The organism is Janthinobacterium sp. LM6, assembly GCF_002002885.1.
GTDB classification, from domain to species: domain Bacteria; phylum Pseudomonadota; class Gammaproteobacteria; order Burkholderiales; family Burkholderiaceae_D; genus Janthinobacterium; species Janthinobacterium kumbetense.
In genome coordinates this window covers 6119620-6176298 of sequence record NZ_CP019510.1, presented here as the reverse complement: position 1 = coordinate 6176298, position 56679 = coordinate 6119620, and the positions used below count along the sequence as shown (strand labels likewise).

The window sequence follows — 56679 nt, the reverse complement described above, 5'->3', positions numbered from 1 at the left end:
GCGGCACGGGCATGATCATCTTCGGTTTGGGTAACGGCGGCGTGGCCGTCGGCATCTCGAATCTGTGGACGCATGGCGGCTTCTTCCCGAACGGCGCGCAGGGCGTGCTGATGTCGCTGCAGATGGTGATGTTTGCCTACCTGGGCGTGGAAATGATCGGCCTGACGGCCGGCGAAGCGGCGAACCCGAAGAAATCGATTCCCGACGCCATCAATTCCGTGTTCTGGCGCATCCTGATTTTCTATGTCGGCGCATTGTTCGTCATCCTGTCGATCTACCCATGGAATGAAATCGGCACCACCGGCAGCCCGTTCGTCATGACGTTCGAACGCCTGGGCATCAAGACGGCAGCCGGCATCATCAACTTCGTCGTGCTGACGGCGGCCTTGTCGTCGTGCAATGGCGGCATCTTCAGCACGGGCCGCATGCTGTACAACCTGGCGCTGCAAGGTCAGGCGCCGAAGGCGTTTGCGGAAACCACGACCAGCGGCGTGCCGCGCCGCGCCATCCTGGTGTCCGTGTTTGCCCTGCTGCTGGGCGTGTTGCTGAACTACCTGGTGCCGGAAAAAGTGTTTATCTGGGTTACCTCGATTTCCACCTTCGGCGCCGTCTGGACCTGGGGCGTGATCCTCGTCACGCAGATCCAGTTCCGCAAGACCTTGACGCCGCTGGAAATCAAGAACCTGGCCTTCCGCATGCCGTTCGCGCCCTACGGTTCCTGGATTTCGCTGGCTTTCCTGGCGCTGGTAATCGGCCTGATGGCGTATTTCCCCGATACGCGCATCGCCCTGATGGTGGGACCGGCCTGGCTGATCCTGCTGACGGTACTGTACTACGCGCTGGGCCTGGCGCCGAAAGACCGCCGCGACGACGTGCCGCAAGGCTACGAAGCGGGCTGGCCTGCGGCCGATGCGCCGCACGTCAAGAAGTAAACCAGCGTAGTTGAGCTGAATCAAAAGCGCGCCCCTGCCCCTGCAGCGGCGCGCTTTTTCTTTCATAGAAACAATTTCTTCTTCGCCTGCACTCCTGCGGCTTTGCCAGCGTACGCCTGGCGTTGTTTCCTTGCATCAAAGTTCTGTTTAGCTGAACCGATGAAAGCCCTATAATCGCTTAGTTTTGAAAATGGACGCGACCTTTCCGGTTTTTTGCCAGGTAAGTAATCGCCAGGAAATTATTGTGAATTTATAGCAAACAGAAGTGGATGTGATGCAAGGCGCCCGGCGCGACGCAGTGCGAGCACTGCTAGCGATGGGTAACGCAGCAGCGTGCCACTTATGGAAGCTAGAAAACACAAGAATTTATTGGGGGTTACTCAAGGCCGGAGCGCTATTTGTTTTTACCCGTCATGCGAAAATACGTGTGCCTCATAAAGGAATGCTAGTGAGCCAAACCCTGGTCCAGAAACTTTGCCGCACCAAGCCGATCGATACCACGGTCGAATATGGTGAAGGCCTCAGCAGCAGCGGCTTGAGCCGGTCCATCGGCCTGTTTTCCCTCACCATGATCGGCGTCGGCGCCACCATCGGCACGGGCATTTTCTTTACCATGGTCGAAGCCGTCCCCAAGGCGGGCCCATCGGTCGTCCTGTCTTTCCTGATCGCCGCCATCACGGCCGGCCTGACGGCCCTGTGCTATGCGGAGCTGTCGTTCCGCATTCCCGCCTCCGGCTCTTCGTATTCGTTTGCCTACGCCACCGTGGGCGAGTTCCTGGCCTTCATCATGGCCGCCTGTCTGCTGCTCGAGTACGGCTTGGCGGGCAGTGCCGTGGCCATCGGCTGGTCGTCCTACCTGAATAACTTCCTGGAAAATGCCTTCGGCTGGCATATTCCCGAGATGCTGCGCACGCCGATGATCGTTTCCGGTCCGCATGGCATGGAGTTTCATGCCGGCCACATCAACCTGCCGCCCATCTTTTTGATCTGCATGTGCGGCTTCCTGCTGCTGCGCGGCGCCAAGGAATCGGCCCTGATGAACGCCATCATGGTCATCATCAAGTTGGCGATCCTCGTGTTTTTCATCGTCATCGCGTTTTCCGGCTTCAATGCCGACAATTTCTTCCCCTTCTTTAATACCGACAATAGCAAGGGCTTTGCCGGCATGACGGGCGTCACGGCGGCGGCCGGCACCGTCTTCTTCTCCTTCATCGGCCTCGATACGGTGGCGACGGCGGGCGACGAAGTAAAAAATCCCACACGCAATGTGCCGCGCGGCATCCTCGGCGCCTTGCTCATCGTCACCGTGTTTTATTTACTGGTGGCCGTGGCGGCCCTCGGCGCGCAACAGGCGAAATTGTTCGAAGGCCAGGAAGCGGGCCTGGCGGTGATCCTGCAAAACGTCACGGGCAAGACCTGGCCCGCACTGGTGCTGTCGGCCGGCGCCGTCATTTCTGTCTTCAGCGTGACCCTGGTGACGATCTACGGCCAGACGCGCATCCTGTTTGCCGTCAGCCGCGACGGCCTGATCCCGAAATCGTTCCAGAAGATCCACCCGCGCACCCTGGTGCCGGTCAGCAATACCATCATCGTTTGCCTGGTGGTGGCCGTGGTGGCCGGTTCCGTCGATGCCACGTACTTGTGGGATATGGTCAGTATCGGCACCCTGACAGCCTTCATGGTGGTGTCGATCGCCGTGCCCGTGCTGCGCCACAAACAGGGCGCGAACCGCATCGAAGGCTTCAGCGTGCCGTTCGGGCCGTACGTGATTCCTGGCCTCAGCGTGCTCGCTTGCCTGTACATCATGCGCGATTTGCCGCATACGACGTTTGTCGTGTTCAGTGTCTGGATGGCGGTGACGGTGGCCATTTATTTCCTGTACAGCATGCGGCATTCGCACCTGGGCAAGAAGGCCCGCTAATGCAGTCTGTTCCATCCGAAACCGCCGCACTTGCCGGCGGTTTTTTTTATTTCTAACCGGAATTTACATGATGAAAATAACTGATTTGGCCGCTTGCGGCTTGTTGGCAAGCAGCCTTCTGGGCACCCTGGCACAGGCCGCTCCTGCCACCGAGCCGGCCTTGCGCGATTACCGTGCTGTCGCCCTGTCCGCGAATGGCCAGCGCATCGCCACCATCGAATCGAGCAGGGCGGGCGAACAGCCGCAGCGTCCGCACGCGGTCATCGTCGTGCGCGACGCCGCCAACGGCGCCATCGTGCAGCAATTCGATCCGTGCGCCGTGTGTTCCTACGACAAGCCCAGCTGGTCGCCGGACGGCAGGCAGCTGGCTTTTGTCGGCTACGACGCCAAGGCGGGCACGGCGCAACTGTACCTGGCCATGATGACACAGGCGCAAGCCCAGATATTGACGAGCATCAAAGGTGTGGCCAGTACGGCGCGCTGGTCGCCGGACGGCAAGCAGCTGGCCCTGCTCGCGACGGTGGGCGCGCGCAAGCTGGCCGGTGCCGTGGAAGCGGGTGCGCGCCAGGTGGGCGAAGTGGGCAGCGAAGACGATGCCCAGCGCATCGCCGTCGTGCCGGTCAGCGGCGGCGAGCCGCGTCTGCTGTCGCCAAGCGACACCTACGTGTATGAATACAACTGGACGCCCGATGGCCGCGGCTTTGTCGCCACCAGCGCGCAAGGCAATGGCGACAGCAACTGGTGGGTCGCCAAGCTCAGTCATATTGATGCGGCCACGGGCGCCCTGCGCGTGATCGCGTCGCCGGCCATGCAGCTGAACCTGCCATCGGTCTCGCCGGACGGCAAGACGGTGGTCTTCATCGGCGGCCTGATGAGCGATTTCGGCTCCATCGGCGGCGATATCTATACCGTACCGCTGGCCGGCGGCACGCCGCGCAATCTCACGCCAGACTATCGCGGCACCTTCAATGGCGTCGTCTGGCGCGGCGCCGGCTTGCTGGCAACGGCCCTGATCGACTCGCAGCTGGCGCTGGTGTCCGTCGATGCGCAAAGCGGCCCGGTCCGGCCTGTGCTGCTCGGTGAGCTCAGCAGCAGCGGCAGCGATGGCCGCCTGTCGTTCAGCGCCGATGGTCGTCACGCCGCTGCCGCCCAGGAAGATTTCACGCACGCCAGCTACCTGGTGGCGGGACCGGTGGGCCAGCTGAAAAAGATTACGCGCGACAACGACGGCTTTGCGCCGCAACTGACGGTGCAGAACGTGGGCTGGAACAACGAGCAATACAAGGTGCAAGGCTGGCTGCTGGGGCCGTTGAAGGCGGACGCAGGCAAGCGCTACCCGATGGTCGTCAACGTGCATGGCGGGCCCGGCGCCGCCGCCTCGCCCCGTTACGTCGCGGCGAGCACGCTGATCCACGAATTGACGCAAAAGGGCTATTTCGTCTTCCTGCCCAATCCGCGCGGCAGCTTTGGCCAGGGCCAGGCCTTTACGCGCGCCAATATGGCCGACTTCGGCGGCGGCGACTGGCGCGACATCCTGGCCGGTATTGATGCCGCGCAAAAAGTGGCGCCCATCGACGGGGACCGCCTGGGCCTGATCGGCCATTCGTATGGCGGCTTCATGACCATGTGGGGCATCACGCACAGCGACCGCTTCAAGGCGGCCGTGGCCGGCGCCGGCGTGTCGAACTGGATCAGTTATTATGGCCAGAACGGCATCAACCAGTGGATGATCCCGTTCTTTGGCGCCTCCGCGTATGACAATCCGGCCGTCTACCGCAAGGCTTCGCCCATCGAATCGATCAAGGCAGCGAAGACGCCGACCCTGATCTATGTGGGCGAGCGCGACGTGGAAACGCCGGCAGCCCAGTCGCTGGAATTCTGGCACGGCTTGCGCGCCATGGGCGTACCGTCCAGCCTATTCATCTACGACGGCGAAGGCCATTCCTTCCGCAAGCCCGAGCATCAGCGCGACTTGCAGAAGCGCACCGTCGGCTGGTTCGAACAATATTTGAAGTAAGTTGCGCAGGCTTAGCGCGGGGCCACAATATGCACGATCGCCGCGCTATGTATCACGATCTTGTCCGCATCTGCCTGTAACAAGCGGATGCGGCGCTGCACCAGCGGCCAGCCCGACCAGGCCACGTCGCTGACGGGCGGCGCGGCAGGCGCGGCCAGCGGGGCGCTGATGGCGGCCTTGTTGTCGAGCTGTTCCAGTGCGCGCGACAGGGTCAAACACACTTGCGTATGGCTATGGCTGAGCAAGGCATTGACGGGCGCGACGGGCAGCTGGCTGGCATGGCGGCCCAGGATCGAGCGCAGCGCCGCCACGTGGGCGACCAATAAGTAATTTTGCACGATGAACAGGTTGATGTCTTCCACGGCCCGCTGCTTGCTGGCCGGTTCATCGAGCATGCGCACCAGCGCCGAGCTGAGCGCGGCCAGGCTGTCCATCAGGCGCTTGCGCTCGATACGGTAGGCGAAGTCATCGAAACATTTCCCCTGCAGCAGCGCGAAGCTGGCCTGCATATAACTCACATTCACATTCAGCACCTGGCGCACCAGCCGTGGCAGGCTCTGGTATTCCCAGTTGGCCAGCACGAAGCTGAAGGCGGTCGCCACGGCCGCGCCGATCAGGGTGTCGATCAGGCGTTCGCTGACGAGGTTCGGGTTGCTGGGCGCCACCAGGTGCATTTGCAGCAAGATCATCAGACTCACGGCGATGGCCGTGTAGCGGTAGCGCAAATAGATGAAGGTGGGCGTGGCCACGATGGAGAGGAACAGGATGGCCATCAGCACGATATTGCTGTGCACGAAGCGGATCACGATGGCCGTGATGATGCAGCCGATGATGGTGCCGATGATGCGGTCGGCGCGGCGCTGGCGCGTCATGCTGAACGTGGGGCGCAGGATGATGACGATGGTCAAGACGATCCAGTAGCTGTGCGCCGCATACGGCAGCCAGTGTCCGATCAGCAATCCCACCGAGATGGCCATCGATACGCGCAGGGCGAAGCGGAACACGGGCGAGTCCAGGCGCAGATTCGACAGCAGGGTTTTCAGTTCGTATTTCTGCTGCGACAGGAACGGCGCCATGTCCGCGCCGCTCCAGAACGGCACGTTGTCATACACTTTCTGGCTGGCCAGGTGCAATTCCGCGATCATTTTCAGAATGGCGCGGATCTTGTTGCGCTGCGCGCGCAGGGTGGCCAGCGCTTCCTGCGCATTGTCTCCTTGTGCATGCAGGCGGGCAATTTCCTCTTCGATATCGGCCCATTCCTTGTCGTAGCTGATCTGCGCATATGAGGCGCGCTTGCGCGTGACGGCATACGCCACAGCTTCGATGTCGCGCGCCGCCTTGTACGCCAGGTCGTGCAGGGACTTGAGCACGTCGGAGTCGGCCAGGTGCTGGCGCAGCAGCGCGTAATCCGTGTGCGTGGACAGGATCAGTTCATATAAATCGAGCATGCACACATGCACCTGCACGACGATAGCATCCTTGCTGTTTTTGTGGCTGCGCAAGATCAAATCACGCGATGCTTGCTGGCGGTCGGCCAGGATGCTTTGATGGCGCACCAGCTTGTTGAACTGTTCCGTCAGGTTAAAACGCGTGTCGTAGAAATCGGCCTTGATGTCGATGTAGGCAGCCAGTTCGAACAGGGCTTCGGCCAATACTTGCTGCTTGATGCGGTGGCGCAAGACCCAGGCGATGGCCATGGCGTAGGCCAGATAGATGAGGCCACCGAGCATGAACAGGCCCGCATGGTGGAACGATTGCTGCCACGTCATCTGGTGCTCCATCGACATGGTCATGATGAACAGGGCAGCCAGCTGCAAGGGCATGGATTTCTTGCCGTACACGACCATCATGCTGGCGAGGAAACTGACGAGCACGAGCACCGTCATCAACAGCCACTGCACGGGGCCGCACAGGCTGATTAACAAAGTGACGGCGCTGCACAGCAGGACGGAGGCCAGCATTTCGTTGAACTTGTGGCGCAGGGGGCTGGGCATGTCCATCAAGGTCGTGCACAGGGCGCCGATGCACACCGTCATGGCGGTGGCGCTGTCGCTGATTTCCTGGACCAGCAAGGCCAGGCCGACCAGGCCGATGGCCACGCGCAAGCCCAGGTAAAAATAATGGCTGTAAATAAAGGTGCGCAGGTTCAGTGCGTAGTGCATGGGATTACCTTGTGGGCAGGGCACAGAAAGAGGCGCCGCACCGGGGTCTCCGATGCGGCGCCAGGATGTTGCAGTCGCTACAGCCTTGATTTACATCAGGGCAATCACGGGATATCTACGCCATTCTGGCTCGGCAAAGCGCTGGCAGTGTGCAAAGATGAAGTTCAGCACGGCTTCCTGATTGCTCAGCAGGGCGGGATTCGCTGCTTTCCACTCAGCAAACTTGGCGGCCAGCGCCGGCTCGTCGCGCAGCAGCTCGGATGCCATGTCCTCGAACACATAATCGGAAAACGCTTCTTTCTTTTCCAGTACGCTGTTGAAGAAACCCCAGCGGAAGAAGCTGTCGTGCGCCTGCGGTTCCAGGGTTTCCACGGCGTAGCGGGCGTTGTCCTGGTCCAGGCTGACGACATAATCGCCCGCCTGCACGGTGAACTGGCCCGTGCGCGCTTCGAGTTCTACATTGTCGTGGAACATGTGGCCTTCGTAGGCCGTGGCCCGCGTGCCGACGTCGGTGATGTGGTAGTAGCGCGCCGTTACCGTCTGTTCGGTGGTGATGCGGCTCATTTCGACGCCGTTCCAGCGCAGCCGTTCGATGACTTCGCGCCACGCTTGCGGCACGATATAGGCTTTTGGCGCGGCCACGGTGACGTCCGCATCGAAGCGGTTGTAGTAGGTGATATCGCGTTCCCAAGGCTGCGAGCGGTCGTACGACAGGCGCTGGTAGTTGCCCAGCAGACTCGGCGTGTATTGCGCTGCATAGCCCTTGAAGGGGAAGGTCGACGGTTGCTCTTCATTCATGGCCCAGTGGATGGGCCATGCGGCTTGCGTGCGGCCGGCCGCCTTCGCTTGCGCGCGCAATTGCTTGATCTGTTCACCATGTTTGACCGTGAACGCCATGGTGATGTCGAGCAGGGCGCGCATGGATGCGTAGCGGTCGGCAAACGGTTTCAGCATGTGCGTTTCCGGCATGAAACCGATGACGTGATGCAAGGCCGCAAAACCCGTCGAGAAACGGGGCACTTCGAGGAATTCGGCGATGCCGTGGTCGGGACTGTCCTTGACGGGATTCACATAAGGGCAGGTGGGCCAGCCGGCTTGTTCCATCTGCGCAAAGATGTGCGGCAGCATGGTGTCTTGCAGGAAGGGGCCGAGGCCATTGCCCAGCTTATCCGTCTGCGTGTGGATCAGGGTCATCGTGTACGGGTAGTCGGCGCCGTTCGACGTGTGGGTGTCGACCATCACGTCCGGGTCCCAGCTAGCCAGCAGGCGGTTGAACACTTGCGCGTTCAGGCTGTCGCACTTGATGAAATCGCGGTTCAAGTCCAGGTGGCGGCTGTTGCCGCGGAAACCGAATTGCTCCGGGCCATCCTGGTTTACGCGCGACGTGTTGGCGCGGTTCAGGCTGCCATCGACGTTGTAGATCGGAATGAACAGCAATACCGTGCTGGCCAGCGCCGCCAGGCGTTCCGGCTGCGTGCAGAGGTCGCGCACGATGGCCATGCAGGCGTCGATGCCTTCCGGTTCGCCCGGGTGGATGCCGTTATTGTTGAAGAACACGGTGCGGCCTGTGCGCTTGATTTGCTCGCGGTCAAACACGCCATCGGCACTGACGACGCCAGCGTGGATGGGCACGCCCGAGTCGGACAGGCCGATCTGTTCGAAGTGCAGCACCTGCGGATAGCGTGCTGCAAGATCTTGATAGAAGGTGATGCATTCCAGCCAGGTCGTGGTCTGGTTGTGGTTACCGAGTTCGTAGGTCGTGCGCAAGTCTGGTGGCATAGCGGTCTGAGTCTGGGAGGAGGAAGGCGCGCTGGGTAAGTACGCCCGCTAGGGGCCAATTGTAGCACCGGCGCTCCTGCCTTGATGCGCAACAGGAGGCGATCGCCGGACTTGTGTTATGAATACGTTTCAGGCGCAAAGATGGAGGCGGCATGGGCAAGACGGCGATGGTAGCGATGGCGGCGCTGGTGTGGGGGATAGGCCTGGCGGCACAGGCGGCGCCGTTGCGCTTGCCGGCGGGCAAGGAGCCCGTGGCGCAGGGCGGGTCCGTCATGGCCAGCGCGCAGGGCGCGTTGATACGCTACCGGGGTTGGCTGCTGGCCATCGATGGCGCCGTGCCGGACGAGCGGCCTGACATCGTGCTGACGTCGGCGGATGCGCGCCACGCGCCGCTGCTGCAGATCGGCGCCACGCAGCGTACCTTGCCCCTGTGGTCAGCCTTCGAGCTCGTCAAGGGAAGCGCGCGCCTGCGCATCACGGCGCTGCCGGGGCCCGATGCGCTTCCCGCGCTGCTGCTGGACTTTGGCGATGGCGATTACCGCATCGTGATTCCCGCCGCCCCCATCGAGCGGCAAGCCTATCCGCTACTGGCGCAACGCTTTCCCGGCGCCGACCTGGCCTTGCTGCTGCAGGATGGCCGGCGGGTCATGTTGCCGCTGGGAAGTGGCAGCGCGCAAGTGTTTGGCGCAGAGCAAGCCGTGCCTTACCGTTTTGCGAAAGTGAAAAAACGTTAGGCGAAAAAAAAGCCACTCCCGCAGGAGTGGCTCAGGCTAAAGCGCCCGTTGCCGGGTTATTGCTTTTTGTTATTCAGCGCCCATTTCTTTCAGCAGGTTGTCTGCGTGGTCGATGTGTTTCATGTTCCACAGCATGTAGCGCAGGTCGACCTGGATCGAACGGGTATTGGCCTTGTTGTAGTCCCAATCGGAAATGATCGAGTCCAGCGTGCCGTCGAAGGCCAGGCCGATGAATTCGCCTTTCGAGTTCAGCGCAGCCGAACCGGAATTGCCGCCGGTGATGTCCAGGGTGGCCAGGTAGTCGACCGGCACGGTTTTCAGCTTCGGATCGACAAATTTGCCGAAGTCCTTGGCTTTGATCGCGGCCAGTTGTTTCGCTGGTGCATTGAACTCACCTTCGCCCGTGGCTTTGGCAACGACGCCATTGACGGTGGTGAACGCGGTCCAGGTGGTGCCGTCGGCGCCATGGTCACGGCCGGCAACGCGGCCGAAGGTGACGCGCAGGGTGCTGTTGGCGTCAGGATAGACGGCTTGGCCTTTGCTCTTCATGAAGGCAATTTTTGCTTTCATGTAGTTTGCGTAGGCTTGCTGGATCTTGCCTGCCAGTTCTTCGTCTTCCGCTTCGTTTTTCAGCGAATCCGGGTACATGGCGACGGCTGCCTGGATGAAGCTGTCCTTGCTGGCCTGGAATTCGGCTGGCGTGCGTTTCAGCCATGCTGCGCGCTCGGCCTTGTCGGCCAGCTTGCTGCCCGCATACAGTTTGTCCAGGGCGGCCGACAGGTCGGCTGGCGACATGCCGTCCTTGATGCCGATGGCGGCGTCAAAGCTGGCGCGGCGCTGTGCTGCCGGTTGCGCGGCGTATTTGGCCAGGCTGTTCAGTACCAGCGCCTTGTCGACTTTTTCATCGTAGGTGCGCTCGACCGAGGTGATGCCTGCTTCCAGGCGTGGCAAGTCGCGCGACTGGTAGCCGGACTTGCGTTCCGTGTCGGCCTTGGTGCTTTCGTTGGACAGGCGGTACAGGCTGCGTGCCGTGTTCAGCAGGCGTGGCTGTGCGTAGCCCAGGAAGAAATCGCGCTTGGTGTCGGCATCGCGCTCGGCGATCAGCTTTTCCACTTGCTCGATGTCGCCGGCAAATTCCGCCTTGCGGGCAGCATTCGCGTTGACCCAGGTTTTCAGGGCTTCATGTTCTGCCGTCTTGCGTGCCAGGAAGTCGCTGCCCGCGTACGAATCGAGCATGCCTTGGCGATTCTTGTAGTAATTGTTCACGCCAGCCACTTGACCTGCGTATTTCAGGGCAACATCCTTGTTGTCCTTGGTTTCGCGCGCGATGATGGCCAGGGTTTCGCCCGACGCTTTCACGAAGGCCGGGTAGTTCCAGTCAAACGTGAATGCCACTTCCGATGGCAGGCGGTGACGGTTGGTGCGGCCAGGGTAGCCCAGCGCCATGACGAAATCGCCTTCTTTCAAGCCATCCTTGGCCAGTTTCAGCACGTGTTTTGGCTGGTACGGCACGTTGTCCTTGCTGAAGTCGGCAGCTTTGCCGTCCTTGCTGACATAGGCGCGGTAGAAACCGTAGTCGCCCGTGTGGCGTGGCCACATCCAGTTGTCGGTGTCGCCGCCGAACTTGCCCACGCCGGCAGGAGGCGCGTGCACCAGGCGCACGTCGCGGATTTCCAGTTGCTTGATCAGGTAGAACTCCAGGCCGCCGTAGTAGCTCGACACGGTGCAACGGAAACCGGCTTCTTTTTCGCATTCGGCGACCAGTTTCTTCTGGTTTTTCTCGATCGCGTCGATGCGTGCCTTGCCTTGCAGCTTGGCCACGTCGGCGGTGATGATCTTGTCGCTGACATTGGTCACGGCGGAGGTGACGAAGATGCGGCTGCCTGGGGCGGCCGGCAATTCTTCAGCGAACGTCTTGGCCAGGAAACCGTTGGCCAGCAAATCGCGCTCTTTGGTCGAATTGACCGCCACGCTGTTGTAGACGCAATGGTGGTTGGTGGCAACCAGGCCTTGCGGCGAGACGAACGAGGCCGAGCAACCGCCCAGGCTGACGATGGCGCCCATCGGGAACTCGGTCAGTTTGGTCAGGGTGGTCGGATCGAGTTTCAGTCCGGCCGCTTTCAGTTCCTTGGCTACTTGTGGCAGCTGTTGGGGCATCCACATGCCTTCGTCGGCGTGTGCGAAGTTGCTCAGGATAGCGAGCGCGATTAAAGATTTTTTCATTCGAGTTCTAGTCTTTTACATGAAGGGAAGTCGGAACCAACGTGTACCCAGTGTTTTTTCTCAGCGGGCGACCTAGAGTATCCGTATCGAACTCGCACTAGTCAATCACATTTTCCCGACAGCATGTTTGTAGTTGATTGTAAGAATTGCACTATTTTCAGCATTGCAGGGGCTGGAGCCGGCTGCGAACGGGCATTTTCCAGTGCCGCGGCTGTGGTATTGTCCATACAATTGTCTTGCCAGCAATAAAAAGTGGCCGGGCGCTTGCGCGGCCCGGCCACTTGCCGATGTGCTGCTGTTGGTCTGCTTAGCGTATTTTGCCGCGGCGCAAAAGATTCACGATACCCAGCAGGATCACGGCGCCCAGGAACGAAACGAGCAGCGAAGACAGGCTGAAATTGTCGCTGTTGATGGTACCCGTGCCGAACAGGGGCGCCAGCAGCCAGCCGCCCAGGAAGGCGCCGACGATACCGACGACGATATTGAGGAAGATGCCCTGTTGCGCATCCGTTTTCATGACCATGCTGGCCAGCCAGCCGATGACACCGCCAATAACGATCCAGATAATGAAATTCATGTAATCCTCCGCGCGATGGATGAGTGGTTGTGCCAGAGCGGTGCGGCCTGCACGTCATGGCAAATTGATACTGATGCCGCACGATAGAAAAGTCCAGCGGATTCGCATGGCGCATGCAAAAGCCCGCCTGGCTGCGGGCAGCGAGGCGGGCTTGTCATGCGGCAACGCAGTGTTTAATCGGCCTTGATGGCTTCCACCTGGATGGCCAGCTTGACTTCCGGCGAGAACGCCGGCATGCCGTAGTTCAAGCCAAAGTCGCTGCGCTTGAATTCTGCCGTGGCATCGGCGCCGCACACTTCACGCTTGTAGCGCGGATGCATGATGCACTTGAACTTGCTCACGTTCAGCTTGACGGGCTTGGTCACGCCCAGCAGGGTCAGTTCGCCATCGACTTCCACCAGCTGTTCGCCGTTGAACTTGAGCGACTTGCTCTTGTAGGTGATTTCAGGGAATTTCTCGACGTTGAACATGTCCGCTTTCTTCGCGTGCGTGTTCATGGCGTCCAGGCCGAAGTCGATCGAATCGGCATCGATGACGAGGTCCAGGCTGCCCGCCTTGGCGGCGCGGTCCAGGGTGACCGTTCCCTTGGTCTTGTTGAACTTGCCACGCCACACGGACATGCCCATGTGATCGGCTTCGAAGCTGGGGAAGGTGTGCGTCGGGTCGAGGTTGTAGGTATCGGTAGCGGCCATGGCCGAACCCGCGCCGGCGGCTGCCAGCACGGCGATCATCAAGTGCTTAAGTTTCATCAATATCCTAAAAAGAATCGGTTGGTGGTGTGATTTGAATCAGTAACGGTTGAAAAACGTTCAGGGCCAGGCGCCTTGCCGCAGGCAGTACGCACGTACGGCCAGGCGAGAGCAACGCAGCCATGGACGTTTTCTCAGGTGTTACTGCGCGGCGACATGGAATTTGATGGTGACCTCGTCGGCAACCATGCTCGTGTCTTTCCACTCGCCTTCGCCGATGTTGTAGGTCAGGCGCTTGATCGGCAGGGCGCCGTCGAACGCATATTTGCCGCCGTCGGCTTTCACCGTCAGGGGGAAGGTCACGTCGGTGGTCTTGCCTTTGATGCTCAGCTTGCCGCTGACCGTCAGCTTGCCCGCGCCGGCGGCCTTGATGCTGCTCGAGACGAAGGTGGCTTTCGGGAACTGGGCCGCGTTGAACCATTCTTTCTTGGCCACTTCCTTGTTGTATTCCGGGTCGCCGATATCGATGCTGGCCGTCTCGATTTCCACCGATGCTTTCGACGCGTCCGGCGTGGCCGGGTTGTAATCGATGGCGATATTGAATTTCTTGAACTTCGCTTCCACGGGCACGTTCATTTGCTTGAACACGGCCGACACGCTGGTCTTGGCGGGATCGACTTTCAGCAGGGTGGCGGCGGTGGCGGCCACGGACAGGCCCAGCAGGGAAGCGAGGACGATGCGTTGGGTGGTTTTCATCTTGTTTTTTCCTGTGTTTCAGTGAGCAAGGGGAGGACGTTATGGCAGCATGCGTTTCAGCACGCCGTCACGGTCGATGAACTGGTGTTTCAGCGCCGCCAGCACATGGGCAGCCACGGCGGCGGCCATCGTCATGTTCAGAACATAATGAATCTCTTTTAAAAGTGGCTTAAGTTCCGGGTTCGGCGCCATGATGACGGGCAACTGGAACAGGCCCAGGTAGACCACGGGCACGCCGGCGGCCAGGGTGTACAGGTAGCCGGAGACGGGCACGGCGAAGATCAGGATATACAGCAGCACGTGCATGGCGTCGGCCGCCTTCTTTTGCCAGGCAACCATGCTGGCCGGGTGCGGTGGCGGCACGTTGGCCTTGCGCCACAGCAAACGGATGGCGGCGATGGCCAGCACGGTCACGCCCAGCCATTTATGCCACGAGAAATATTTGAGTTTGGTGGGCGTCAGGCCGGGAATATCGACCATGACCAGGCCCATGACGAAGGCGCTGATGATCAGCAGGGCGGTCAGCCAGTGCAGGATGATGGCGGTGGTGGTGTAGCGTTGCATCGACGGCTTTCTTGAAAGTAGTACGTATTAGGACTAATTCGGCCTAATATACCAAAGAAAAGCAAATTGCGCTGCGTGCTGCAGATTCTACAAGAAAGATTGCTGGAAAAACCGCGGGGCGGGCAGCATTTGTGTGCTGGCCGCCCCGCGGGAGTGGGATCGTGAGGATCCCCATGTGGAAACTGCTTAGATGGCTTTGGCCAATTGCGCGGCGATACCGATGTAGTTAGCCGGCGTCATGGTCAAGAGCACGTCCTTGGCATCCTGCGGAATGGCCAGGCCATTGACGAAGGTTTGCAGCGCTTCTTTCGAGATGCCCTTGCCGCGCGTCAGCTCTTTCAGCTGCTCGTACGGGTTTTCGATGCCGTAGCGGCGCATCACGGTTTGCACGGGCTCGGCCAGCACTTCCCACGTCGCGTCCAGGTCTTGTGCCAGGCGCGCGTGGTTCACTTCCAGCTTGTTCAGGCCGCGCAGGCAGCTGTCATAGGCCAGCAGGGTGTAACCGAGGCCCACGCCGATATTGCGCAGCACGGTCGAATCGGTCAGGTCGCGCTGCATGCGCGAGACGGGCAGTTTTTCCGACAGGTGTTTCAGCACGGCGTTGGCCAGGCCCAGGTTGCCTTCCGAGTTTTCGAAGTCGATCGGGTTGACCTTGTGCGGCATGGTCGAGGAACCGATTTCGCCCGCTTTCAGTTTTTGCTTGAAGTAGCCCAGCGACACGTACGTCCAGATGTCGCGGTTCAGGTCCAGCAAGATCGTGTTGGCGCGCGCGAAGGCGTCGAACAGTTCGGCCATGTAGTCGTGCGGCTCGATCTGGATGGTGTACGGGTTGAAGACCAGGCCCAGGCGCTGTTCGATGACGGCCTGCGAGAATGCCGGCCAGTCGAAGCCGGGGTAGGCCGACAGGTGGGCGTTGTAGTTGCCGACGGCGCCATTCATTTTGCCGAGGATTTCCACTTGTTCGATGCGTTTCACGGCGCGCTGCAAGCGGGCCACGACGTTGGCGAACTCCTTGCCCAGGGTGGTCGGGCTGGCCGTCTGGCCGTGCGTGCGCGACAGCATCGGCACGTCGGCATTGTCGTGCGCGATCTGCGTCAGCTTGGCCACCAGGCCGTTCAATGCCGGCAGCATCACGCCGTCGCGGGCCGCTTTCAGCATCATGCCGTGCGAAGTGTTGTTGATGTCTTCCGAGGTGCAGGCGAAATGGATGAATTCCGACGCCGCCACCAGTTCCGGCACGTCCGCCACTTGTTCCTTCAGCCAGTACTCGACGGCCTTGACGTCATGGTTGGTGACCGCTTCGATGGCCTTGATGCGGGCCGCGTCGGCTTCCGAGAAGTCGGCCGCCATTTTGTCGAGCAAGGCGTTCGCTTCCGCCGAAAACGGCTTGATTTCAGCGAAACCGGCTTGCGACAGCGCTTGCAACCAGGAAATTTCCACTTTCACGCGGTGGTGCATGAAACCGGCTTCGGACAGGATCGGGCGCAGCAGATCGGTCTTGCTGGCGTAGCGGCCATCGAGCGGAGACAGGGCCGACAGCGTGGAATACGGAGTAGTAGAAGTCATGAGAGCGGACGCAAGTTAAAGAAACGGTTGGCGTGTGGCGCGCGGGGAGGGCAGGGCTATTGCAATACAGCAACACTGACGGCGCCACAGTAAAGGGCGATTTTACCACCGCTGGCCGCTGGCCAGCCGTCCGTTGGCCGCCGGCGCAGCGCAATTTGGCCGAATCCGGCCCCGATGCGGCGTGCCTGCCACACACGAGGGGCCGCCGGGCGCGTGCTGCCAAACAGCGCTGCCGCCGATGCTATACTGCTTGCTGCTCCCTTACCTTAAAGTACCTATGAAACTGATCGGTTCCCTCGCCAGCCCGTATGTCCGCAAAGCCCGTATCGTGCTGGCGGAAAAAAAGCTCGACTATGTCTTCGAGCTGGAAAACGTGTGGGTGCCGGAAACCCGCATCGCCCAGGCCAATCCCCTGGGCAAGGTGCCCTGCCTGGTGATGGAGGATGGCAGCACCTTGATCGATTCGAAAGTCATCGTCGAATACCTCGACACGCTCACGCCCGTCTGTAAACTGCTGCCGGCCGGCGGCAATGGCCGCGAGCGGGCCGATATCAAGAACTGGGAAGCGCTGGCCGACGGCATTCTCGACGCGGGCGTGCTGGTGCGCCTGGAGCGCACGCAGCGTCCGTCCGAGCAGCAAAGCGCGGCCTGGATCGCGCGCCAGCTCGATAAAGTCACCCTGGGCCTGGCGGCGCTGGAAGCGCGCCTGGGCGAGAGTACGTATTGCGCCGGCAAGAACTACACGCTGGCCGACGTGGCCGTGGGCTGCACCCTGGGCTGGCTCAGCTTCCGCTTCCCGGAAATCGACTGGCGCGCCGATCACCCCGCGCTGGCGCGCCTGTTCGACAAACTGTCCGAGCGGCAATCGTTCAAGGACACCGTGCCGCAGTAAAGGCCCGGACGTAAAAAAACCGGCTGTTGCCGGTTTTTTTGCGCCTGACGAAGGAAATTACTCCTCAATCGCCATCTGGCTTTGCAGGTAGTTCTGGATGCCGACCTTGGCGATCAGGTCGATCTGCGTTTCCAGCCAGTCGATATGTTCTTCCGTGTCTTCCAGGATCATCAGGAACAGGTCGCGCGAGACGTAGTCGCCCGCTTTTTCGCTGATGGCGATGCCTTCCTTGACGGTGGCGTGCGCGGCGCGTTCCAGCTTCAAGTCGCATTCCAGCATTTCCGGCGTGTTCTCGCCGATCAGCAGCTTGTGCAGCGCTTGCAGGTTCGGCAGGCCGTCGAGCATCAGGATGCGGTCGATCAGCTTGTCGGCGTGTTTCATTTCGCCGATCGATTCTTCGTATTCCTTCTTGCCCAGCTTTTCCAGGCCCCAGTGCTTGTACATGCGCGCATGCAGGAAGTACTGGTTGATGGCCGACAGTTCGTTGGTGAGCTGTGCGTTGAGCATGCGGATGACTTCTTTATCGCCCTTCATGGGAATTCCTTTGTTCTGTGTCGCGTTCGATGATGAAACCGCAGGCTGCTGGCGTTCACTGCCGGGTGGCGCAGGGCTGCCTGGTGGCGCGCAGGTTGCCGGTTTCGCTATGCCCGCATGATAGCGCAAAATAGGAGCGATTTCGGGCGCTAAACGGCATTTTTCCGTCTTTTTAACGTAAATATCGTGCGAATAAAACCCATTCTCAAATGGATTGCCACATTTTTCCGTTTTTTATTTGTTAAGGAAAATGAAGGCCATTCTCATTCGCGTTCCCGTCACTATGTTGCCGCCGCAGGCGCGCCTGCATGGCCGTGCTGAAAAGGCGGGAAATGTTGGTCCGTTCTTGCTTTTGTGTCTTCTTGGCCGTTGCCGGCGATGCGATAATCAGGCAGCGATATTTACTGAAAAAGGATAGCAAGATGATGCTGCATATACCCGGCGTGCTGACGCCGGAACAGGTCACGCAGTTTCGCCAGCGCCTGGCGCAGACGGACTGGGTCGACGGGCGCGCCAGCGTCGGGGCGCAAGGCGCGCAAGTCAAGCGCAACCGCCAGCTGGCTGAAGGTTCGCCGCTGGCGCTGGAACTGGGCGAGATCGTCAGCCGCGCGCTGATGGCGAACCCGCTGTTCTTTTCCGCCGTACTGCCGCTGCGCATCCTGCCGCCGTTCTTCAACAGCTATGCGGGCGGCGAGCACTACGGCCTGCACATCGACGGCGCCATCCGCACGCCGAAAAACGGCATGCAGTCGATGCGCGCCGACGTCTCGTCGACCGTGTTTTTGAGCGAGCCGGACGAGTACGAAGGCGGCGAGCTGGTGGTGGTTGATGCGTATGGCACGCATGAAGTGAAACTGCCGGCCGGCGACGTGATCGTGTATCCGTCGAGCAGCGTGCATCAGGTGCTGCCCGTCACCAGCGGCGAGCGCATCTGCTCCTTCCTGTGGACGCAAAGCATGGTGCGCGAGGACTGGAAACGCAGCATGCTGTTTGAGCTCGATCAAAACATCCAGAGCGTGCGCGGCGAGCACGGCGATTCACCGGCGACGGTAGGCTTGACCGGGCATTATCATAATTTGCTGCGGATGTGGGCGGAGATGTAAAACTGGGGTTAAGAAGAAGAGAATACGGTTTTTTGCATGCTCTAACCCTAGACCTGAACGGCTGGGGGCAGACCCAAAGGGTCTGACCCCAAAAAAAAGTCTGCCTGGCCCGGGGATGTAGGCTGGCAGACTGAAACAAGCAGTTGCTTGACTGGTACAGAAAACAGGGCGCAAAAAAGCAAGCAGGGCACAGGGTGCGGTGCTTGCGGGCTGGCAGCGGCGCCGTGGCCGCCGGAAGGCTAGCTCAGTTGGAAGGTCAGCGGTACTAACACGTACACGGGAACAGGCTTGCCGTTTTCGATCATCGGCTTGAACAGCGCGCGCTGGGCGGCCTGGCGGCCCGCTTCATCGAGGTTGCCGTAGCCGGTCGATTTATGAATCAGGATTTGCTCGGGCAAGCCCTTTTCATTGATCAGGATGCGCAACACCACAGTGCCGCTTTCGCCCAGGCGGCGCGACAGATTCGGGTAGATCAGTTGCGGCGCCTTGATGTATTCGACGCTGCTGACGGTGCGCGGCGTCGACGGCGCCGGTGGCGTCGGCGACGGTGTCGATGGCGCTGTCGGCGCGGCGGTGGCAACCGGTGCCGCTTCGGCGCGCGTCGGCTGCGGCGGCGTGATCGTCGGTTCGCTCGGCGCCACGGCGATCAGCGGCAGCGGCGGGATCACGGCGCGCGGCACGGGGGCGCTCAATTCCACGGTTTTCGGTACCGACGGCGCCGGCGGCTTGGGCGGCGCCGGCGGGGCGATGATGCTGATGGTGGTGATGGTCGGCATGGCCGCCGTGACCACGCGGCTCAGCAGCCCGCTCTGGATGGCGTAAAAGCCGGCGATGTGCAGGACGACGATGGCCATCAGCGGCGCGAATTTGTTGCGCTTCTTGTCGAAGTCGGCAAATTGCTGCACGGCCTGCACCGTTACGGGCGGGGGCATCATCGTCATGGCGTTCATCGCTTTCTTTAGTTTGTCAGTACAGCTCGCATCAATACGGTTTCTTGCAGCGCCACGGTGGCGTTCAGGTGATCGTTCAGCACTTCCCGCGCGCAGGTGTGGCATTTGCCGCAGCAGGTGGCCACGCCCAGGTCGCGGCGCAGTTCGGCCATGCTGGACAGGCCAAGATCGACGGCTTGACGGATTTCACGATCAGATATGTTGTTGCAGACACATACAATCATTGATACACCTTCTGGCTGGAGGATGAACAGATACTAGTGCTGGAAAGCATTGTTGCTAGTGTTTTAATGAGAATCATTATCATTACGTTTCATTGTCGCGCAAAGCGGGGGACAATGCAAGTGATTTTGATCAAGTGTGCGGCAGTTGGCGGCCTGGCGCCGCAGCTTGACAGGCCATGTTTCCGAATGACGCAGCCCTTGATGGGGGCGGCTCTCCGGGCTAAATAAAAACTATTCGCATTCATGTTTATAATGCTGGTATTGTCTCGGACGGTCGCCGTCTGGACAGATTGAATGGCCGCTTGTCGGTAATGCGCAACAGTTGCGTTTTACCTCACAAACCTGGAACCGGTGCAAGGCGCCTTGCGCCGTCGCCGGTATCAGGTGTTCTTAATTTGAACGGAATTTGCTCATGACTCTAGTTCCACCCATGATGACGCTCGATGCGCTGGCAGTCGGCCAGAGCGGCACGGTGTTGCATATCACGCCCCATACGGCAGGACAGACGGAGGACGGCGTCGACCTGGCCCGCCGCTTGATGGAGCTGGGATTCGTTCCCGGCGAACGAATCCGCATGCTCAAGCGCGGCATTCCCGGCGGCGATCCGCTGGCCATCAAGGTCGGCAATGCCACGTTCGCACTGCGCCGCTTCGAAGCGGCGCTGATTACGATTCAACCGCTGCTTCAACCGGAATGACCATGGGTGCTGTCGAAACTATCGTGGATGCAGGCGTGCACAAGCCGTCGCATCAGCCACAAATTGCCTTGCTGGGCAATCCGAACTGCGGCAAGACCGCGCTGTTCAACCGTTTGACGGGCGCGCGCCAGAAAGTGGCGAACTACGCCGGCGTGACCATCGAGCGCAAGGAAGGCCATTTCACCTCGCCAGCCGGCAAGCCCGTGCGCCTGCTCGACCTGCCCGGCGCCTACAGCCTGTCGGCCACCACGCCCGATGAAGCCATCACGCGCGACGTGGTGGGCGGCCTGCGCCGCGGCGACCCGCGTCCGGACGCCATCATCTGCGTCGTCGACGCCACCAACCTGCGCCTGAATCTGCGCCTGGTGCTGGAAGTCAAGCGCCTGGGCCTGCCGATGCTGCTGGCCTTGAACATGACGGACGTGGCGCGCAAGCGCGGCATGCTGATCGACACGGTGAAACTGTCGCAGGAACTGGGCATGCCCGTGGTGGAAACCGTGGCGGTACAGCACGACGGCGAAAAAGCCCTGCTGGACGCCATCGACGCCATGCTGCCGCTGCCGGCCGTGGAAGCGAAACCGCTGGCGGCCATCGATGCCGTCAGCGTCGAAGAAACCCAGCGCGAAGTGCGCCGCATCCTGGCCGCCGTCAGCAATGACACGAGCGACAAGGGCAACCTGACGGAAAAGATCGACGACGTGGTGCTGCATCCCGTCTTCGGCCCCATCATCCTGGCCGTGCTGATGTTCCTGATCTTCCAGGCCGTGTTTGCCTGGGCCGCCACGCCGATGGAAATGATCACCGATGGCGTGGGCCACCTGGGCGCCGTGCTGACGGCGAACATGCCTGACGGTCACCTGAAAAGCCTGCTGGTGGAAGGCATCATCGGCGGCGTCGGCAGCGTGCTGGTGTTCCTGCCGCAGATCCTGATTTTGTTCTTCTTCATCCTGAGCCTGGAAGACTGCGGCTACCTGCCGCGCGCCGCCTTCCTGCTGGACCGCCTGATGGGCGGCGTGGGCCTGTCCGGCCGCGCCTTCATCCCGCTGCTGTCGAGCTTTGCCTGCGCCATTCCCGGCGTGATGGCGGCGCGCACCATCCAGAATCCGCGCGACCGCCTGGTCACCATCATGATCGCGCCGCTGATGACGTGTTCGGCGCGCCTGCCCGTGTATGCGCTGATCATCGCCGCCTTCATCCCGGAACGCCAGGTATGGGGCTATCTGAGCCTGCAAGGCCTGGTGCTGTTCGTGCTGTACTTCGCCGGCATCATCTCGGCCATGGCCGTGGCCTGGGTCATGAAGCGCGGCATGGGCGTGCGCGGCAACCAGCCGCTGATGCTGGAACTGCCGGCCTACCACTGGCCGCACCTGCGCAACCTGGCCGTCAGCCTGTGGGAGCGCGCGAAGATCTTCCTCACGCGCGTCGGCACCATCATCCTGAGCCTGATGATCATCCTGTGGTTCCTCAGCACCTTCCCCGGCCCGCCGGATAACGCCATCCATCCGCCGATCTACTACAGCCTGGCCGGCATCCTGGGCCGCGGCCTGGAAGTGATCTTCGCGCCGATCGGCTTCAACTGGCAGATCTGCATCGCGCTGGTGCCGGGCATGGCGGCGCGCGAAGTGGCCGTCGGCGCCCTGGGCACCGTGTACGCGCTGTCGCAAACGGGCGACGCGCTGGCCACCACGCTGGAGCCGCTGATCGCCCATTCGTGGTCGCTGGCCACCGCGCTGTCCTTGCTGGCCTGGTATGTGTTCGCGCCGCAGTGCCTGTCGACGCTCTCCGTGGTGAAACGCGAGACGGGCGGCTGGCGCTATCCGCTGCTGATGGCCGGCTACATGTTCGCGCTGGCGTATGCCGCCTCGTTCATCACGTACCGCGTCGCCCTGATGCTGGGCGCTTAGGAGAAAACCATGTGGCAAACCCTCATCGTCGCCCTGATCGTCGCAGCCGCGCTGCTGCATTTTTCGACCAAGTACCTGCCGGCGGGCGTGCGCCGCGCCATCGTGCGGGGCCTCGTGCGCTGCGGCCTCGATGAGGCGAAGATGTCGACCTTTTTCAAGGTGGCGCCGGGCTGCGGCAGCGGTTGCGGTTCCTGCGGCTCGTGCGACAGCCCGCCGCCGCCGTCAAACACGCCGCCAGCCGACGGCAGCAGCAAGCGCGTGATCCTGATGCAGGTGCAGCGCTAATTGCAGTGTAGCCACGGGCGCGCCCGTGGGCTACACTGGGCTTTCCGTATGGCAAGGAGTGGCAATGGCGATACTGTTGATCTTCATGTTTTTGTTTGCGGTCGCCACCTGGCTGCTGGCCAGCCGGCGCGGCCGCCACGGGGGACTCTGGTTCGGCATCGGCCTGTTCCTCGGACCGTTTGCCTTGCTGGCGGTAGCGGCCTTGCCGCCGGTGCCGGCGCGCTGACCTTGTATGATTAAAACCCGCAAGCGCGGGTTTTTTTACGCCTGCGCACCTGCGTGGCGCAGCCGGTACTGGCGCGGCGAGCAGGCCATGACGCGCTTGAAAGCATGGCTGAAGGCGCTGTCGGAATCGTAGCCCAGTGCCTGTGCGATCAAGGTGATGGGTGCGCTGCCGCCCTTCAGGCGCCGCGTGGCCAGGCGCATGCGCCAGCGCAGCAGATAGTCGAGCGGCGTCACGCCCACCCGCTTCTTGAAGTGCAAGGCAAAGGCGGAGCGCGACTGCCCCGCGACGGCGGCCAGCTGCGCCAAGGTCCAGCGCCGCGCCGGTTGCGCATGCATGGCCTCGATGGCGGCGCGCAGCCGTGGATCGGCCAGGGCGAACAGCCAGCCCACCGGGTGCGAGGCCTGCGCTTCAAGATACTGGCGCAGCATTTGCAGCAGCATCATGTGGCCAAGGTGGCGCGTCATCAGCGCCGCGCCGGGCGCCGTCGCCTGCAGTTCCTGCGCCAGCCGTTGCAAGGCCCAGTGCAGCACGCTGGCCTGGTCCGTATCGCCGCGCACGTGCAGCAGCGGCGGCAGGCAGTCGAGCAGGATGGCCGCTTCGTCGCCAAAGTGGAAGCGTCCGCCGATGAGGAAGAAATCGTGCTGCGGCGTGCCGTGGCGGGCCACGCCCTGTTGCGTGTGCCGGTACACTTCCAGCGCTGGCGCGGCCGGCAAGCCGGGCGTGCTGGCCAGGGTGAACGCGCGTCCCGGCGCCAGCAGGAAGCAGTCGCCCGTCTGCAGCGGCACGGGAGCGTCGATGCCCGCGACCGTCAGCCAGCAGCCGCCTTCGATCACGGCGTTGAACTTGATGCCGTCCGGCGGCGGAAAGTCGATGGCCCACTCGCCGCCCGCCTTCAGGCCGGCAAAGTAGGAGCTGCGCGTATCAAACAGCGAGAGTACATTGGAGAGCAAATCCATGGTGGCGGCAATTTTGGACGATGGCGATAGTAATGAAGATTTTACGCCATTCCCCGTCCAGAACAGCCCGCGCAAAATAAGCATGTCGCCAGCCATCCCGCGCTGGTCACCCACATGCAGAGGCAGACATGACATACGGCGATCACAGGCAAATTCCCCTTCATTCCGGCTTCGGCGCGGCCACGACCGCCAGCGAGGTGCTGGCCGGCAGCGACCTGTCCGGCGTGCAGGCCATCGTCACGGGCGGCGCGTCGGGCCTGGGGCGGGAAACGGTGCGCGTGCTGGCTGGTGCCGGCGCCAGGGTGCTCGTCCCGGCGCGCGACCAGCATCAGGCGCAAGCGGCCCTGGCCGGCATGGCCGGCGTGGAGGTCGCCGCGCTCGACCTGCTCGATCCGCAATCGATCGACGCCTTTGCCGCCGCCTTTCTTGCCACCGGCCGCACCTTGCACCTGCTGGTGAACGGCGCCGGCATCATGGCCACGCCCCTGCTGCGCGATGCGCGCGGCTACGAGGCGCAGTTCGCGACGAATCACCTGGGGCATTTCCAGTTGACGGCGCGCCTGTGGCCCGCCTTGCGGCAGGTGCAGGGCGCGCGCGTGGCGTGCGTGTCGTCGCTGGGACACCGGCAGGCAGGCGTCGACCTGGACGACCCGCATTTTCTGCGCCAGCCGTACGACAAATGGCGCGCGTACGCGCAGTCGAAAAGCGCCAATGCCCTGTTTGCCGTGGAACTGGACCGGCGCGGTGCGGCGCACGGCGTGCGCGCCTTCTCGCTGCATCCGGGGGCCATCCTGACGCCGCTGGTGCGCCACCTGGACCAGGATGATTTGCGCAGGGTGGGAGCGCTTGACGATGCGGGCCACGTGAATCCGCCGCCGCAGTCGGGTTTCAAGAACGTGGCGCAGGGCGCCGCCACCGCCGTCTGGTGTGCCAACAGCGCGCAGCTTGACGGCATGGGCGGCGTGTATTGCGAGGATTGCGATATCGCTATCCTGGTGCCTGACGACAGCACGGGGCCGGGCGTGCGGCGCTGGGCCATCGATCCCGGGAAGGCGCGCCGGCTATGGACGCTGAGCGAACAGATGACGGGCGTGCGTTTCGATTGCGACGCGGCATAAAAAATGCCGGGCAAGGCCCGGCATGTGCAGGAGGGCAGCGTGGCTTTACGCCTTGCCGGCCAGTTTTTCCACCACGGGCACCAGCGCGGCCGGGCGGCAGCCGAAGGCGGCCAGGCGGCCTTGCGCATTCGGCGCCAGGTCCAGGTCGTAGGGCAAACGGCCCGCCACCAGCCACAGTTTATCGTGCGGCAGGGCGTCGACGAGGCGGCGCTGGCCGTCGACGAACATGGCGTTATACGTTTGCAGCACGATCTGTTGCGCGCCTTGCGCAAAATCAATGGCAGCCGCCACTTCTTCGTCCAGCGCTTCGGCCGATAGGGCGTATTCGCGCACGTCCAGGCCCGCTTCGAGCAGCGCCGGCAGCATCGAGCTGCGCGCTTCCTTGTTGCGGCCCAGCGCCACTTCGTCGATTTCGCTGCGCGAACGCACTTCCACCGTCAGCAGGGTCACGGGCAGGCCCGCGTCGAGCGGGCGGTAATCGCCCTGCACGCGCAAGGCGGCCTTTTGCAGCAGCTGCGACAGGGCCATGGCGGCCGGCTGCATCAGCGCCGGCGGAGCGACGGGGCGAGCACGCCAGTCGCGCACGGCGCGGTTGCGTTTGAGTTCAGCCACGCGCGCGCAAGCGGCGTCGATGCGGTCGATGGCGATGTCGCCGCGCTGCACGGCGTCGATGACGGCGTCGATGGCGGCCGTCTGCTGCGCTTCGCGGTGCGAGATGAGGACGATGTCGGCGCCCGCCTGCAGGGTGGCGATGGCGCCCTGGGCGATGCCGATGCCGTCGGCGATGGCCGCCATTTCCAGGCAATCGGTGATGACGACGCCCTTGTATTGCATTTCACCGCGCAGCAGGTCCGTCAGCACGCCCTTCGACAGGGTGGCCGGCACGCTGGCGTCGGACTCGAAGGCGGGGAAGACCACGTGCGCCGTCATGATGGCGTCCACGCCGCCGGCAATGGCGGCGCGGAACGGCGCCAGTTCCACGGCGTGCAGGCGTTCCTTGTCGTGCGGGACCAGGGCCATGGCGTAATGCGTGTCGATGGCCGTGTCGCCGTGGCCGGGGAAGTGCTTGGCGGTGACGGCCATGCCGCTGGCGCGCTGGCCGCGCATGGCCGCCATGCCGTAGTCGATGACAGTGGCGGCATCTTCGCCATACGCGCGCACGCCGATGACGGGGTTGTTGCGGTTGTTGTTCACGTCCAGCACGGGCGCGAGCAGCAGGTTGATGCCCACCTGGCGCATTTCATCGCCGCTGATCTGGTTCATGCGTTCGCAGTCGTCGATGGAGCCGGCCGCCTGGAAGGCCATCGCCGCAGGAATCGGCGTGACGCCCTGCTCGATGCGCATGACCATGCCGCCTTCCTGGTCGATGGAAATCAAGAGCGGAATGTCGGACACTTCCGCGTTGATCTCCTGCAGCTCGCGGCACAGGGCGGACACTTGCGCGGGCGTGTGCACGTTGCGGCGGAACAGGATCACGCCGCCCACCTTCTTGTCGCGTATCAAGGTCTTGATATGCTCGTCCGCCTGCAGGGCGTCGAAGCCCACCATGAACAGCTGTCCTACTTTTTCGCGCAAACCCTGCTCCATGCTGCAACTCCTCCGGTATGTATTGTGACGACGGCATACGTATTCTGGCACCGTGGTGGCGCATCGTGGCGGTCACCGGACAAGCTGCCTTGGTTTTGTACTTGTTTTGGTATTGTATTGGATTTGGGTTTTTGCGCAAGTGGTTATTAAGTGGTATTGCTCCACTTGCGCAAACACTGTCTCAATCGAGGCGCTGGAACGAAGCCGATTGCGCCTTCGGCCAGTACAGGCCGAACACGGGCGGCAGTTGCGGCAGCTGGCTCGGGTCGAGCAGCTGGCCCGCTTCCAGGAAGGGCAGCAGGGCCGAGGCCAGTTTCACCTGGTTCGGCGAGATGCGCCGCACCAGGTGGTGCGGGCGCAGTTCCTGCGGATGCGCCAGGCCGGCGGCGGCGATCAGTTCGGCCAGCGCCTTCATGGTGTTCTGGTGGAAGTGCGCCACGCGGGAGATCTTGTCCGACACCACCAGCGCGCGCTGGCGCTGCGGGTCTTGCGTGGCCACGCCCGTGGGGCAGCGGTCCGTGTGGCAGCTTTGCGACTGGATGCAGCCCAGTGCGAACATGAAGCCGCGCGCCGAATTGCACCAGTCGGCGCCCAGCGCCAGCAAGCGGGCGATGTCGAAGGCCGTGATGATCTTGCCCGAGCAGCCGATCTTGATTCTGTCGCGCAGGTTGGCGCCCACCAGGGTGTTATGCACGAGCACCAGCGCTTCCTGCAGCGGCGTGCCCACGTGGTCCGTGAATTCCAGGGGCGCCGCGCCCGTGCCGCCTTCGCTGCCGTCGACGACGATGAAGTCGGGCGTGATGCCCGTTTCCAGCATGGCTTTCACGATGGCGAAAAATTCCCACGGGTGGCCGATGGCCAGCTTGAAGCCCGTCGGCTTGCCGCCCGACAGGGTGCGCAGGCGGTCGATGAAGCGCAGCATTTCCAGCGGCGTGGAAAAGGCGCTGTGCGCGGCCGGCGAGACGCAATCCTCGCCCACCATCACGCCGCGCGTGGTGGCGATTTCGATGGTCACTTTCGGGCCAGGCAGCACGCCGCCGTGGCCCGGCTTGGCGCCCTGCGACATTTTCAGCTCGATCATTTTCACCTGCTCCGAGCTGGCGTTGGCGATGAAGCGCTCTTCCGAAAACGTGCCGTCCTGGTTGCGGCAGCCGAAGTAGCCGGAGCCGATTTCCCATACCAGGTCGCCGCCGTTTTCGCGGTGGTAGGGGCTGATGCTGCCTTCGCCCGTGTCGTGCATGAAACCGCCGCTGCGCGCGCCGCCGTTCAGGGCCAGGATGGCGTTGGCCGACAGGGCGCCAAAGCTCATCGCCGAGATATTGAAGACGCTGGCCGAATACGGCTTTGCGCGCGGGCAGTCCGGATGGTTGCCGATCTCGATGCGGAAGTCGTGGCCCGTCACCTTGGCGGGAGCGATGGAGTGGTTGATCCATTCATAGCCCGCTTCGTACACGTCGAGCTGGGTGCCGAACGGGCGCTTGTCCGTCTGCTCCTTGGCGCGCTGGTAGACGATGCTGCGCTGGCTGCGCGAAAACGGCGTCGCCTCGCTGTCGCTTTCCAGAAAATACTGGCGGATCTCGGGGCGGATGCTCTCAAAAAAGAAGCGGAAATGCGCGAGGATGGGGTAGTTGCGGCGCAGGGCGCGCTTCGTTTGCAGCAGGTCGCTGATGCCGACCAGGGTCAGGGCGCCGGCCAGCACGGGCAGCCAGTAATGATCGTAGTAGAACAGGGACAGGACAAAGATGGCTGCCGTCGCAATGAAGGTCAGGTAGCGAAATGGTACTAGGTGCATGGGCACTCCGGGGAAGTCAGACTGATACTGCTGAGTGTACCGGTGATTTGTGGATCTTGCTGAATGGGAAAGTGTACGCTTGGAGCGACGTTATCCACACATGCGACACCTGACAAAACCGTAGCGAGCGGCAGTGATTTGTGGCCGAGAAGCGCAACCGTACTTTAGTACGGTGAGCATCGCCGGCCGCAAAGCGCGACGCGCAGTAGGTTTGGTCAGGTGTTCACCGCTGTGCGGCGCGGATGCGCTCGACCCGCTCGGCACTGGCCGGATGGCTCGACAGATACGGCGTGCCCTCGTCCAGCTTGCCCAGCGCGACAAACACCTGCGCCAGGTGTTCCAGCGCGATGCCGTTCTGGCGCAGCATGGCGATCGCGTAATCGTCCGCGTCGCGCTCGACGTCGCGCGAATACTTCAGGTCCAGCAGCATCGGCGGCAGGGTCGCCACCACCGTCGACACGTCGCCGAACAGCAGCGCGGCGCCGGCGCCCACGGCCGAAGTCTGGATGATGCGTCGCGTCAGGTGACGCTGCTGCAAATGTCCCAGCTCATGCGCCAGCACGCCCATGATGGCCTGGTCGTCCGGCAGCAGTTCGATCATTTCGTCGGTCAGCACGATGTCGCCGGATGGCAGGGCAAACGCGTTCGGGCCGATCTTGCTCTTGCGAAACACGATGCGGTGCTCGGGCGTGCTGTCGCCGGGCGTGGCCAGGCGCGCGAACTGGGCGCGCAAGGCTTGCTGGCGCGCGCCATCGAGCTGGCTGGGCGCGAATACATGGCGGTCCAGCATGTCGAGCACGCCCTGGCCCAGCTGCCGTTCGACCGACTGCGGCAGGGTGTACGCGATGCCCTTGGCCGCCAGCGGCAGCAGGTATTGATAGCTGAGCCACAGGGCCACGATGGTGGCCACGGTGGCCAGCAGGGCGCCGCGCCAGCTTTGCTGCAGCCGCACCACCCAGCCGTCGCGGTGGCCCGTGTCGTGCAGCATGTCGTTGAAGGCCGCCTGGTCGGCGATCTCCAGGTAGGCGCCATCGGCAAAGCTGACCTTGCGCACGGCGTGGCGGCTGCGTTCTGACACGTGCAGTTCGCCCAGCGGGCAGCTGCGCTCGATGTCGCCGGCCAGCACGGCCTGGCCATCGCGCACGCTGAGCGTGACGTGGTACAGGCGCGAGGTCTGGCCGTCGAAATAGCGGGCGGCCAGCGCGGCATAGTCTTCCTGCGTGGTGGCGTTCATGCTTACATCGACAGGTCGAAGTCCAGCAGGTCGGCCATGCCTTCGCCCGTGGCCGACACTTGCTGGCCCGTGGCGGCGACAAACTCGTCCAGGCTGCCATGCACCAGCATCGAGGTCGCTTCCAGGCGGTATTTCAGCCAGCGCACGTGGGCGAATGGCGTAAACAGGCCCAGGGTGACGACGATGCCCAGCAGGTTGCTCAGCATGATGAAGGTGGTGCGGCCCCACGTCAGCTGCGACTGGAACTGGTGCTGCTGCAAGCGCGTATGGTTCCAGATGAGGTTCTGGATCATGGTCAGGAACAGCGGCAGCACGGTGAAGGCCCACAGGTACAAGGCGCCGATGGCAAACAGCAGGCTGCCAATCTTGGTCTTGTCATTCGCATTGGCCGCGAACGAGGCGAACACGCTGCCGAAGACGACGAAAATCAGGAGCAGCAGCCCGCCCAGCAGCAGCGCGAAGAACAGCAAATAGGTCTTGTAGAAGCTGCCGACCGTGGCGTCAAAGCTGAAATGGGTGGCGCCGAAACGGCTTTGCGTGTGCTGGAAGCGTTTCAGGCGCTGATGCAGGAAAGGCGTCATCAAGCCTGCCGTGAAGGTATTCAGGATGGGCAGCCACAGGAAGTACTTGTAGGCTTCCCTGGCGCTGCCGTCGAAACCGAAGCGGATGCCGCGGTAGCTGGTGTTGTACAGCTTGAACTGCAGGCTTTTCCATACCAGCCAGGGCAGGATGGCGGCCAGCAGCACGAACATCAGCAAGCCCACGAGGGGCGCAACTTTCAGGGCGATGTTGTAGCCGGCAATCAGCACGACGGCCACGATGCGGCCCTTCAGGATGGCGATGGCGTTGCCATGGTATTCGAAGCTGCCGCCCGCCAGGTGGGTGCTCGAATAGAAATAGCGGTTGCGGCGCACCTTGGCCCAGGCGGAATAAATGCCCAGGGTGACGATGCTCAGCAGCAGGTTGACGATCCAGATACGGAAGTATTCGCTGCCGGTGGCGCTGAAGGTGATGGCTTCTTGTCTGGGAGTAGTGTTGTTTGCGTCGAAATCCACAGGGGTTTCCTTACTTATTGGAAACAAAACAAGATAAGGGATTATTGAAAAGTTATCAATTGAAAATACTGTTTTTCGCAATTTTTTCGTCGATTCGCTTGCGCTGACCCGATCCGGCCGTCCCCGGCTATACTGAAACTCAACCATTGTTACCGGGAAAACCATGATCGTCGTCCACCATCTGAACAACTCGCGCTCGCAGCGCGTGCTCTGGCTGCTCGAGGAATTGGGCCTCGACTATGAGGTCAAGCGCTACCAGCGCGACCCGAAGACCATGCTGGCGCCCGCTTCGCTGAAGGCCGTGCATCCGCTGGGCAAGTCGCCCGTGATCACGGATGGCGCCAACACCATCGCCGAATCGGGCGCCATCATCGACTACCTGGTCGAGCGCTACGGCAATGGCCGCTTGATACCGGCGGCGGGCACGCCCGACAAGCTGCGCTGGACCTACTGGCTGCATTTCGCGGAAGGCTCTGCCATGCCGCCGCTGCTGATGAAGCTGGTGTTCGACAAGGTCGAAGCGTCGCCGATGCCGTTTTTCGTCAAACCGATTGCGCGCGGCATCGCCGGCAAGGTCAAGAGCAGCTTCATCCTGCCCAATATCAACAGCCAGCTGGCCTACATGGAAGCGGAACTGGAACAAACCAAATGGTTTGCCGGCAATGAATTCACGGCGGCCGACATCCAGATGAGCTTTCCGCTGGAAGCGGCGGCCATGCGCGGCGGACTCGACGAGCGCCTGCCGAAGCTGACGGCCTTCCTGCAGCGCATCCACGCGCGGCCCGCGTATCAACGTGCCCTGGAGCGTGGCGGCCCCTACGATTTCGCCAAATGAGAACGCCTAACCAAACCTACTGCGCGTCGCGACTTGCGGCCTGCGATGCTCACCGTACTTGAGTACGGTTGCGCTTCTTAGCCACAATTCACTTCCGCTCGCTACGGTTTTGTTAGGCGTTGTTACGCCGCGTAAAACCTGCCAAGCGGAATTCGCGGGGAATAGTGCTCGCTCCATACGGTAAAATGCCCGATTCAACCAGTATTTACTTACCGCATGGCCAGACTCCTCGCTATCGACGGCTTGAATATCGTACGCCGCGTCTACGAAGCCAGTCCTGAACCCGATTCCGACCTGAAGGCGGAGATCGCGCTGCGCCATGCGCTGTCGTCGTTCCGCACCCTCATCAACGATCACGAGCCGACGCACATCCTGCCGGCCTTCGACTTTGGCGGCCCGACCTGGCGCCACGCCCTGTATGCCGGTTACCGCGAGGGGCGCCAGCCCATGCCGCAGGTGCTGCGCGACGCCTTGCCCGGCTTTTACGCCACGCTGGCCAGCTTCGGCATGCACGTGGTCAGCATTCCCGAGGTCGAGGCCGACGACGTGATCGGCACGGCCGTCATGCGCTGGCTGCACGAGGGGCGCGGCGCGGCCGTCATCGCCACCACCGACAAGGATTTGCACGGCTTGATCGCCCACGGCGCGCTCGTGTGGGACCACTTCAAGGGCATCTGGCACGACCACGCCTGGGTCGAGAAGAAGTTCGGCGTGCCGCCGGAACTGCTGCCCGACCTGCTGGCGCTGATGGGCGACGTCACCGACAGCATCCCCGGCGTGTCGAAGATCGGCCTGAAGACGGGCGCGAAACTGTTGCGCGCCTACGGCAATATCGATGCCGTGATGGCCGGCGCGGGCATTTTGCCGGGCGCGCTGGGCGAAAGCCTGCGAAAAGAGCGGGAAATACTGTATCTTTCAAGAAAGTTAGTGGCGCTGAAAACGGATGTCACGTTAGGCGTGACCTGGAACAAGCTCGTGTGGGAAAAATAGAGCTCTTTTGGCCAGAACACGGAATAAATCAAGCAAGGAAAGTAATCATGATGTTAAAGACAGTCCTGATCGATAGCAGCGCCGTGGCGCGCGGCCTGCTGAACACGGTCCTGACCGATGGCGGCTACGATGTCTGCGGGCAGACGCATACCAGCGCGCTGGGGCTGGCGCTGCTGGTCAAGCACCACCCGCATTTCGTGTGCATCGCGCGCGAACAGGTGGAAGACGGGACCAATGTGGTGCAGACCATCCGCGCCCAGTATCCGAAGACGCTCATTTTCATGGTCTCGGGCGGCATCGACGCCGCTTCGCTGCAGGCGGCCCACGCCATGGGCGTGTCGGGTTTCATCGTGAAACCGTTCATGGCCGACACGGTCCTGAAAACCGTGCGCAATACCGTCATTGCCATGGTGCGCAAGCAGCAGGCGCTGGCCGCTGCCGCGCAAGGCAATTCCTAGACGCCGCTCAGGCCTGTGGCGCTGGCGATGATGCCGCCGCCGAGGCACACGTCGCCGTCGTACAGCACGGCCGACTGGCCCGGCGTGACGGCCCATTGCGCCTGGTCAAACGCCAGGCTGAACAGTTCATTCCCGTCCGGCAGCAACTGGCAAGCCACGTCGGCCTGGCGGTAGCGCGTCTTGGCGCTCAAGGCGCCGGCCTGCGGCGCGTTGCCTGCCACCCAGCTGGCCTGGTCGGCCGTCAAGGATGGCGACAGCAGCCACGGGTGGTCATGGCCCTGCACCACCCACAGGGTGTTGTTGGCGATATCCTTGCGCGCCACATACCAGGCGTCGCTGCTGCCATCGGCATTCTGGTACGACTTCACGCCGCCGATGCCGATGCCCTTGCGCTGGCCCAGGGTATAAAAACTCAGACCCACGTGTTCGCCCACGGTCTTGCCGTCCGCCGTCTTCATGGGACCCGGCTTGTACGACAGGTAGCGGTTCAAAAATTCGCGGAACGGGCGTTCGCCGATGAAGCAGATGCCCGTCGAATCCTTCTTTTGCGCGTTCGGCAGGGCCAGTTTCTCGGCGATCTGGCGCACTTGCGTCTTCGGGATTTCACCGAGCGGGAACAAGGTCTTGGACAGCTGCGCCTGGTTCAAACGGTGCAGGAAGTAGCTTTGATCCTTGCTGGCGTCGACGGCTTTCAGCAGCTCGTAGCGGCCCGCATCGGTCGGCGCCTGGCGCACGCGCGCATAGTGGCCCGTGGCAATCAGGTCGGCGCCCAGGGTCATGGCGTGGTCGAGGAAGGCCTTGAACTTGATTTCGGCGTTGCACAGCACGTCCGGGTTCGGCGTGCGGCCGGCCTGGTATTCGCGCAAAAAATCGGCGAACACGCGGTCCTTGTATTCGGAGGCGAAATTGACGGCTTCGATATCGACGCCGATGACGTCGGCCACGCTGGCCGCGTCGATCCAGTCCTGGCGCGTGGAGCAGTATTCCGAATCGTCGTCATCTTCCCAGTTTTTCATGAACAGGCCGATGACTTCATAGCCTTGTTCCTTCAGCATCCATGCCGCGACCGAGGAATCGACCCCGCCCGACATGCCGATAACGACTTTCTTCTTGCTCATCTTGCTTTCCAGTTACTTTAATAATATGGCAATGCGTATTGCTATGCGCTATTGAAAACGGACGCATGCGTGTGCAGCAGGGCCAGCGGCGCGCGCCGGCCGGCCAGGTATTCGTCCACGCACTGCAGCACCAGCGGGCTGCGGTGGCGTTCCTGGCACGCCGCCAGCTCGTCGCGCGTCATCCACAGGGTGCGGATGATGCCTTCGTCCAGCGGGCGGTCATGTTCGGCGCCGGCCGTGCCGCAAAAGGTGAAGCGCAAATAGGTCACGTCCTCGCCCGTGCGCAGTGACTGATAGCGCGACATGTACATGCCGACCAGTGCCGTGGGGATGAAATCGTAGGCCGCTTCTTCCAGCGTTTCGCGGATCACCGCCTGTTCCAGCGACTCGAACGGGTCGAGGTGACCGGCCGGTTGATTGATCTTGATGCCTTCGCTGGTCTCTTCTTCAATCAGTAAAAACAGGCCGTCGCGCTCGACGATGGCGGCAACGGTGACAGAGGGTTTCCAGATTCTCGGCATGATTCCATCCTTGAAAGAGCCGACATTTTATCTTGTTCTGCGCGCGCGGTTTGAACCCGGCCTTCTGTTGCGCGGACATATTGATAAATGACAACGTTTTAGCAAATAGCGGTGGGAGGTACTTACGTCTTTCCCGGGGAGCACACTAGCATGGGGGCTTAGGCGGCAAGATGGCAGGAAACGCCCGCTAATATAGGCTTTCCCTGTGGTCAAAACAAGCGCGCACTCTAGCTCGACTGTGGTGAGATTGACACACCTTTCCCACAATACGGGCGCCGCGCCGCATGGTGAAACGAATCGTGGGATGCTGGTGAAATTAGTGTCGTACGACTAAAAGTTGCTGGTTCACAAACGTTTAACGCGCTGCTTTCCGTGTTAGATTCTAGTCAGTTTATCAATTAGCGGAGGCATCATGAGGATAGGCATACCGGCCGAAACACGGCCTGGTGAAACACGGGTGGCAGCAACGCCCGAGACAGTCAAGAAGCTGGCAGCCAAACATCAGATCGTCGTGCAATCGGGAGCGGGCCTGCAAGCGTCGATTCCCGACGACGCGTATGCCGCCGCCGGCGCGCAGATCGGCACCGCCCAGGAAGCCTATGGTTGCGCCATCGTGCTCAAGGTGCGCGCGCCCGATGCCGCTGAGCGGGCCCTGATGGCCAGCGGCACGGTGCTGATCGGCATGTTGAACCCGTTTGACGCGGACAATATCGCCGCCATGGCCACGGCCGGCCTGTCCGCCTTCGCTCTGGAAGCCGTGCCGCGCATCACGCGCGCGCAGTCGATGGACGTGCTGTCCTCGCAGGCGAACATCGCCGGCTACAAGGCCGTGCTGGTGGCGGCGAATACCTATCAGCGCTTCATGCCGATGCTGATGACGGCGGCCGGCACCGTCAAGGCGGCCCGCGTGCTGATCATGGGCGTGGGCGTGGCAGGGCTGCAGGCGATCGCCACGGCCAAGCGCCTGGGCGCCGTCATCGAGGCGTCCGACGTGCGCCCGCCCGTCAAGGAACAAGTGGAGTCCCTGGGCGCCAAGTTCCTCGACGTGCCTTTCCTCACGGATGAAGAAAAAGAGATTGCCAAGGGCTCAGGCGGCTATGCGCGCGCCATGCCGGCCGACTGGATGCGGCGCCAGGCCGAACTGGTGCATGAACGGGCGAAACTGGCCGACATCATCATCACCACGGCCCTGATCCCCGGCCGCGCCGCGCCCGTGCTCATTTCCGAAGAAACGGTGAAAGCCATGAAACCCGGTTCCGTCATCGTCGACCTGGCCGTGGAGCAGGGCGGCAACTGCCCGCTCTCGGAGCTGGGCAAGACGGTGCTGAAACACGGCGTGTACATCGTGGGCGAACCGAATCTGGCGACCCTGGTGGCGGCCGACGCTTCGGCCCTGTATGCGCGCAACGTGCTGGACTTCTTGAAGCTCATCATCGACAAGGACGACCAGTTGCTGATCGACCGCGAGGATGAAATCATCAAGGCCAGCCTGGTTTGCGCGGGCAATGACATCCTCAGAAAATAACGCGGCGCCGGAGAAAACAACATCATGGAAATCAGTCACACCATCATTAACCTGATCATCTTCGTGCTGGCCATTTATGTCGGCTACCACGTCGTCTGGACCGTCACGCCGGCGCTGCATACGCCGCTGATGGCCGTCACCAATGCCATTTCCGCCATCATCATCGTCGGCGCCATGCTGGCGGCCGGCCTGACGCAAGGCCCGCTGGCGCAGGCGGCCGGCACCCTGGCCGTGGCCTTGGCCGCCGTCAACGTGTTTGGCGGCTTCCTCGTCACGCAGCGCATGCTCGAGATGTTCCGTAAAAAAGAACCGAAAGCCAAGCAAGGAGCAAAAGAATGAGTCACGCCATGAGCTTCGTCACCATGAACCTGGTGACGATGATGTACCTGATCGCCTCGGTGTGCTTCATCCAGGCCTTGAAAGGCCTGTCGTCGCCCTCGACGGCGCGCCGCGGCAATGCCTTCGGCATGAGCGGCATGGCCATTGCCGCCGTCACCACCGTGGCGCTGATCCTGAAGCTGAAGGAGCAGCAGACGGGCGGCATGGGCCTGACCCTGGTCATCATCGGCATCGTCACGGGCGGCGCCATCGGCGCCTACCTGGCAAAAACCGTGGAAATGACGAAGATGCCGGAACTGGTGGCGGCCATGCATTCGCTGATCGGCCTGGCGGCCGTGTGCATCGCCGTGGCGGCCGTGTCGGAACCGTGGGCCTTCAATATCGCCAAACAGGGCGAGGCGCTGCCCATCGGTAACCGCTTCGAGCTGTTCATCGGCACCTTTGTCGGCGCGATCACCTTCTCCGGTTCGGTGATCGCCTTCGGCAAGCTGTCGGGCAAATACAAGTTCCGCCTGTTCCAGGGCGCACCCGTCAGCTTCAAGGGCCAGCACATGCTCAACCTGGTGCTGGCGCTGGTGATGATCGCGCTGGGCCTGGTGTTCTGCTTTGCCGACGGCGCCGAGCCGGCCTGGACGCCGTTCATCGTCATGGCCGTCATCGCCTTTGCGCTGGGCGTGCTGATCATCATCCCCATCGGCGGCGCCGACATGCCGGTGGTGGTGTCCATGCTCAACAGCTACTCGGGCTGGGCCGCAGCCGGCATCGGTTTTTCGCTGAATAACTCGATGCTGATCATCGCCGGTTCGCTCGTCGGCTCGTCCGGCGCGATCCTGTCGTACATCATGTGCAAGGCCATGAACCGCTCGTTCTTCAACGTCATCCTGGGCGGCTTCGGCGGCGATGCGCCGGCCGCTGGCGTGGCGGGCGCGCAGGAACAGCGTCCCGTGAAATCGGGTTCGGCCGACGACGCCGCCTTCATCATGGGCAATGCGGAAACCGTCATCATCGTGCCCGGCTACGGCCTGGCCGTGGCGCGCGCGCAGCACTCGCTGAAAGAACTGGTGGAAAAGCTCACGCACAAGGGCGTCACCGTCAAGTATGCGATCCACCCCGTGGCGGGGCGCATGCCGGGCCACATGAACGTGCTGCTGGCCGAAGCCGAGGTGCCGTACGACCAGGTCTTCGAGATGGAGGACATCAACGGCGAATTTGGCCAGACGGACGTGGTGCTGGTGCTGGGTGCGAACGACGTGGTCAACCCGGCGGCGAAAGACCCGAAATCGTCGATCGCCGGCATGCCGATCCTGGAAGCCTACAAAGCGAAGAGCATCATCGTCAACAAGCGCTCGATGGCGTCCGGCTATGCGGGCCTGGACAACGATTTGTTCTATCAGGCGAACACGATGATGGTGTTTGGCGACGCCAAGAAGGTGATCGAGGATATGGTGAAGGCAATCGAGTAAGGCAATGCCTTGGTCAACTGAAGATGGCCCGCCTTGCGCGGGCCGTTTTTATTGGCCGGCCGCTGCCGCGACGACCTGGTTGCGTCCCTGGTGCTTGGCGACATACAGGGCCTTGTCGGCATCCGACATGGCCGCGTCCAGGCTGGCGCCCTGCACCAGCGGCGCCACGCCGATGCTGATGGTGACGTGCAGCGGGGAACCGTCGGGCAGCACGGTGACCGCCGCCGCCACGGCCGCGCGGATGCGTTCGGCCACCTGGTGTGCCTGCTGCAGGCTGGCGTCGGGGAACAGCAGGCCGAACTCCTCGCCACCGAGGCGCGCCGCCACGTCGGTGATGCGTCCCGTGTCGCGCAGCGCCTGCGCTACCGTGCGCAGCACGGCGTCGCCCACGGCATGGCCATAGCGGTCGTTGATCTTCTTGAAATGGTCGAGGTCGGCCACGCCCACGCTCAGGGCGGCGCCGCTGCGCGCCGCGCGCGCCATCGCCTGCTCGGCTTGCGCTTCATAGGCGCGCCGGTTCGGCAGCGACGTCAGCGCATCGTGCAGCGCCTGCTGTTCCAGCTGCGCCAGCAGGCTGGCGTTTTTCGCCGCCAGTTCGCGCCGTTCGCGCACGTCGAGCAAAAAAGCGCCGAAATAGCGCATGCCGTCGACCACGCCCAGGTCCATTGCCTTCATTTCGATGGGGATCATTTGCGTGTCGCGGTGGCGGATGGCGAATTCGCGTATCTTGCCCAGCACGCTGGAGGTGCGCGAGCTGCGGATGTAGTTGAGTACGTGGTTGTCGTGCTGCGCGCCGACGGCGTCGGGCAGCAGGCCGTTCAGGGTCTGGCCCAGCAATTCTCCGCTGGCATAGCCCGACAGCGTTTGCATGGCGCCATTGATATAGCGGATGCGGCACTGCTCGTCGATGATGATGACGGCGTCGAGGGCGTCTTCCAGCAGGCGGGAAAAGAGGACTTCGGGAAGAGCGGCAGGCGGTGCTGCGGGCAATGCATCTGTCATGGAACGGTCGCCAAAAGCCAGGTGACAGCCATTGTCGCATCCGCGGGCCGTTTACTCCATGTCGGATCGCCCGCCTGTTTCTTTTTCGCCCGTGCCCTTTCCTTATTGCTAAGACTTAGCGGCGGCCGTACATCATCAGCTCGGCCAGCGTCTTGCGTGCAGGGGGAAATGCGTCCAGCAGACCCAGCGACAGGCCCAGCAAGCCTTGCGTGGGCGCGTTGCCCGTGAAGATGCGCGCCATGGTGTCGGTGACGCGCACGGTCAGCCCCCGGTCGGCCTGGCGCAGGCTGGCGTAGCGTTCCAGCCCGGCCGGGCTGCTGTCCTGCGCCAGCACGCGGGCCAGCACGGCGGCGTCGCGCAAGCCCAGGTTCAGGCCTTGTCCCGCCACCGGATGCAGGGTTTGCGCCGCATTGCCGATGGCGACCGTGCGCGCCGTGCCGCCCGCCTGGGCGTTCAGGCCCAGCGGATAGGCCAGGCGCGGCGTCGTGTGGGTAAACCGCCCCAGGCGGCTGCCGAAGGCGGCGCCCAGGCGCGCCAGGAAGGCCGCGTCGTCCAGCGTCAGCAACTGTTCCGCGCGCGTGGGCGGCACGCACCAGACCAGCGCGTAGCCGTCGTCCTGCGGCAGCAGGGCCAGCGGCCCTTCGTCGGTGAAGCGTTCAAACGCGCGGTGGGCGATGGGGCTGCTTACGCGCACATGGGCAATGATGGCGCTTTGGCCATAATCGCGGCTGACGGCGCGCTCCTGCTGCTGGCCGAACAGGCCGCCCTCGGCCTGCACCAGCAGGCTGGCGCGCAAGCTCGACGCGGCGCCAGCCTGGTCGATCTGCACGGACACGCCGTCGCCATCCTCCGCGCTGCCCGTGACCAGGGCCGGGCGCAAACTGGCCACGCCCAGGCGTTCGCATACGTCGGCCAGCGCGCTGACGACGGCGCCGTAACGGGCCACATAGCCGAGCGCCTCGACGCCATGCTCGCCGCGGTCCATCAGGCTGCGCCCGAACTTGCCGCGGCGCGAAACGTGAATCTGGTGAATCGGGGTCGCTGCCACGGGCCAGGCGCCCGCTTCCTCGAGTATCTGGCGGCTGCCGTGCGACAGGGCGATGGTGCGCGGGTCGCGCCTGGCTTGGTCGAGGGATTTGGCGTCGAGCAGGGCGATGCCGGCGGCGCGGCTGCCCCGCTGCACCAGCAGGGCGGCCAGCGCCATGCCGACGGGGCCGGCGCCGCAGATGGCGAGATCGAAAGTGGACGGTGTATGCATGCGGCGGCGTTAATCCTGTGACATCAGTTGTTCGATTTCAGCGACGCTCCTGGGCGCCGTGCTGAAGATTTCATGGCCTTGCGGCGTGACCAGCACATCGTCTTCGATGCGGATGCCGGTATGCCAGAACTGCTCCGGCACGCCCGCGCCGGGGCGCACGTAGATGCCCGGTTCCACCGTCAGCACCATGCCAGCCTCCAGCGCGCGCCATGGCTTGCCGGGCGCGCTCGTGTCGCGGTAGGCGCCCACGTCGTGCACGTCCATGCCCAGCCAGTGGCTGGTGCCGTGCATGTAGAAGGGCATATAGGCCTTGTCGGCGATGACGTCCTGCACGCCGCCGCTTTTTTGCCGGTCAAGCAAACCCAGGTCCAGCATGCCCTGCGCCAGCACCTGCACGGCCGCCTCGTGGATGGCGCTGTGCGGCAAGCCGGGGCGCACCATGTCCAGCGACGCCTGCTGCGCGGCCAGCACCAGTTCATACAGCGCCTTTTGCGGGCCGCTGAAGCGGCCGTTGACGGGAAAAGTGCGCGTGATGTCGGAGGCGTAGCCGTCGAGTTCGCAGCCGGCGTCGACCAGCACCAGCTCACCGTCTTTTAATACCGCGTTGTTGGCGCTGTAATGCAGGATGCAGGCGTTGCCGCCGCCAGCCACGATGGAGGAATACGCAGGGAACTGGGCGCCGCTGCGCCGGAATTCGTACAGCAGCTCCGCTTCCAGCGCGTATTCGTGCATGCCGGGCCGCGTGGCGCGCATGGCGCGCGCGTGGGCCGCGCTGGAAATGGCGGCCGCGCGGCGCATCAACTGCTGTTCCTGCGTGTCTTTCAGCAGGCGCATGGCGTCGAGCATGCCATGGATGTCATGCGCGATGGCGGGCGCCGTGACGCCGCTGCGGGCCTTTTGCCGCACATTGTGCCGCCAGACCTTGACCTGCGCATCGAGGCTGCCGCCCAGCGCATAGTAAATGGCGGGGACGTCGGCCAGCAGGCGCGTCATTTCCACGTCGAGTTCCTCGATGGGGAAGGCGGCGTCGAAGCCGAAGCTGGCGCGCGCCGCCTCGGGGCCGTGGCGGAAACCGTCCCAGATTTCGCGCTCCGTGTTCTTGGCGCGGCAAAACAGGATGGCGCGCGCCGGCGCCGTGGCGCTGGCGGCCACGAGGGCCACGGCGCTGTCGGGTTCCGTAAAGCCGCTCAGGTAATAGAAATAGCTGTCGTGGCGGTACGGATAATCGCAATCGCTGTTGCGCGGCACTTCGGGCGCCGTGGCGAGGATGGCCACGCTGCCCGGCAGCATCTGCGCCAGCAGCGCCGCGCGCCGTGCCGCGTAGTTGGCCATCATGTTGCGCTGGCCTTTGCCGTGACGCCGTTGAGGGCGTCGAGTTGTGCCGGCGTGCCCACATTCGTCCATTCGCCAGTATAGACTTCGCCGCCCACGCGGCCCTGGTCCGCGTACTGGCGCAGCAAATCGCCCAGTCTGGCGTGGCTGCCGGGCGCGATGCCGTCGAACATCTCGGGACGGTACACGCCGATGTTGGCGAAGGTCCACTTGGTATCGTCCGTATTGTTGATCGCGAACAAGGTCAGGCCGAAGTCGCCTGTTGGATGGAAGTCGGGATTGGGCACCAGGTACGTCCAGGCGATGTCGCGCTGGTCGGCCGGATACGGCGTGCCCAGCACGTCCTTGTCGGCCAGCACGTCGAGTACCTGCTTGAAGTCGAAATACGGGCAATAGATGTCGCCGGAGATGGCGAGAAATGGTTCCTCGCCCAGCAGGTGGCGCGCCTGGGCGATGCCACCCGCCGTTTCCAGCGGCGTGCTCTCGGGCGAATAGGCGATGCGCGCGCCATACGCGCTGCCGTCGCCCAGGGTTTCCTCGATCTGGTGGCCCAGGTGGGAATGGTTGATGACGATGTCCGTGATGCCGGCGCGCACCAGGTTCAGCACGTGCCAGACGATCAGCGGACGGCCGCGCACTTTCAGCAGCGGTTTGGGACAGGTATCGGTAAGCGGACGCATCCGTTCACCGCGGCCTGCGGCAAAGATCATGGCTTTCATGGGTAGTCGTTTTCAGTATCGGTAAGTCGGCTGCGCGGACACGCCGCGCAGCGGGAAGGTGCCTAGAATGTATAGCCGACTTGCGGGGTCTTGTTTTCCAATGCATCGAGCAAACGCACCAGCGGCTTGAGTTCCGTATAGCGGTTGGCCGTCTTGCGCACGTAGTCGAGCACGGTTGGCAGGTCGCCCATGTACAGATCCTTGCCATCGCGGTAATTCAGGCGCGCGAACAGGCCGAGGATTTTCAAATGGCGCTGCAGGGCCGTGAATTCGAAATCGCGGTAGAAGGCGTCGATGTCGGGATTCACCGGCAAGCCCAGTTGCTTGGCGCGCTGCCAGTAGCGGATCACCCAGTCGAGCACCAGTTCTTCATCCCACTGGATATAAGCGTCGCGCAGCAGCGAGGCGATGTCGTAGGTGACGGGGCCGAAGACGGCGTCCTGGAAATCGAGGATGCCGGGATTGGGGATCGAACCATCGTTGATGTGCATCAAATTGCGCGAATGGTAGTCGCGGTGCATGAAAACTTGCTGCTGCGACAAGATATTCGCCGTGATGGCTTCGAAGACCTTGTCCAGCTGGGTTTGTTGCACATCCGTCAAGGTGGCGCCCAGGTGCTTGCCGATGAACCATTCCGGGAACAGATTCATTTCGCGCAGGATGAAGGCGCGGTCGAATTCGGGCAAGACGTCCGGCTGGCTGGCCAGTTGGATTTTCATCAGCGATTCGAGCGCTTCCGCGTACAGCACGCTGGCGTTGTCGTGGTTCAGGGCGTCGAGGTAGGTGGTCGTGCCCAGGTCGGAGAGCAGCAGGAAGCCCTGCTCCAGATCTTGCGCGATGATGTCGGGCACGGACACGCCGGCGCCTTTCAGCAAGCCGGCCACCTTGACGAAGGCGGGCACGTTTTCGCGCTCGGGCGGCGCATCCATGGCAATTAATGTACTTCCTGGCAATGTTGTATTGCCAGGCAGCACATCGAGACGGTAGTAGCGGCGGAAGCTCGCATCGCTGGAAGCGGGGCGGGCGGAATCGGGCGCAACGAGGTTCAGCGGGGCCAACCAGGCTTTCAACAGGGTCAGGCGAGCGTCGGCGGAGGCCGGCGCGGCAGGGGAATTGGGGGAGAATGACATTAAGCGGCCTGTGGAATCGGGTTGATGGTGCGGAGGGTAGGAGAACCCCATTGCTGGAAGCTCTCCCCCCTAAGAACCGTGCGTGCGACTTTCACCGCACACGGCTCAAGCATAATAAAAGTCCCTATGCAGGGACCGGCTTCGCAACGTGTAAATCGTTTGCGTGCACATTTATATGGCAATTTGGGTGCAATAATACGCGATTTCCAAGGGCGTCGGAACCACCTGCCACACGGTGTTCTATGTGGTGGTCATGCCATCCGGTTTCCATGTTCATCTCGTATCCACACAGAGCGCACAAGCCACGTTGGTCGAGGTAGAGCTTGGCCCACTCACGCCGGTAAGACATGTTTTTCAACATGCGTTCCTGCCGAAGGGTTTCGCCGTACAGTTCCCATTGCGGATCGTAGGGGTGATAGCCGCCCTTGATCTTCGTGTGACGCAGAATCGCTGTACCAGGTAACGAGTACAGTTCCTTCATGGCCTTATTGCCATTCTTTGTGACAACGTCCGCTGCAAACACCCGATTTCCACTTTCGGTTGGGCGCCAGTATCGGTCGCGTATCCAACTGTCAGTTTTCTTCGGATGCCTGCGCATTGCCCAGCGACGAAGCCGCCAGTACAGCAGCGACTCCATCGTCGAAAACGCCTCCTTGGCGACTACAGGGCTGTGATATTGCGCCCAGCCCCGCAGCATGGGGTTCAACAATCGAATGAGATTCTCCTGCTTCGCCCCGATGTTTTCGCTGATCGTCTTCCTCAGCTTTTCATAGAACGCTTTCATGTTCTTCTTACTTGGCTTGATGAGTAGTGTCCCGGAATATTTTCGGAAGTTCCACCCCAGGAAGTCGAAGCCCTCATCGATGTGCACGATCTTGGTTTTGGCACTGGACAGTCGCAATCCTCTGACTGCAAGAAATGCTTCGATCCAAGGCTTGATTTCCGTCTCCAGCAATTCCTTCGATCCACTGGTAACGACAAAATCGTCCGCATATCGCACGACACCGACTTTGAGCTTGCCTGCCTTTGACTTGCCGAATTTCGCACCGAGGTGCGCAATCAGTTCAGTCTCCAGCCCGTTCAACGTCCAATTCGCAAGGGCAGGGCTGATGATGCCGCCCTGTGGCGTTCCAGCTGTGGTTGCCATTAATTGCTTCCGGTCAATTACCCCGGATTTCAGCCATTTAGACAGGATCAACTTATCCATGAAGACATTGTCGACCAGCCATTGATGGTTGATATTGTCGAAAAAACCTTCGATATCCGCATCTAACACCCAGGTTGCCGAGACTTTCCGACAGGTCTGGAGAAAAATTTGCGACATCGCGTCGGCCGTTGAGCGATTTTTGCGAAACCCGTATGAGTTGGGATCACTCAGCGTTTCCAAGATCGGATCCAAGGCCAACAGGTGAAGTGCCTGCATCGCCCGGTCCCGCATGGTAGGGATGCCCAGTGGGCGCATCTTTCCATTTGACTTGGGAATAAAGACCCTCCGTAATGGCAGGGGCCGATAGCCTTGTTTCTTCAACTGCGCAATGGCAGCGAACTTCTGCGTTGCTGAGTCCCACAACTGCTGGTCCACGCCTGCGGTTCGTTTGCCTTGATTCTCTGTCACTCGTTTAACTGCCAGCGCTTTCGCGCTGAACGAGTGGGTTAGCCACCTTTGCAGCGCTTTCGCCCTGCGCCAGTTGCCTTCCTGTGTAGCCTTCGTTAATCGATGCTGCATGGCTCTCACGTTGCGTTGTACGAGCCGCCAGTTGATGGCGACCCATTCAGTTGGCACGTGCGAGGACGCAGAACCGGCAAGACTGCTAGCGGTTACTTTCATGCTGAACCTCGTGTAGTTGTTCCGACGAGATACAGCGCACCCCGAAGGGTGAGCTGCATCCCTTCGGGGTGGTTGAAAATGATGACTGCCTGGAGCCAGTACAGTCGTATGACGACTATTACACCAGATGAAAGTGGGCACCTTTTCAGGCCGGGACAAATCTTGAATCCCTATCCGGACCATTACAGCCCGGCATTCGCTTTCTCCATCCTCCTCTACCCGCTCCCCCAAGGGCGTGCCTTGCGGTTTGCTTGCCGCTATCTCGGTTCTTTGATCGAGCGGCAGGGAATCGGGCTTACCACGTTCCCAACGATATCGACGCGACAACTACATCGCGACTGGCTGTTTAGGGCCCATCTTTCCCCCGGTGGCTGAATGACGACGTATCCCCAGAATCCACGGAGATAACCGGCCACATACCGTTTGGTTTAGGCCTGCCAGCAGCTTTGGCCTATTAATATTTACGAGGGTTCAAACGATGGTTCACATAACATTACCCTTGCAGCACTCACCTAGCCCCTAGACCGCATCGCTGCTCGCAGTCTCCAGCCAGGCGTTCGCACGCCGGGCTGCCGGAAAAGAATGGGGGTACGTTGTCCCTGAGGCTTTGCACCCCGCCGTTACCGGCGACGCACACTCAAGTAGGTGACAGATGGTCGTACATCCGGTCATGGCAGCAGTTGCAGCACTGAAGCATGACAAGATATCGAAGAGTTTCACTCGGGTATGACTCAGCTGAGAGACAACCGAGTCTTGCAGAGAACTGTTGAAATATAGAAAATTGTAAGCAAATGTAAAATATCCACAAGCTTTGCAAATAAACTACAGTTTCAATGTTTTATGTAAACAAAACAGGCAAAGGAATAGCGACTCGCCGGTGATTCGGCGGGCGTATAAGACTGACAAGGCACCTTCTCGTAGCGTGTCTTGTCTTGCTAAGAATGGGTACTCCGGGGAGCCCCTCACTGTTTTATCACTGGTAAACCAGGGATTTGCCTGCGCAGTTCCTGCGCTGCTAGCCGTTACTGCTACGTTGCGACCGGGGCCAGCTACCCGAGCTTTAAGGCGTGTCGCACAGATTCCCATATAATAAGGGATTCAAATCAAAAAATCGCCTGTCAATGGTGCTTGCCCCTTCCAATTCATGAGCTGGTTTTCGGCCTCCCCCCCTTCGCAGCGCTGGGCTTTCGCCATCAGCGCGCTCGTCGCCGCCACGACGGTGCCTGTCCACGCCCAGAAAGCGCCGCGCCCGGTTCATGTGGAAGATCCCGACGCGCCCACCGTCATGACGGCGAACAGCATGAAGGGACGCCCCGAAAGGGAGCTCAATCTCGATCAGAATGTCGTGATTGAGCGCGGAAAAACCACAAAAATGACGGCCGATACAGCTTGTTACAAACAAGTTGAAGATGAGTTCGACGCCGAGGGCCATATCAAGATGTGGCGTTTCGGCGATTACTACACGGGCGACGTCCTGAAGCTGAACATGGAGACCGGCAAGGGTTTCCTGCTCAATCCGACATACCGCTTCGAAGTGGGCGGCGGCCAGGGCAAGGCCGAGCGCGTCGACTTCATCAACCCCGACGAAGCCACTGTCATCGACGGTACCTACAGTACCTGCGAGGGGCCGAATCCGGACTGGTACCTGAAATCGAGCACCTTGAACCTCGATACGGGCCGCGACGTGGGTACCGGCAGCAAGACCATCATCTATTTCAAGGACGTGCCGATCCTGGGCACGCCGGGCATCTCGTTTTCGCTGTCGGGCGCGCGCCGCTCGGGCTGGCTGGCGCCCACGCCGGGCTTTGCCTCGAAGAACGGTTTCGAGTTGCTGATGCCGTATTACGTGAACATCGCGCCGAACCGCGACCTGACCCTGTACCCGCGCTACATCCAGCGGCGCGGCATCCAGCTCGGTGCGACGGGCCGCTACATGGGCGAGACGGATGCCGGCCTGTACCAGGGCGAAACGTCGTTTGAATTCTTGCCTAACGACAAGCAAACCAAGACCAACCGCTACATGATCAAGTCCAAGCATGAGCAGGCGCTGGCCAAGGGCTGGAGTTACAGCTGGGATCTGCGCGAGGCGTCCGACAATAATTACCCGAACGATTTTTCGAAAACCGTCGCCACCGCCACCGAGCGCCAGTTGCTGCGCGAATTGCGCACCGATTACCGCACCGAGGACTGGAGCCTGACGGCGCGCGTGCAGAATTACCAGGTGCTGCAGGATCCCGATCCCACGGCGACCGTGCCGCGCCCGTATGACCGCTTGCCGGCGGTGAACTTCCACGCTGGCAAATATGACGTCTGGGGCGGCTTCGACTGGACCTTCGACGCGGAAGCGACGCGCTTCGCCCATCCGACCCAGGTGCAAGGGTCGCGCCTCGTGGCCGTGCCGCAGGTGAGTTTCCCCATCGTGCGCCCTGGCTACTTCGTCACGCCCAAGCTGATGCTCAATGCCAGCGCGTATCAGCTTGATAACGATGCCAGAACCAAGGCGCTGCAGTTCAAGACGACCTCGTTTACGCGTGCCGTGCCCACTTTCTCGGTCGACAGCGGCCTGGTGTTTGAACGCGACACGAATCTGTTTGGCGCCAAGGGTGGCACGCAAACTCTGGAACCACGCCTGTTCTATGTCTATACGCCGTACCGCGACCAGTCGCAGTTCCCGAAATTCGATACGGCCGACGGCACCTTCAACCTGACGCAGATCTTCACGGAAAACCGTTTTGTCGGCAGCGACCGTATCGGCGACGCCAACCAGGTCACTGCCGCCCTGGTATCGCGTTTCCTGCAGGCGGACGGCACGGAACGCATGCGCCTGACCTTCGGCCAGCGTTTCTATTTTGCCGACCAGCGCGTGCAGCTCAATTCGACCACGCCCGTCAACCAGTCGCGTTCGGACATCCTGCTGGCGGCGACGGGCCGCGTGTCCGAGACTTGGACCGCCGACAGCCTGGTGCAGTACAATCCCAGCGATCGCCAGTTGATGAACTACAACTACACATTGCAATATCAGCCTGGTGCCAAGAAAGTATTGAATTTCAGCAATCGTTTCCAGCGTGGAGATGCTGGTTGGCGCAATGCGGAAGTATCGACGCAATGGCCGTTGACGGACCGCCTGTATGGCGTGGGCCGCATCAGTTACTCCTTGAAGAATCGCAGCATGCTGGAAAGCCTGGTCGGCCTGGAATACAAGGGCGATTGCTGGGTGTTCCGCATGGGCGCGCAGCGTTTCGTGACGACGGCCAAGACTGTTTCGACGCCGATCTTCTTCCAGCTGGAATTGACGGGCTTGTCGAATGGCCTGGGCCTGGGCGCGAATGGCCTGGAAACTTTTACAAAAACCATCCCTGGTTACCAGACACTGAGCCAGCCACTCCGTTAAGATAGGCACCGTTGCCGCCGCCGGTGTTCCCGGCGCTGGCACAAACCGGTTTTTTTATTCACCTGAACTCATGAGCGCTCTACACATTATGCGTAATGCCAGTATGCACCAACTCAAAATTGCAACGGTTTTGTTGTGCGCCATTTCCGGCGCCACGACCAGTAGTGTCTGGGCGCAACAGGCTGCGTCAGCGCCTGTCGCCAAGCCGGCAACTGCCGCGCCTGCGGCAGCTGCACCAGTCAAGGGTTTCACACCACCGGCCTCGAGCAGTGGCCAGACCATCGACTCCATCGCCGTCGTCGTCAATGACGAGGTGATTACGCGTAATGAAGTGGCGGCCCGCATCAAGAGCGTGGAGCAGCGCATGAAGGCGCAGAACGTGCCCTTGCCCGATCCTGCCGACCTGCGTCGTCAATTGCTGGAGCGCATGATTGTCGAACGCGCCCAAATGCAGCTGGCCAAGGAAATGGGCGTGCGCGTGGATGACCTGACCCTGGACCGCGCGATTAGCCGTATTGCTGAACAGCAAAAAATGACGGTGCAGGAACTGCGCAACCAGATGGAAAAGGAAGGCACGCCGTTTGCGACTTTCCGTGAAGAAATCCGCGATGAAATCATCATGCAGCGCCTGCGCGAGCATGAAGTCGACGCCAAGATCCAGATTTCCGATTCCGAAGTGGATAACTTCCTGGAAGCGGAAAAAGCGGCGGCCAGCGAACAGGTGGAACTGAACCTGGCGCAGATTCTCGTGCGCATTCCGGAAAATTCCAGCCCCGAACAGATCGCCGCGCGCCGCGCGCGCGCCGAAGAAGTCAGCCGCCAGCTGCGCACGGGTGCCGATTTCGCCAAGATGGCCGCCACCTATTCCGACGCCAGCGATGCGCTGAGCGGCGGCGATATCGGCTGGCGCCATAGCGACCGCGTGCCGCCGCTGTTCACGGAACAGCTGCTGAAACTGAAGCCGGGCCAGATCACGCCTATCATCAAGAGCAACACCGGTTTCCACATCCTCAAGCTGGTGGACCGCCGCAGCGCGGCCGAAGCGCAAGCCGTCGCTGCCGTGCAGCAGACGCATGCCCGCCACATCCTGCTGAAAGTAACACCGACCTTGTCGGCTGCCGAAGCCAAGCGCAAATTGCTGGAATTGAAAGAGCGTCTCGATAACAAGGCCGCCAAGTTCGAAGACCTGGCCCGCTTGTTCTCGAACGACGGTTCCGCAGCCAAGGGCGGCGACCTGGGCTGGCTGTATCCAGGCGACACCGTGCCGGAATTCGAAACGGCGATGAATGCGCTGAAACCGGGCGAAGTGAGCCAGCCGATCGAATCGAGCTTTGGCTTCCACCTGATCGAAGTGCTGGAACGTAAGAGCGACGATGTTTCTAAAGAGAAACAGCGCGCCGCCGCACGCAATGCCTTGCGCGAACGCAAGCTGGAAGAAGCGACGGAAAACTGGGCGCGCGAAGTGCGCGACCGTGCCTACGTCGAATTCCGCGCGGATGATCAGTAATGCTGCTGATTCATTGCGCATGAGTAACTTGCCCCTTGCACGCCGTCCGGCCATCGCCATTACCTGCGGCGAACCGGCCGGTGTCGGCCCGGAAATCTCCATACGCGCCGCCTGGGCCATGCGCAATGAAGTCAACTGCATCCTGCTGGGCGACGCCGCCTTCCTGGCGCTGACGGCCAGCCTGATCGACCCGGACATCCGCCTGGCGGCGCTGTCGCTGCAAGCCGTGCGCAACAGCGGCTTGCCGCAGTTCGGCCCGGGCCGCCTGGCCGTGATCGATATTCCCACCGTCAATAATGTCATCCCTGGCGTGCTGGACAAGGAAAACGGGCGCTCCGTGCTCGCCACCCTGGACGCGGCCGTGGAAGGTATCCAGGCCGGCTGGTTTGGCGCCATGGTCACGGCACCCTTGCAAAAGAGCACGATCAACGACGCCGGCGTGGCCTTTTCCGGCCATACGGAATACCTGGCAGAAAAAACCGATACGCCGCAGGTGGTGATGATGCTGGCCGGCGAACCCGGCCATGGCGAACCGACCCTGCGCGTGGCGCTGGCCACCACGCATCTGCCCTTGAAGGACGTGTCCGCCGCCATCACGATGGACAGCCTGGCCATCACCCTGGACATTATTCAGCGCGACCTGCAACAGAAATTCGGCATCGCTGCGCCGCGCATCCTCGTTACCGGCCTGAACCCGCACGCGGGCGAGGGCGGCTACCTGGGACGCGAGGAAATCGATGTCATCGCTCCGGCGATTGCCGCGGCGCAAGCGCGCGGCATCGATGCGCGCGGACCGTATCCGGCCGACACCTTGTTCCAGCACAAATACCTGGCCGATGCCGATTGCGTGCTGGCCATGTACCACGACCAGGGCTTGCCCGTGCTGAAATACGCGACCTTCGGGCGCGGCATCAATGTCACCCTGGGCTTGCCGCTGATCCGCACCTCGGTCGACCACGGCACGGCGCTGGACCTGGCCGCGCAAGGGCTGGGGCTGGCCGATTGCCACAGCATGGAGCACGCCCTGCAAACGGCGCTCGGCATGCTGCGCGCCAGCACCCGCGCCTGATACCTACCGGTTTTACCCCGCTACACCGCCTCTAGAATAGAAAAACAGAATATGAAACACGTTGCCCGCAAACGCTTTGGCCAGAACTTCCTGCATGACCGCTTCGTCCTCGACGACATCACGGCCGCCATCGCGCCGCAGGCGGACGATGCCATGGTCGAGATCGGCCCCGGCCTGGGCGCCATGACGGAGCAGCTGCTGCGCCATTTGAAACAGATGCATGTGGTCGAGCTGGACCGCGACCTGATCGTGCGCCTGGAAAAGACCTTCAATCCGGCCAAGCTGACGATCCACTCGGGCGATGCGCTGAAGTTTGATTTCGCGCAAATCCCCGTGCCGGCCGGCCAGAAGCTGCGCATCGTGGGTAACTTGCCGTACAACATCTCCAGCCCGCTGCTGTTCCACCTGGCGGACTTCGCGCCGCTGGTGCAGGACCAGCATTTCATGTTGCAAAAGGAAGTCGTCGAGCGCATGGTGGCCGAACCGGGCAGCAAGGCGTATGGCCGTTTGTCCGTGATGCTGCAATGGCGCTATGACATGTCGCTGCTGTTCATCGTGCCGCCGACGGCCTTCGACCCGCCGCCGAAAGTGGAATCGGCCATCGTGCGCATGATCCCCGTGGCCGAGCGCCTGGCGTGCGACCAGGCGACCCTGGAAGCGGTGGTCATGAAGGCCTTCTCGCAGCGCCGCAAGGTGATCCGCAACTGCCTGGCCGGGATGTTTACGGAAGAGCAGATCAAGGCGGCCGGCATCGACCCGACCCTGCGTCCGGAAACCGTGGGCCTGGAGCAGTATGTTGCTTTGGCGAACTTGCTGAAGGCACCTGCTTGAGTTTTAACTTAAAACCACTGGTCGACCTGCTGTAAATCCTGTCGCAGGGCAGAAAAGCAGTCGTCGACATGGTGGTTGCGGCTGATTTCATTGCGCCGCATCAAGGCGATCTTGCGCTTGCAGGTGGGCTGGCGCAGCGGCGCCACGTGCAAGTCCTCGTCGTTGAGGAAAGTCGTGTACAGGCTGGGCATGATGCCCACGGCGATGCCGGCGCGCACCACGCCATACAGCGACTCGCTGTGTATCATCTGGTACAGGTTTGAGGGGCTCAGGCCATGCTGGCGCAGCGCGCTCGAGGCGAACTCCCAGATGCTGCCCTTGGTAAACACGACGATTTCCTGGCCCGCCAATTGCTCCCAGCGCACTTCCTTGAGCGGCGCCAGCGCATGGCGTCCCGCCGTCACCAGCACCAGCTCGTCCTCGAACAGGCCCACGCTTTCCAGCGACACGGAGCCGGGCACCTCGATGCCCACGCAAAAGTCCAGCTGGCCCGAATGCAGCGCGTGCAGCAAGCCGTCGTTGGGCATGTCCGACAGGACGATTTCCACTTCATCGCCATGCTGCTCGCAGTAGCGCGCCACCACCACGGCCGTCATCGCCATGGCCGAGGGGATGGCGCCGATGCGGATGCGGTGGCGGCCGCTGCCGATGGCGCGCTGGATGTCGGCAAAGGTATTGCTCGCCGTATTCAATAAATGCGTGGCGTAATCGAGCGCCAGCTTGCCTTCGCGCGTCAGTTCCAGCTGGTGGGTTGTGCGGTTAAACAACTTTTTTCCCAGTTGATTTTCCAGCAGCTTGATCGAGGCGCTGAGGGCCGGCTGGGTCACGCACAATTCCTGTGCAGCCTTGCTGAAGCTGTTTACCCGGGCTAAGGTGGCAAACGCTTGCAAATGTCGTAAGGAAATCTTCTTGCTCAACTCATGCATGGTTTTGCTTATTAGAAAAAGTAATGGATTTATAAAAATAAACAAATTTTCTTATCCCGCAATTTACCATATTCTGGACTGGTCTTTACTTGTCTCGAATGCAACAACATTCGGGAGAAGAGCCTGGAATGCGGCGCCGGCACTTGCGGCGGTGTGCCAGGCAAGGGACGCATCAATAAAATAATTCCAAAAAAACTCAGGGTTTATTCTTTTTAGGGTGGCGGCGATGAACAAATGGATGACGGGAACGATGGTAGTTGGGGGCTTGCTGGCGGCGCAGGGCGCGGCGCAGGCGCAAAGCAGCGTGCAAGTGTATGGCTTGCTGTCGGCCGGTATCGGCTATGTATCGGATGAGGGTAACGGCAGCCGCACGCACGCGCTGAGCGGCACGAATCAGAATCCCCGCATCGGTTTCCGCGGCCAGGAAGACCTGGGCAACGGCACCAAGGCCGTCTTTGCGCTGGAAAACGGTTTTAACGTGATGACGGGCACGGCCTCGCAAAGCGGTCGTTTGTTCGGCCGCCAGTCGTATGTTGGCCTGTCGAGCAACGACAAGGGCACCTTGACCCTGGGCCGCCAGTACGAAGCCGTCAAGGATCTGCTGGGCCCGGTGGTCATCGCCAGTAACGGCGTGCACATCGGCGACAACGACAATGGCTACAACAACCTGCGCGTGCAAAATGCCGTCAAGTACGTCAGCCCGAACATCAGCAACCTGTCGTTTACGGGTTTGTACGGTTTCAGCGAAAATCCGGAAGATGCCAACCGCAACCGCGTCTACAGCATGGGCGCCGGCTACAAGGTCGATGCCTTCAGCTGGGCCGTTGCCTACACCAAGATGGATCGCCCGAACAGCCCGGACGCGCCGAACGGCGCCATCGGCAATGACTACGGCAGCTCCCTGTTGATCTTCAACAAGAGCGCCGTCAAGGGCGCGGGCGTGGACAGCCAGGCCATCGCCGGCACGGGAGGCTTTTATAATGTGGGCAGGACCAAGTTCGGCGCGCTGTACACCAATGTGCGCTACCACTACCTGGACCAAAGCAACCTGACCTTGCAAAACGTGGACCTGAACGTGAACCACAAGCTGACGGAAGCGTTGAACCTGGGCGCGTCGTATTTCTTTACCACTGGTAAATATGATGTGATCAACAAGACGCCGAAATGGCATCAGGTCAACTTCCAGGCCGATTACTTCCTGTCCAAGCGCACCGATGTCGCCATCACCTGGAGCTACCAGAAAGCGGCCGGTGATGCGACGTTCGCGCGCGTGTTCGGCTTCGGCGCCTCGGGCGGCAAGACGCAAAGCGTGCTGATCGTCGGCATGCGACATTATTTCTGAGTCTGATTCATCTTTACAGGCGCTGTCCCGCAGCGCCGTCCCCTGAAAGGAAGCATCTTGAAAAAGCACCTCATGCTGGCGTTGAGCCTAGGCTTGCTGGCCAACGCCGCCCACGCGGAAAAACGCGAGCTGGTCATTTCGGCCTACCCGATTGCCCAGCCCTTGTTCATGAAGTATGTGTACGAGCCGTTCAAGGCCAAATGCGGTTGCGATATCAAGGTGGAAACGGGGAATAACGCGGACCGCATCGCCAAGCTGGTGGTGCACGCCAAGAACCCGGTGATCGACCTGGTGCTGCTGTCCGATTCCGGCATGCTGGAAGCGGCGCAAAAGGGCGTCATCCAGCCCATGGATTACTCCAGGCTGAGCAATTACAAGGCCCTGTACGACGTGGCGAAAAACCCCGTCGGCGGCAATTTCGCCGTCGGCTACACGCTGTATTCGGTCGGCCTGGTGTACCGCAGCGACAAGATCGCCCCGCTGACGTCCTGGAAAGACCTGTGGCGCCCCGAACTGAAGGGCCGCGTGGCCTTCCCCGACGTGAGCACCACGCAGGGCCCCTTGATGCTGCGCATGGCCGATGCGGCCTGGGGCGGCAAGACGGACGACTACGCCACGGGTTTTGCGAAGATCGTCGGCATGAAGGGCAACGTCGTCACGTTCTCGAAGAACAGCGCGCAGCTGGCCGCCCTGTTCGCCCAGGATGAAATCTGGGCCGCGCCCGTGGCGCGCTTTACCTGGTCGCAAATGCTCAAGACGGGCCTGCCCCTGAAGTGGAGCATCCCGGCCGAAGGCCAGGCGGCCGGCATGAACGTGATGGGCATCGTTGCCGGCTCGAAGAATGCGGACCTGGCGTACCAGCTGATGGATTTCTGGCTGTCCAAGGAAGTGCAGACGCAGCTGGCGACCAACCTGGTCGACTCGCCCGTCAACAAGGACGTGCGCCTGTCGGTGGCCGCCGCGCAATTCAACACCTATGGCGCCGATCAGATCAATTCGCTGAAATTCGTCAAGCCGGAAACCATCATCAAACAGCGCAGCAACTGGATGACGCAGTGGAACAAGGCCATGAGCAAATAGTGGTGACGAGGAGAAAACACCATGTTTGCTGATCCAAAAAAGCGCCTGGGACTGCTGCTGGTCCTGCCGGCGCTGATCTTTATCGTTGTCTGCTTCCTGCTGCCTGTGCTGGCCTTGCTGGTCGACGCCTTCCGCGTCGGCGACGGCATGCAGTGGGGTGTCGACCGCTTCATCGAATTCTTCTCGCAGGAATTCAACCGCACCATCTTCTGGCGCACCCTGCGCATTGCCGCGCTGGTGACGCTCGCTTCCATCATCCTCGGCTATCCGGCCGCGCAAGCCGTGGCGCGCGTGTCGCCGAAGTGGCGCGGCCTGGTGGTGGGCATGATGATCCTGCCGCTGATGGTCTCGCCGATCGCGCGTACCTACGCCTGGATCGTGCTGCTGGGCCGCAACGGCGCCGTCAACGCGGCGCTGGTCAACATGGGCTTGACGGAAGAGCCGCTGCGTTTGCTGTTCAGCGAGTTCGCCGTGTTTGTCGGCCTGCTGCAACTGCTGCTGCCGCTGATGCTGATGTCGCTGGCGGGCGCGCTGGAAAACCTGCCGCGCGACGTGGAACCGGCTGCCGCCACCCTGGGCGCGAATCCATGGCAAGTATTCTGCAAGGTCACCCTGCCGCTGACCCAGGAAGGCCTGGTCGTCGGTGGCACCCTGGTGTTTACGGGCTGCGTGACGGCCTATGTGACGCCGGCCCTGCTGGGCGGCACCAAGGTGCTGATGCTGGAAACCCTGCTGTACCAAAAGGTCAGCGTGGAAAGCGATTTCGGCGCGGCGAATGTCATCGCCGTCATCCTCGTCTGCATGACCCTGCTGGTCAACGCCGGCCTTAAACGTATTTCCTCGAGCCGGAGTTCCGTATGAAAGAAAGTGTCTTCTCGCGTGCCGTCCTGTGGCTCGTGTTCCTGTTCCTGCTGGGGCCTTTCGCCATCGTCGTGCTGGCCGGTTTCAGCGGCGGCGAAACGCTGGCGTTCCCGCCCGAGTCGTATTCGCTGCGCTGGATCCTCGAAGTGTGGTCGGCGCCCGAGTTCCGCCGCGCCTTCCAGACCAGTCTGGAAATCGGCCTGATCGCCACCGTCATCGCGCTGTTGCTGGGCATTCCCGTCGCGTATGCGTTTTCGCGCATGCCGCCACCCGGCATCGGTGCCATCCGCCAGGTGCTGACGTCGCCGCTGATCATTCCCGCCATCCTGGTCGGTTTGGGCTTGCTGCACCACCTGGTGCTGACGATCAATGCGCCCGTGTACGTGGGCCTGCTGATCGGCCACATCGCGCTCTTGATTCCGTACTCGGTGCGCGTCGTGTACGCCAGCCTGGTGAACCTGCGCGTCGATATCGAGGATGCCGCCATCACCCTGGGCGCGTCGCGTTTGCGGGCGTTCTTCATGATCGTGCTGCCGAATATCCGCAACGCCGTGATCGCCGCCTTCTTCCTCGCCTTCGTCACCTCGTTCAACCAGGTGCCCGTCTCGCTGTTCCTGACGGGTCCCGGCATCAGCACCTTGCCGATCGAGATGCTGGGGCATATGGAAAATAGCTTC

At 61.8% G+C, this 56679-nt stretch carries 50 protein-coding genes (2 of these 50 cut by a window edge); 25 read left to right on the top strand and 25 right to left on the bottom strand.

What is annotated here, in order from left to right; genetic code table 11:
• The 3 genes from BZG29_RS27150 to BZG29_RS27140 form a co-directional block, all read left to right on the top strand.
• Window positions 1–932, top strand: partial view of an amino acid permease gene (locus BZG29_RS27150; protein ID WP_077408824.1) — the 3' portion only. It extends 499 nt beyond the left edge of the window; the window shows 932 of its 1431 coding nt (coding positions 500–1431); its start codon lies off the left edge, out of view; it ends in the stop codon at window positions 930–932.
• Window positions 933–1380: 448 nt separating this feature from the next.
• Window positions 1381–2853 (top strand): amino acid permease, encoded by a 1473-nt coding sequence (locus tag BZG29_RS27145; RefSeq protein ID WP_077408823.1) that lies wholly within the window; start codon window positions 1381–1383, stop codon window positions 2851–2853.
• A 67-nt stretch (window positions 2854–2920) separates the two neighbouring features.
• Entirely contained in the window at window positions 2921–4870 is a 1950-nt protein-coding gene (locus BZG29_RS27140; RefSeq protein WP_253192725.1) for a S9 family peptidase, read from the top strand.
• A gap of 11 nt (window positions 4871–4881) precedes the next feature.
• Here BZG29_RS27140 and BZG29_RS27135 read toward each other — a convergent pair whose 3' ends face one another.
• Both BZG29_RS27135 and BZG29_RS27130 read right to left on the bottom strand, forming a co-directional pair.
• Window positions 4882–7032: an FUSC family membrane protein gene (locus BZG29_RS27135; protein WP_077408822.1), complete on the bottom strand. Its 2151-nt coding sequence runs from the start codon at window positions 7030–7032 to the stop codon at window positions 4882–4884.
• Window positions 7033–7122: 90 nt separating this feature from the next.
• Complete coding sequence (locus BZG29_RS27130) at window positions 7123–8811, bottom strand: M14 family zinc carboxypeptidase (protein ID WP_077408821.1); 1689 nt, start codon at window positions 8809–8811, stop codon at window positions 7123–7125.
• Between the two features lie 152 nt (window positions 8812–8963).
• Here BZG29_RS27130 and BZG29_RS27125 point away from each other — a divergent pair, with 152 nt between their 5' ends.
• Window positions 8964–9545 (top strand): hypothetical protein, encoded by a 582-nt coding sequence (locus BZG29_RS27125; RefSeq protein WP_077408820.1) that lies wholly within the window; start codon window positions 8964–8966, stop codon window positions 9543–9545.
• A 69-nt stretch (window positions 9546–9614) separates the two neighbouring features.
• Here the strand turns inward: BZG29_RS27125 and BZG29_RS27120 are convergent, their stop codons facing one another.
• From BZG29_RS27120 to purB, 6 genes are all read right to left on the bottom strand, one after another.
• Entirely contained in the window at window positions 9615–11768 is a 2154-nt protein-coding gene (locus tag BZG29_RS27120) for a S46 family peptidase (RefSeq protein WP_077408819.1), read from the bottom strand.
• Between the two features lie 307 nt (window positions 11769–12075).
• Window positions 12076–12345: a GlsB/YeaQ/YmgE family stress response membrane protein gene (locus tag BZG29_RS27115; protein ID WP_071075198.1), complete on the bottom strand. Its 270-nt coding sequence runs from the start codon at window positions 12343–12345 to the stop codon at window positions 12076–12078.
• Window positions 12346–12518: 173 nt separating this feature from the next.
• A complete protein-coding gene (locus BZG29_RS27110) occupies window positions 12519–13094 on the bottom strand; it encodes a YceI family protein (RefSeq protein ID WP_077408818.1) in 576 nt (191 codons plus the stop codon).
• Between the two features lie 141 nt (window positions 13095–13235).
• Window positions 13236–13790 (bottom strand): YceI family protein, encoded by a 555-nt coding sequence (locus BZG29_RS27105; RefSeq protein WP_034778891.1) that lies wholly within the window; start codon window positions 13788–13790, stop codon window positions 13236–13238.
• 39 nt (window positions 13791–13829) lie between these two features.
• On the bottom strand, window positions 13830–14354 hold the full coding sequence (locus BZG29_RS27100) for a cytochrome b (RefSeq protein WP_046684510.1): 525 nt from the start codon (window positions 14352–14354) through the stop codon (window positions 13830–13832).
• 186 nt (window positions 14355–14540) lie between these two features.
• The gene (gene purB, locus BZG29_RS27095) at window positions 14541–15920 is read right to left on the bottom strand and encodes an adenylosuccinate lyase (protein ID WP_077408817.1); all 1380 of its coding nucleotides are present in this window, start codon (window positions 15918–15920) and stop codon (window positions 14541–14543) included.
• Window positions 15921–16197: 277 nt separating this feature from the next.
• Between purB and BZG29_RS27090 the strand changes: the two genes are divergently transcribed.
• A complete protein-coding gene (locus tag BZG29_RS27090; RefSeq protein ID WP_077408816.1) occupies window positions 16198–16812 on the top strand; it encodes a glutathione S-transferase N-terminal domain-containing protein in 615 nt (204 codons plus the stop codon).
• 57 nt (window positions 16813–16869) lie between these two features.
• On the opposite strand, the gene bfr is transcribed toward BZG29_RS27090, so the two are convergent.
• Window positions 16870–17346 carry a bacterioferritin gene (gene bfr / locus BZG29_RS27085; RefSeq protein ID WP_034745609.1) on the bottom strand — a complete coding sequence of 159 codons (477 nt, stop codon included), beginning with the start codon at window positions 17344–17346 and terminating at the stop codon, window positions 16870–16872.
• Window positions 17347–17768: 422 nt separating this feature from the next.
• Here bfr and BZG29_RS27080 point away from each other — a divergent pair, with 422 nt between their 5' ends.
• Window positions 17769–18449 (top strand): Fe2+-dependent dioxygenase, encoded by a 681-nt coding sequence (locus BZG29_RS27080; protein WP_077408815.1) that lies wholly within the window; start codon window positions 17769–17771, stop codon window positions 18447–18449.
• Window positions 18450–18688: 239 nt separating this feature from the next.
• On the opposite strand, the gene BZG29_RS27075 is transcribed toward BZG29_RS27080, so the two are convergent.
• The gene (locus tag BZG29_RS27075) at window positions 18689–19390 is read right to left on the bottom strand and encodes an energy transducer TonB (protein ID WP_077409313.1); all 702 of its coding nucleotides are present in this window, start codon (window positions 19388–19390) and stop codon (window positions 18689–18691) included.
• A 17-nt stretch (window positions 19391–19407) separates the two neighbouring features.
• Entirely contained in the window at window positions 19408–19623 is a 216-nt protein-coding gene (locus tag BZG29_RS27070; protein ID WP_034745611.1) for a (2Fe-2S)-binding protein, read from the bottom strand.
• A gap of 412 nt (window positions 19624–20035) precedes the next feature.
• Here BZG29_RS27070 and BZG29_RS27065 point away from each other — a divergent pair, with 412 nt between their 5' ends.
• From BZG29_RS27065 to BZG29_RS28290, 4 genes are all read left to right on the top strand, one after another.
• Window positions 20036–20320, top strand: a complete 285-nt coding sequence (locus BZG29_RS27065; protein WP_077408814.1) for a FeoA family protein — start codon at window positions 20036–20038, stop codon at window positions 20318–20320.
• A 2-nt stretch (window positions 20321–20322) separates the two neighbouring features.
• On the top strand, window positions 20323–22224 hold the full coding sequence (locus tag BZG29_RS27060; RefSeq protein WP_077408813.1) for a ferrous iron transporter B: 1902 nt from the start codon (window positions 20323–20325) through the stop codon (window positions 22222–22224).
• A gap of 9 nt (window positions 22225–22233) precedes the next feature.
• Window positions 22234–22509, top strand: coding sequence for a hypothetical protein (locus BZG29_RS27055; protein ID WP_077408812.1), 276 nt, complete (start codon window positions 22234–22236; stop codon window positions 22507–22509).
• Between the two features lie 64 nt (window positions 22510–22573).
• A complete protein-coding gene (locus BZG29_RS28290) occupies window positions 22574–22735 on the top strand; it encodes a hypothetical protein (protein ID WP_161784184.1) in 162 nt (53 codons plus the stop codon).
• A gap of 35 nt (window positions 22736–22770) precedes the next feature.
• On the opposite strand, the gene BZG29_RS27050 is transcribed toward BZG29_RS28290, so the two are convergent.
• The gene (locus BZG29_RS27050) at window positions 22771–23691 is read right to left on the bottom strand and encodes an AraC family transcriptional regulator (protein WP_077408811.1); all 921 of its coding nucleotides are present in this window, start codon (window positions 23689–23691) and stop codon (window positions 22771–22773) included.
• A 128-nt stretch (window positions 23692–23819) separates the two neighbouring features.
• Between BZG29_RS27050 and BZG29_RS27045 the strand changes: the two genes are divergently transcribed.
• Window positions 23820–24809: an oxidoreductase gene (locus tag BZG29_RS27045; RefSeq protein ID WP_077408810.1), complete on the top strand. Its 990-nt coding sequence runs from the start codon at window positions 23820–23822 to the stop codon at window positions 24807–24809.
• A gap of 45 nt (window positions 24810–24854) precedes the next feature.
• On the opposite strand, the gene nagZ is transcribed toward BZG29_RS27045, so the two are convergent.
• The 4 genes from nagZ to BZG29_RS27025 form a co-directional block, all read right to left on the bottom strand.
• On the bottom strand, window positions 24855–26396 hold the full coding sequence (gene nagZ, locus BZG29_RS27040; RefSeq protein ID WP_077408809.1) for a beta-N-acetylhexosaminidase: 1542 nt from the start codon (window positions 26394–26396) through the stop codon (window positions 24855–24857).
• Between the two features lie 181 nt (window positions 26397–26577).
• Window positions 26578–28188 carry an FMN-binding glutamate synthase family protein gene (locus BZG29_RS27035; protein ID WP_077408808.1) on the bottom strand — a complete coding sequence of 537 codons (1611 nt, stop codon included), beginning with the start codon at window positions 28186–28188 and terminating at the stop codon, window positions 26578–26580.
• A 223-nt stretch (window positions 28189–28411) separates the two neighbouring features.
• Window positions 28412–29422 carry a M48 family metallopeptidase gene (locus BZG29_RS27030; protein ID WP_077408807.1) on the bottom strand — a complete coding sequence of 337 codons (1011 nt, stop codon included), beginning with the start codon at window positions 29420–29422 and terminating at the stop codon, window positions 28412–28414.
• Window positions 29423–29424: 2 nt separating this feature from the next.
• On the bottom strand, window positions 29425–30477 hold the full coding sequence (locus BZG29_RS27025; protein WP_253192724.1) for a YjgN family protein: 1053 nt from the start codon (window positions 30475–30477) through the stop codon (window positions 29425–29427).
• Window positions 30478–30640: 163 nt separating this feature from the next.
• Between BZG29_RS27025 and BZG29_RS27020 the strand changes: the two genes are divergently transcribed.
• The 3 genes from BZG29_RS27020 to BZG29_RS27010 all read left to right on the top strand — a co-directional run bounded on the left by BZG29_RS27020 (window position 30641) and on the right by BZG29_RS27010 (window position 32760).
• Window positions 30641–31312, top strand: coding sequence for a glutathione S-transferase (locus BZG29_RS27020; RefSeq protein WP_077408805.1), 672 nt, complete (start codon window positions 30641–30643; stop codon window positions 31310–31312).
• Between the two features lie 216 nt (window positions 31313–31528).
• Window positions 31529–32302: a 5'-3' exonuclease H3TH domain-containing protein gene (locus BZG29_RS27015; RefSeq protein WP_077408804.1), complete on the top strand. Its 774-nt coding sequence runs from the start codon at window positions 31529–31531 to the stop codon at window positions 32300–32302.
• Between the two features lie 50 nt (window positions 32303–32352).
• Window positions 32353–32760: a response regulator gene (locus BZG29_RS27010; protein WP_077409312.1), complete on the top strand. Its 408-nt coding sequence runs from the start codon at window positions 32353–32355 to the stop codon at window positions 32758–32760.
• Here BZG29_RS27010 and mnmA read toward each other — a convergent pair.
• Together mnmA and BZG29_RS27000 are read right to left on the bottom strand one after the other, a co-directional pair.
• Window positions 32757–33878 (bottom strand): tRNA 2-thiouridine(34) synthase MnmA, encoded by a 1122-nt coding sequence (gene mnmA, locus BZG29_RS27005; protein ID WP_077408803.1) that lies wholly within the window; start codon window positions 33876–33878, stop codon window positions 32757–32759. The two genes, BZG29_RS27010 and mnmA, sit on opposite strands and share 4 nt — an antisense overlap.
• A 41-nt stretch (window positions 33879–33919) precedes the next feature.
• The gene (locus tag BZG29_RS27000; RefSeq protein ID WP_034745637.1) at window positions 33920–34399 is read right to left on the bottom strand and encodes an NUDIX hydrolase; all 480 of its coding nucleotides are present in this window, start codon (window positions 34397–34399) and stop codon (window positions 33920–33922) included.
• A 412-nt stretch (window positions 34400–34811) separates the two neighbouring features.
• Here BZG29_RS27000 and BZG29_RS26995 point away from each other — a divergent pair, with 412 nt between their 5' ends.
• Genes BZG29_RS26995 through BZG29_RS26985 form a run of 3 tightly spaced genes read left to right on the top strand, consistent with a single transcriptional unit; the run spans window position 34812 to window position 37726 of the window.
• Window positions 34812–35924, top strand: a complete 1113-nt coding sequence (locus BZG29_RS26995) for a Re/Si-specific NAD(P)(+) transhydrogenase subunit alpha (protein WP_077408802.1) — start codon at window positions 34812–34814, stop codon at window positions 35922–35924.
• 24 nt (window positions 35925–35948) lie between these two features.
• Window positions 35949–36263 (top strand): NAD(P) transhydrogenase subunit alpha, encoded by a 315-nt coding sequence (locus BZG29_RS26990; RefSeq protein WP_034778841.1) that lies wholly within the window; start codon window positions 35949–35951, stop codon window positions 36261–36263.
• Window positions 36264–36271: 8 nt separating this feature from the next.
• A complete protein-coding gene (locus BZG29_RS26985; RefSeq protein ID WP_077408801.1) occupies window positions 36272–37726 on the top strand; it encodes an NAD(P)(+) transhydrogenase (Re/Si-specific) subunit beta in 1455 nt (484 codons plus the stop codon).
• Between the two features lie 48 nt (window positions 37727–37774).
• Here BZG29_RS26985 and BZG29_RS26980 read toward each other — a convergent pair whose 3' ends face one another.
• The 6 genes from BZG29_RS26980 to ltrA all read right to left on the bottom strand — a co-directional run bounded on the left by BZG29_RS26980 (window position 37775) and on the right by ltrA (window position 44995).
• Complete coding sequence (locus tag BZG29_RS26980) at window positions 37775–38728, bottom strand: sensor domain-containing diguanylate cyclase (RefSeq protein ID WP_077408800.1); 954 nt, start codon at window positions 38726–38728, stop codon at window positions 37775–37777.
• Window positions 38729–38843: 115 nt separating this feature from the next.
• Entirely contained in the window at window positions 38844–39986 is a 1143-nt protein-coding gene (locus BZG29_RS26975; RefSeq protein ID WP_077408799.1) for a UbiH/UbiF/VisC/COQ6 family ubiquinone biosynthesis hydroxylase, read from the bottom strand.
• A gap of 9 nt (window positions 39987–39995) precedes the next feature.
• Complete coding sequence (locus BZG29_RS26970) at window positions 39996–41318, bottom strand: aminopeptidase P N-terminal domain-containing protein (protein ID WP_171985184.1); 1323 nt, start codon at window positions 41316–41318, stop codon at window positions 39996–39998.
• A complete protein-coding gene (murU, locus tag BZG29_RS26965) occupies window positions 41318–42037 on the bottom strand; it encodes an N-acetylmuramate alpha-1-phosphate uridylyltransferase MurU (protein WP_077408797.1) in 720 nt (239 codons plus the stop codon). The genes BZG29_RS26970 and murU overlap by 1 nt, the downstream gene beginning before the upstream one ends.
• Before the next feature lie 62 nt (window positions 42038–42099).
• A complete protein-coding gene (locus tag BZG29_RS26960) occupies window positions 42100–43167 on the bottom strand; it encodes a phosphotransferase (RefSeq protein WP_077408796.1) in 1068 nt (355 codons plus the stop codon).
• 124 nt (window positions 43168–43291) lie between these two features.
• Window positions 43292–44995 (bottom strand): group II intron reverse transcriptase/maturase, encoded by a 1704-nt coding sequence (gene ltrA / locus BZG29_RS26955; protein WP_077408795.1) that lies wholly within the window; start codon window positions 44993–44995, stop codon window positions 43292–43294.
• Window positions 44996–46139: 1144 nt separating this feature from the next.
• Between ltrA and BZG29_RS26950 the strand changes: the two genes are divergently transcribed.
• The 4 genes from BZG29_RS26950 to rsmA all read left to right on the top strand — a co-directional run bounded on the left by BZG29_RS26950 (window position 46140) and on the right by rsmA (window position 51793).
• Entirely contained in the window at window positions 46140–48386 is a 2247-nt protein-coding gene (locus tag BZG29_RS26950; protein WP_077408794.1) for an LPS-assembly protein LptD, read from the top strand.
• 103 nt (window positions 48387–48489) lie between these two features.
• Window positions 48490–49893 carry a peptidylprolyl isomerase gene (locus BZG29_RS26945; RefSeq protein WP_253192723.1) on the top strand — a complete coding sequence of 468 codons (1404 nt, stop codon included), beginning with the start codon at window positions 48490–48492 and terminating at the stop codon, window positions 49891–49893.
• A 19-nt stretch (window positions 49894–49912) separates the two neighbouring features.
• Entirely contained in the window at window positions 49913–50962 is a 1050-nt protein-coding gene (gene pdxA / locus BZG29_RS26940) for a 4-hydroxythreonine-4-phosphate dehydrogenase PdxA (RefSeq protein WP_077408792.1), read from the top strand.
• A 51-nt stretch (window positions 50963–51013) separates the two neighbouring features.
• A complete protein-coding gene (gene rsmA, locus BZG29_RS26935) occupies window positions 51014–51793 on the top strand; it encodes a 16S rRNA (adenine(1518)-N(6)/adenine(1519)-N(6))-dimethyltransferase RsmA (RefSeq protein ID WP_076573213.1) in 780 nt (259 codons plus the stop codon).
• An 8-nt stretch (window positions 51794–51801) separates the two neighbouring features.
• Here rsmA and BZG29_RS26930 read toward each other — a convergent pair whose 3' ends face one another.
• Complete coding sequence (locus BZG29_RS26930) at window positions 51802–52719, bottom strand: LysR family transcriptional regulator (RefSeq protein WP_077408791.1); 918 nt, start codon at window positions 52717–52719, stop codon at window positions 51802–51804.
• Between the two features lie 226 nt (window positions 52720–52945).
• On the opposite strand from BZG29_RS26930, the gene BZG29_RS26925 reads away from it, so the two are divergent.
• The 4 genes in view from BZG29_RS26925 to BZG29_RS26910 are tightly spaced (at most 57 nt apart) and all read left to right on the top strand, a layout consistent with a single transcriptional unit that may run on beyond the window.
• Window positions 52946–54061 carry a porin gene (locus BZG29_RS26925; protein ID WP_253192722.1) on the top strand — a complete coding sequence of 372 codons (1116 nt, stop codon included), beginning with the start codon at window positions 52946–52948 and terminating at the stop codon, window positions 54059–54061.
• A gap of 57 nt (window positions 54062–54118) precedes the next feature.
• The gene (locus tag BZG29_RS26920) at window positions 54119–55141 is read left to right on the top strand and encodes an ABC transporter substrate-binding protein (RefSeq protein ID WP_253192721.1); all 1023 of its coding nucleotides are present in this window, start codon (window positions 54119–54121) and stop codon (window positions 55139–55141) included.
• Between the two features lie 21 nt (window positions 55142–55162).
• Window positions 55163–56002 carry an ABC transporter permease gene (locus tag BZG29_RS26915; protein ID WP_034778816.1) on the top strand — a complete coding sequence of 280 codons (840 nt, stop codon included), beginning with the start codon at window positions 55163–55165 and terminating at the stop codon, window positions 56000–56002.
• Window positions 55999–56679, top strand: partial view of an ABC transporter permease gene (locus tag BZG29_RS26910; protein WP_077408788.1) — the 5' portion only. The gene runs 99 nt beyond the window's last position; 681 of the gene's 780 nt are visible here — the first part of the coding sequence; the start codon lies at window positions 55999–56001; the stop codon falls past the right edge of the window. Before BZG29_RS26915 ends, BZG29_RS26910 begins: the two co-directional genes overlap by 4 nt.

Bases quoted from the DNA above. Each gene is read 5' to 3' on its own strand.
- BZG29_RS27080 (WP_077408815.1), top strand. From the start codon at position 17,769: ATGATGCTGCATATACCCGGCGTGCTGACGCCGGAACAGGTCACGCAG.
- BZG29_RS26945 (WP_253192723.1), top strand. From the start codon at position 48,490: ATGCACCAACTCAAAATTGCAACGGTTTTGTTGTGCGCCATTTCCGGC.
- BZG29_RS27010 (WP_077409312.1), top strand. From the start codon at position 32,353: ATGTTAAAGACAGTCCTGATCGATAGCAGCGCCGTGGCGCGCGGCCTG.
- BZG29_RS26980 (WP_077408800.1), bottom strand. From the start codon at position 38,728: ATGACAGATGCATTGCCCGCAGCACCGCCTGCCGCTCTTCCCGAAGTC.
- BZG29_RS27090 (WP_077408816.1), top strand. From the start codon at position 16,198: ATGAAACTGATCGGTTCCCTCGCCAGCCCGTATGTCCGCAAAGCCCGT.
- BZG29_RS27045 (WP_077408810.1), top strand. From the start codon at position 23,820: ATGACATACGGCGATCACAGGCAAATTCCCCTTCATTCCGGCTTCGGC.
- BZG29_RS26970 (WP_171985184.1), bottom strand. From the start codon at position 41,318: ATGGCCAACTACGCGGCACGGCGCGCGGCGCTGCTGGCGCAGATGCTG.
- BZG29_RS26960 (WP_077408796.1), bottom strand. From the start codon at position 43,167: ATGTCATTCTCCCCCAATTCCCCTGCCGCGCCGGCCTCCGCCGACGCT.
- BZG29_RS27130 (WP_077408821.1), bottom strand. From the start codon at position 8,811: ATGCCACCAGACTTGCGCACGACCTACGAACTCGGTAACCACAACCAG.
- BZG29_RS28290 (WP_161784184.1), top strand. From the start codon at position 22,574: ATGGCGATACTGTTGATCTTCATGTTTTTGTTTGCGGTCGCCACCTGG.
- BZG29_RS26995 (WP_077408802.1), top strand. From the start codon at position 34,812: ATGAGGATAGGCATACCGGCCGAAACACGGCCTGGTGAAACACGGGTG.
- BZG29_RS27120 (WP_077408819.1), bottom strand. From the start codon at position 11,768: ATGAAAAAATCTTTAATCGCGCTCGCTATCCTGAGCAACTTCGCACAC.
- BZG29_RS27135 (WP_077408822.1), bottom strand. From the start codon at position 7,032: ATGCACTACGCACTGAACCTGCGCACCTTTATTTACAGCCATTATTTT.
- BZG29_RS26925 (WP_253192722.1), top strand. From the start codon at position 52,946: ATGAACAAATGGATGACGGGAACGATGGTAGTTGGGGGCTTGCTGGCG.
- BZG29_RS26985 (WP_077408801.1), top strand. From the start codon at position 36,272: ATGAGCTTCGTCACCATGAACCTGGTGACGATGATGTACCTGATCGCC.
- ltrA (WP_077408795.1), bottom strand. From the start codon at position 44,995: ATGAAAGTAACCGCTAGCAGTCTTGCCGGTTCTGCGTCCTCGCACGTG.
- BZG29_RS26950 (WP_077408794.1), top strand. From the start codon at position 46,140: ATGAGCTGGTTTTCGGCCTCCCCCCCTTCGCAGCGCTGGGCTTTCGCC.
- BZG29_RS27070 (WP_034745611.1), bottom strand. From the start codon at position 19,623: ATGATTGTATGTGTCTGCAACAACATATCTGATCGTGAAATCCGTCAA.
- BZG29_RS26915 (WP_034778816.1), top strand. From the start codon at position 55,163: ATGTTTGCTGATCCAAAAAAGCGCCTGGGACTGCTGCTGGTCCTGCCG.
- BZG29_RS27100 (WP_046684510.1), bottom strand. From the start codon at position 14,354: ATGCAACGCTACACCACCACCGCCATCATCCTGCACTGGCTGACCGCC.
- BZG29_RS27115 (WP_071075198.1), bottom strand. From the start codon at position 12,345: ATGAATTTCATTATCTGGATCGTTATTGGCGGTGTCATCGGCTGGCTG.
- BZG29_RS27015 (WP_077408804.1), top strand. From the start codon at position 31,529: ATGGCCAGACTCCTCGCTATCGACGGCTTGAATATCGTACGCCGCGTC.
- BZG29_RS26975 (WP_077408799.1), bottom strand. From the start codon at position 39,986: ATGCATACACCGTCCACTTTCGATCTCGCCATCTGCGGCGCCGGCCCC.
- BZG29_RS27020 (WP_077408805.1), top strand. From the start codon at position 30,641: ATGATCGTCGTCCACCATCTGAACAACTCGCGCTCGCAGCGCGTGCTC.
- BZG29_RS27125 (WP_077408820.1), top strand. From the start codon at position 8,964: ATGGGCAAGACGGCGATGGTAGCGATGGCGGCGCTGGTGTGGGGGATA.
- murU (WP_077408797.1), bottom strand. From the start codon at position 42,037: ATGAAAGCCATGATCTTTGCCGCAGGCCGCGGTGAACGGATGCGTCCG.
- bfr (WP_034745609.1), bottom strand. From the start codon at position 17,346: ATGAAGGGCGATAAAGAAGTCATCCGCATGCTCAACGCACAGCTCACC.
- BZG29_RS27055 (WP_077408812.1), top strand. From the start codon at position 22,234: ATGTGGCAAACCCTCATCGTCGCCCTGATCGTCGCAGCCGCGCTGCTG.
- BZG29_RS27030 (WP_077408807.1), bottom strand. From the start codon at position 29,422: ATGAACGCCACCACGCAGGAAGACTATGCCGCGCTGGCCGCCCGCTAT.
- BZG29_RS27035 (WP_077408808.1), bottom strand. From the start codon at position 28,188: ATGCACCTAGTACCATTTCGCTACCTGACCTTCATTGCGACGGCAGCC.
- BZG29_RS27075 (WP_077409313.1), bottom strand. From the start codon at position 19,390: ATGACGATGATGCCCCCGCCCGTAACGGTGCAGGCCGTGCAGCAATTT.
- BZG29_RS27065 (WP_077408814.1), top strand. From the start codon at position 20,036: ATGACTCTAGTTCCACCCATGATGACGCTCGATGCGCTGGCAGTCGGC.
- BZG29_RS26930 (WP_077408791.1), bottom strand. From the start codon at position 52,719: ATGCATGAGTTGAGCAAGAAGATTTCCTTACGACATTTGCAAGCGTTT.
- mnmA (WP_077408803.1), bottom strand. From the start codon at position 33,878: ATGAGCAAGAAGAAAGTCGTTATCGGCATGTCGGGCGGGGTCGATTCC.
- pdxA (WP_077408792.1), top strand. From the start codon at position 49,913: ATGAGTAACTTGCCCCTTGCACGCCGTCCGGCCATCGCCATTACCTGC.
- purB (WP_077408817.1), bottom strand. From the start codon at position 15,920: ATGACTTCTACTACTCCGTATTCCACGCTGTCGGCCCTGTCTCCGCTC.
- rsmA (WP_076573213.1), top strand. From the start codon at position 51,014: ATGAAACACGTTGCCCGCAAACGCTTTGGCCAGAACTTCCTGCATGAC.
- BZG29_RS27050 (WP_077408811.1), bottom strand. From the start codon at position 23,691: ATGGATTTGCTCTCCAATGTACTCTCGCTGTTTGATACGCGCAGCTCC.
- BZG29_RS26990 (WP_034778841.1), top strand. From the start codon at position 35,949: ATGGAAATCAGTCACACCATCATTAACCTGATCATCTTCGTGCTGGCC.
- nagZ (WP_077408809.1), bottom strand. From the start codon at position 26,396: ATGGAGCAGGGTTTGCGCGAAAAAGTAGGACAGCTGTTCATGGTGGGC.
- BZG29_RS27060 (WP_077408813.1), top strand. From the start codon at position 20,323: ATGGGTGCTGTCGAAACTATCGTGGATGCAGGCGTGCACAAGCCGTCG.
- BZG29_RS27000 (WP_034745637.1), bottom strand. From the start codon at position 34,399: ATGCCGAGAATCTGGAAACCCTCTGTCACCGTTGCCGCCATCGTCGAG.
- BZG29_RS27110 (WP_077408818.1), bottom strand. From the start codon at position 13,094: ATGAAACTTAAGCACTTGATGATCGCCGTGCTGGCAGCCGCCGGCGCG.
- BZG29_RS27105 (WP_034778891.1), bottom strand. From the start codon at position 13,790: ATGAAAACCACCCAACGCATCGTCCTCGCTTCCCTGCTGGGCCTGTCC.
- BZG29_RS27140 (WP_253192725.1), top strand. From the start codon at position 2,921: ATGATGAAAATAACTGATTTGGCCGCTTGCGGCTTGTTGGCAAGCAGC.